The following is a 57,671-nucleotide window of genomic DNA, read 5'->3' on the forward strand; positions in this document are numbered from 1 at the left end:
TAAAGACAGGCTGTCCGCATCATCCTCATCGTCCACATATTTCCAGCCTTCCACTTCCGTTACATCGCTCATACGTTTCATGAACAGAATGGCTGCCAGCAGGATACCTACCTCAATGGCTACCACCAGATCAAACACAACGGTCAGTACAAACGTGGTCACCAGAACGATGATATCGCTCTTGGGTGCAGTCTTGCAGAGTCCTACGAACTTCCGCCAGTCACACATATTGTATGCCACCATGAACAGGATCGCTGCGATGGTAGGCATGGGGATCAGTGCCGCATACGGCATCAGCACCACCAGTATTAACAGCAGTGTCACAGAATGTACCATACCTGCAATAGGGGTACGTCCGCCGTTTTTCACGTTGGCTGCGGTTCTGGCAATGGCTCCGGTAGCCGGAATTCCTCCGAACAATGCGGAAGTAATGTTGCCGGCACCCTGGGCGATCAATTCCATGTTGGAGCGGTGTCTACTATTCACCATGCTGTCTGCCACCACACAGGAAAGCAGAGACTCGATAGCCGCCAGAATAGCGATGGTGAAAGCATCCGGCAGGACATTCTGTACGGTCTTCAGGCTGAAGGACGGCAGAGAAATTGTCGGGAGCTTATTGGAGATCTCATACAGATCTCCGATGGTGTTTACATTCATATTAAGCAGTGCTACCATGGCACTTCCCACCAGTACTGCAATCAGTGAAGGGGGAATCTTCTTGCAGAAGCCCGGCAGATACTGCCATACGATCAGGATCAGCAGACTGATCACACCCACCAGAAGGGCCTGCAGATTGGTGGTGGATATAAACTGAAATACCGCTTTTAATTTGTCCATGGTCTCGATCAGCGGCTCTTCACTGACAATGGTCAGTCCCATGAAGTCCTTGATCTGTCCGATCAGAATTGTCACGGCAATACCTGAGGTAAAGCCCGTGGTAATGGTATAAGGGATGAACTTGATCAGATTACCCAATCGGAATAATCCCATCAGAATCAAGATCACACCGGCTAACAGTGTCGCAATGATCAGTCCGTCCATACCGTTCTTCGCCACAATACCGGCTACGATAGTGGCAAATGCCGCTGTAGGCCCGGCAATCTGCACACGGCTGCCGCCTAAGAATGAGATTACAAAACCTGCCGTAATAGCAGTATAAATACCCTTCTCCGGAGTCACACCGGACGCCAGTGCCAGTGCAATGGATAAGGGCAGTGCAATGATAGCCACGATGATACCCGCGATCACATCTTTCACAAACTGTTCTTTCGTGTAGCTTTTCATCACGGAGAAAAGCTTGGGTTTTAGTTTTTCCATAACAATCTCCTTAATAATACAAAACTCGTGTGAAATTATAAAATTTTTATAAAGTCACACGAGCCTTATCATATCTCTATTTCGTTTTCTTGGCAAGATTTTTTTGGCCAAATTATTCTACAATACGATTTTTTCCATTATTTTTTGCGGTGTATAGCTTACGATCTGCAGAAGTAAACAACAGATCCATCTGTTTATCTGCCTCATAACGTTCCATTCCACCGCTGATCGTAATATCCGTTTGTTTGGTTGCCTGAGAGTATTTCCTTAACCCCTCCTGAATATTTTGAAACGCCTGCAGCACCTGCTCACGGTTGTCTTCTTCGAATACCAGCATAAATTCCTCGCCGCCGAATCGGGAGGCAATTCCCTTTCCCAGCATTTCCTCCAGCATCAGTCTGCCGGCTTCCCTTAGCACATCATCACCATATCCATGTCCATAGGTATCATTTACTACTTTAAAATCGTCCACATCCATCAGTATGATCCAAAAATTCCTGCCTGGTATCCGCATCCACCCATCCACCTGTTTTACCAGATAACGTCGATTATACAGTCTGGTCAGTGGATCATGATTTGCTGCAAATTCCAGATTTTCACTGAGCGTCAGCAATTGTTTCCGTTGTTCTTCATACCTTTTGAGCAGTACAAATATCATGGTAAATACGGAAAGTGCTACGATGATAAAAGATCCCAGAGTTGTTCCTATTATACCGATTTCATCCATATTGCTCCATCTGGAAGGACGTTCAAAACTGATCATCATGATTACAAGATATTCCAGCAGGGTGAACGCATAAGAAGCAATCACCATGCTTCTGGGGAAAAATACTGCCAGTCCCACAATTCCAAGAATCAGATATACAATGGCTGTGTTCCCATAGCAATAATACAGATAAGGGAACTCAAACCAGGAAAGTATTAAAATGATCACAACCGCAGGTAATTGCACCTTTTGGGTAATCCATCCGGCACATCCGATGATCAGGATCATCAACAGGCATACTCCGCAGAGTATGGTGGGTAGTTCCGTCCCATGAATACAGAAATTGCAAATCGTCCCAATCAGGTTTGCGCTTACGGCCGTGTTCACAAGAATCTGATACATATTCCAGGACATATCCTTCTCTATATCACAATTTCCCCAAAGTTCTTTTTCCTTCTCTTGTTTCATTTTATTTTCCTTTTACACCTGATGACCTGTGTAATAAAATCCATGGCATTCATCCAGCGATACATTCACTATCTTCCCCACAAGTGATGCATCCCCCTGAAAATGTACCAATGTATTGTTGGACATTCTTCCGGTGACCATGGAGCGGTCGTTTTCGTTGATCTCTTCCACCAGCACATCTGCAATCTGTCCCTGATATCTGCTAACCTGTTCTCTGGCAGTCTCCTGCACGGTCTTAAGTACCCGGTCAAACTGTTCCTTCACCTGCTCCTCTGGCACCTGTTCCATGGCTGCCGCCGGAGTACCGGTACGTTTGGAATAAATAAAGGTAAACGCATTGTCATATTTCACACGGCGGATCACATCAATGGTCTCATCCACGTCTTCTTTCGTCTCTCCCGGAAAGCCTACGATAATATCCGTGGTAATAGCCATATCCGGGATCTCCCTGCGGATCTTCTCCGCCAACTCCAGATACTGTTCCTTGGTATAACGACGGTTCATGGCTTTTAAAATCTTCGTGGAACCGGACTGTAAGGGCAGATGCAGATGTCTGCAGATCTTTTTCGAATGCTTCATCACCTCAATGAGTTCCTCCGACAGATCCTTGGGATGGGAAGTCATGAATCGGATCCGCTCCAGGCCTTCGATCTTCTCCACTTCCTGCAGAAGCTGCGCAAAGGTAATGGGGTCCTCCAGATTCTTGCCGTAGGAATTCACATTCTGTCCGAGCAGCATGATCTCCACCACACCGTCCGCCACCAGGCCTTCAATCTCCCGAATGATATCCTTCGGATTACGGCTGCGTTCCCTGCCGCGGACATAGGGGACAATACAATAGCTGCAGAAATTATTGCAGCCGAACATAATATTGATACCTGATTTGAAAGAATACTTTCTCTCCACCGGCAGATCTTCCACGATCTTGTCCGTATCCTTCCAGATATCAATGACCATTCCCTCATTTTCAAACAGGGAGCATAACAGCTCTGCAAATTTGAAAATATTATGCGTTCCGAAGATCAAATCAACAAAACGATAACTGGTCTTGATCTTTTCGATCACGGAAGGTTCCTGCATCATGCAGCCGCACAGGGCGATCTTCATATGGGGATTTTTCTTCTTGTAACCGTTCAGTACCCCCAGTCTTCCGTAAACGCGCTGATTTGCATTGTCTCTGACCGTACAGGTATTGTAGATCACGAAATCCGCATTTTCGTCCTCAATGATCTCATAGCCCACTTTCTCCAGAATTCCCACCAGTTTCTCGGAATCCCTGGCGTTCATCTGACACCCGAAAGTCGTCACGCAGCAGGTCGGCTTTCTGCCCAGCTTTTCTCCAAGCTTTGCCACATGACCGGAGGCTTTCTCCATAAAATAATACTGTCTCTCCGTTTCGTTCATTTGTGTTACATTCGTCATATAAAAAAATGTTGCCTTTCCAAATCAGTTTTTGTTCTCATCTTATCGATTCGCATATTTTGCTGCAATGGCGATCAGCAGTTCCGTAGTCTTCTCCATGGACTGTACGCAGGCGTACTCGTATCTGCCGTGGTAATTCTCTCCACCTGTGCACAGGTTCGGACAGGGCAGCCCCATAAAGGACAGTCTGGCTCCATCTGTACCGCCGCGGATCGGAGATACTTTGGGCTCGATTCCCAGTTCTTCCATGGCAGCTTTCGCATTATTGATCAGATGCATGTGCTGCTCCATAATCTCCCGCATGTTATAATATGAATCCTTCATGTCGACTACGACCGTACCTTCTCCGTATTTCCAGTTCAGGAAATCGGCGCAGGACATAAACAGCTCTTTTTTTTGTTCGAACAGCTGTCTGTTATGATCCCGGATAATGTAATCCGCCGTCACTTCCTCCACGTTGCCCTGTATGGCGTCCAGGTGGAAAAAACCTTCATATCCTTCCGTATACATCGGGTTCTGCTCAGTGGGCAGTTCACTCTGGAACTCCTGTGCGATCAGAATAGCATTTTTCATTTTCCCCTTGGCGGAACCAGGATGTACACTCCTGCCATAGACATGGAGTTTTGCTCCGGCTGCATTAAAGTTTTCATATTCCAATTCCCCCAGCGCTCCGCCGTCCACGGTGTAGGCATAATCCGCACCGAACAGCTTCACATCAAAATGATCGGCTCCAGCACCCACTTCCTCATCCGGGGTAAAGCCGATCCGGATCTTACCATGCTTTTTCTCCGGATGCATTAATAAAGTCTCCGCCATGGTCATGATCTCAGCCACACCGGCCTTGTCGTCCGCGCCAAGCAAAGTCGTTCCGTCCGTCACGATCAGATCTTGTCCCATATAATGTAACAGTTCCGGAAAATCCTCCACCTTCATGACAATATTCTCTGCTGCATTCAACACAATATCTTTTCCATCGTAATTCTCTACGATCCGGGGATTTACGTTGGTATCCGTCACCGCCGGAGAGGTATCCATATGGGAAATGAAGCCAAGTACCGGAGCTTTCTCGCAGCCTGCGGATGCCGGAATTGTGGCATAGACATAACAGTGCTCCTTGTCATAAGTGATCTCTGCGGCCCCCATGGCCTCCAGTTCGCTCACCAGCTGTCTGGCCAGATCATGTTGTTTCATGGTACTGGGGATGGTGGTGCTTTCTTCACTGGACTGGGTATCGATCTTTACATATCGTAAAAAATTTTCAATGGTCTTGTCCATAATCTCACTCCTTAACTTATACACCATCTCGCTTAAAAGCTCGATGATGTACATTCGCCAAATACAGATCCTTGTGCAAGCACGAACCTGTACCTGGCTCATCGTATACACAAATACAACTGTCCTCTCTTACGCTCTTATAAACGCGGACAGCTGTATCTTATTTATCATATCATGGTGTTGGCAACCCTTCAATCATTAATTTCAAATTTTATATTTCTCGGAAATTATATTTCTTGGAAATTATATTTCCGTATTTCCCGACAGATCCCTCTTGACAGCGTCAGTACCGCCAGCAGATTCGGTACTGCCATCAGTCCGTTACAGATATCCGAAAAATCCCACACTGCTTCCAGCGAGCAGACCGCTCCCAAAAAAGTGACCAGTCCATAGCCCAGGCGATACCACTGGGTTCGGTCACAGCCGCCCGTCAGATACTCAAAAGCTTTCTCCCCCTGATATTCCCAGGCGATAATCGTGGCAAATGCAAACAGTACAATGGAGATTGTGAGCATCCATTCCCCTGTTCTGCCGAAAGTATCTGAAAAAACAGCGATCATGAGGGCTGTACCGTTCAGGACTTCTCCCCGGGGGTCCCTCTGCCCCAGCATTCCACTGGCCGCAATGGCAAGCCCCGTCAGAGAGCAGATCACAATGGTATCAATAAAGACACCCGTCATGCTGATATATCCCTGATGCACCGCATCTGACGTATCTGCGGCAGCAGCACTGATTCCCGCCGCCCCCAGTCCCGCTTCATTTGAGAAAACACCTCTGGAGACCCCATAGCGCATCGCCATTCTTCCGGAATTGGCGATTCCGTTTTCCACTGCAAGCATCATCCCTGCCGCCCCTCCTGTCATAGCCTCCGGGCAGAAAGCTCCCCACAGGATCTGCACCACACCGGCGGGAAGATTCTTAAAATGGGTAAAGATCACCATTCCCGTTCCAAACAGATAAAACACTGCCATACAGGGCACCAGATATTCCGTCACCTTCGCAATGGTTCCTATCCCTCCCAGAATCACCAGAATCGTAAGCAGACTTAACACAATTCCCGTGACTGTCTGTTTTACCTGAAACGTCACCGAAAGTGCCTCCGCAATAGAATTTCCCTGTGTCATATTTCCCATGCCGAAGGAAGCCAGCACTGCAAATGCTGCAAACAGCATGGCGAGGATCCTGCCTGCCGTTTTCTGTGGGAATGCATTTTGCAGTACATACATCGGACCGCCTGCCGGTTCCCCCTTTTGGTTTTTGACACGATACCTGACACACAGTGTGCTTTCTACCAGTTTGGTCGACAGCCCGATGATCCCGGACAGTAACATCCAGAACAGAGCGCCCGGCCCTCCCAGTACCATGGCAGTGGCTACCCCTACAATATTTCCCGTTCCAATGGTGGCCGCCAGTTCCGTGGTCAGGGAAGAAAACGAAGATACTCCCCTGCCCTCTGTTCCCTTCCGGCTTTCTGGCAAAAACACACGCCTGAGTGCAGCAGGCAGATTCTTCAAGGGAAGAAATCGTAAGCTAAGCATCAGATAACAGCCGGTTCCCAGCAACAAAAAAATAAGCCAGGGTCCCCATATGATCCGGTCTGCCTGCTGTAAAAGTTTTTTTATTCCTGTGATCATAAACAGTCGTATCTCCCCGACTTATTTTCTAAAATATATTCTTTATTTTTCTATTTTATACCGTTGCTATCACTGTCCGGCTGCTTTTCCGGATTCCTGTATTTTCCGGAATGTATTTACTGGATATCCGGCAGAAAACCCGGTATCTTTTCTGCGATCTCACGGATCCCGAACAGATATCCGATGCCTTTCTCCAGTTGTCCTTCGGAAGCATTGAGCAGTGTTGCGGTCAGATGCAGCTTATGCTCTCCATATGCAAGATCACACGAATACTCACCGTTGTCGTTTTCCATGGTCATCCGGTCCTCCGCTTCTATTTCAGCTTCTTTATCCCACATGATCTGTGCATTGGTATCATAAGGTGCCTCTCCTTCGATTTCAATATAGGTCCCGGAATCATAATCATGCAGATAAGACTGCATATAATCGGTGATAAAATAATAAGGGGCATCCGCACCAATATCATCCCAGGTGACAGGTTCTGTCTCATCTTCCAATACAACCTTCATGGCATAGAGTGTTCCGGTCTCGGAATCCACGACACACTCTATACTGACTCCCGTAACCTCCTCTTCCTTCATGCGCATACAGATGTCATAGGCCATGATCGCGAATCCATCCGACAGCTTTTCATCATACAAAATATATCGTTTGATGGAAATATGATCTGTATCCATATTTTTGAAAAAATAATCCTCCGGGATCACACCCATATCCTGAAAAGTGTAATTCCATTCCGTATTTAAAATATATTCATCGATCAGACTATATATTTCACCATCCGTTGCAGCTTCATAATCCTGTTCAGAGATATAGTACTGTTTTCCCAAAGCGATACCGTCTGCCAGATTTTGAAGTCTGCGCACGGTGTCTGTCTCATACTCTTCCTTCCAGACGGTATAATCCGTTCCTGTATTCGATATACTGACTGACCCAGTCAGCCTGCTTTTATCCTGCAATCGTAACAGCCCTTCCGGTCCTGCGAATGCAAATACGATCAGCACGAGCAGTCCGCCCATACATAGTAGGAAATTGCGCCGGTTCTTATTCTCCTGTTTTTTCATATTCCGCCTTTTGCTCCCCTGTTGCTTTTATTTTTTACAGCATGTTTTTCCCCGGGAAAATATAACCGCATTACCGTGCCTTCTCCAAGCTTGCTGTCAATCTTCAGTTCCCCCTGATGCAGGGTAATGATCTTCTGACAGAGAGCCATTCCGATACCGGCTCCGCCCTCCTTGCGGGATCTGGACTTATCCACCATATAAAAAGCCTCCGTGATCCTCGCGATCTCTTCCTGAGGGATCCCCCTGCCGTTGTCTACCACCTTGATCTCATATCCCTGTGTGCGCTTACTTCCCTTCATCAGAATAAATCCGCCTTCTTCCACAGCCTTTACGGCATTATCCAGCAGATTATATAACAGTGACAGAAGCAGATCCCTGTCCCCCCAGATCACTCCTCTTTCCAGATCGATCTTCCCCCGGATCCTTTTACGTCCAAAGGGGATCCGCATCGTATCCCGAATATTTTCCTCCAGTTCTTTCGTCTGAAGCTTCTTGAATTCTAATTCCTGTCTATCCATTCCCACCAGCTCCAGCAATTTGTGAGAGAGGCTTTCCAGACGTTTTCCCTGACTGAAAATATAATAAGTGGCTTCGCCCCGCTCCTGTTCTGTCAGTTCATAGGAGTTCAGCATATCCGCATATCCGATGATAGAAGTCAGCGGTGTTTTGAGTTCATGGGCAAATGCCGCCGTAAAATCTTCCTTCTGTTTTGCTTCCAGCTCTTTTTCCTCCATCTGACGTACCAGTCTGTCCGTCATCCGGTTAAAGCTTCTGGACAGTTCTCCGATCTCATCTGTGCCCTGATAGACAGCTCTCTTCTCAAAATCCCCTCCTGCAATCCTTCCCGCAGTGCGGTTTAACTGCTCTATGGGGCGGGTCAGATATCTGGACAGCAAAAAAGCTGCCAGACCACCGATCACCAACAGACCTGCCAGCGCAATACCATATTGCCGCATCATACTACTCCGTTCTTCATAAATGCCGCTCAGATCCTTCAGGATCCCTAGATATACCGTATCTGCCGAATCCGTCGCCTGATCTGTGATGATGCTGAGCAGATAATAACACGTTCCTACCTTGCGGACTCCGTAGACCTGATCTGCACCGGGATCCATAGTCCGGAGCATTTCCTCCGCAAGCCTCCTGATCTCATCCTGTGGCAGTTTCAGGCTGCCTGCCAGAGTGATCGTGCCATCTGTTTCAAGGATCATACATTCCGTACCGTTCTGATCCGTCATCCGTTCTGTTGCGGAATTTCCTGCCTGTATCCCAGCAAATTCCGCTCCGTATTTTTCCATGTTCTGATACACCATATCATATATGGTCTGAAACAAAAGATTTTCCCGTTTTCCCTGTTCTGTCTCCCGTTCCAGCATCCGGTCAAAATAGGAAGACAGCATGAAAGTTCCAAAGAGCAGAAAAATCACTGTAAGAAGCGCAATCACTGAAAAAAACAATTTATGAGCGAACTTCATTCAACCGATACCCCACTTTATATACTGCCACGATCATCTCTTCCCAGTGCAGTTTTTTCTTCAGCCGCTGTACATGCAGGTCCACCGTGCGGCTCTGTCCCATATATTCACCGCCCCATACGGTCTCGTATATAGTCTCCCGGTACAAAGCCCTGTTTTTATTTCTTGCAAACAATAACAGAAGATCAAATTCCTTCGGTGTCAGATAGATTTCTTCTCCATCCAGTGTCACTCTGTGGGATGCCGTATCTATAGTTACATTGTTGACCTGTATCATCGTCTCCGTCTTATGATATCTGCGCAGCACTGCCTCTACTCTGGCCAGAAGCTCCACGATCTCGAAAGGCTTCGGCAGATAATCATCTGCGCCCATGCGAAGCCCTTTTACTTTATGTTCCGTAGAACCCAAGGCTGTCAGAAAGATCACCGGAAGCTCACAGGCTTTCGCATAATCCATCAGTTCATAACCATTGATTCCCGGCAGCATGATATCCAAAAGTGCCAGATCGAATTTCTCCCGCTCCATAAGATCCGCTGCGGTCTGTCCGTCCGGTGCCCAGGTGCACTGGTACCCGGCTCTCGTCAGATTGATCCGGATCAGATTGGCAATGGGCTCCTCATCTTCTGCAATTAATATTCTAAGCATTTCCCTGTCCCTCGACCACGCTTCCCAAGCTCACGAATTCGTGCTATCGCACTCTGCATCCTGCTTCGCAGGATATTCGTTCGCTAATAGTGCAAGAAAAACAAATGTCTGCTTCGCAGCCGCTTGTTTTTCTTTTACACATATTTATATTATAGCATATCTCATCTTTGTATCCAATTTGTATCATCTATTTATTTGGCACTATTTTTTCGTCCGATCATACCATATATTAAATGAATTATTGGAAAGGATTGCTATGAAAGACTATTCTTTTGAAGAACATTTTGAAAAATATCCACTGGCCATGGCCTATGTTCCCTGGCAGCATTTCACCAAAATGTATGAGAATCTGGAAAAAGGCTACCAGGCGGGTACCATTTTTCCGGAGCTTGACAAACCTTTTACCGGAAGGAGATGCGTAAAATGAACAGTGAAGAAAGAATGCTGCACGACATCGGCATTGCCGACTTCGTTCTGACGGATCTGATGCTGTATCTGGACACTCACCCCACAGACCGGAATGCCATGGAGTATTTCAACCATTATACCAGGATCAAGACACAGATGGAGCGGGAATTCTCCAGAGAATATTACCCCCTGCGGAAAGATCTGGCAGAAAGTAACAAGGAGTGGCGTTGGGGCAACGCTCCCTTACCCTGGGAAGGAGGATGTAACTGATGTGGAGTTATGAGAAAAGATTACAGTTCCCTGTAAATATCAAGGAACCCAATGCCAAACTGGCCCAGGTCATCATCTCCCAGTACGGTGGCCCCGACGGGGAAATGGGTGCCAGCATGCGTTATCTGTCCCAGCGTTATTCCATGCCCTTTAAGGAAGTGGCAGGACTGTTGACGGATATCGGAACTGAAGAGCTTGGACATTTGGAAATGGTTGCCACCATCGTTCACCAGCTGACCCGTGACCTCTCCATGGAAGAGATCGAGAAAAGCGGATTTGCCAATTATTATGTGGATCACACCATTGGTGTCTGGCCTCAGGCAGCAGGCGGTGTGCCCTTCAATGCCTGTGAATTTCAGGTAAAAGGAGACATCATCACAGATCTGCACGAAAGTATGGCTGCGGAACAGAAAGCCCGCTCCACCTACGACAACATTCTGCGCCTGATCAAGGATCCGGATGTCTGTGAACCCATCAAGTTCCTCAGAGCCCGGGAGATCGTCCACTACCAGCGCTTCGGTGAAGCCTTGCGCATTGCCCAGGATCACCTGAACTCCAGGAACTTCTATGCGTTTAACCCCGGTTTTGACCGCTGCGATTCCTGCGAGACCTGATAACTGTTTACCATGCACGCTTCCAGAATCCAATTTTGTATCAAAACAATTTAGAAAAGGCTGCCGGTTCCGAATCCTATAATTTCCGTTTCGAAACTGGCAGCCTTTTTTCAATTTTCAGAATTATCTCTTTTCGCCAGGTATTATCTCTCTTCACCCATGAAGAACAATGCCAGTGTTCCGGGGCCGGAATGAGAACCGATGGTGGGGCCCACATAGTTGATGAGGAAGCTGTCCATGCCAAAGCGCGCCTTTACCAAGTCTCTCACCAGTTCCGCCGCAGGCAGATCATCACCGTGGCTGATGAAAACAATATCGTTCTGGTCACGGTAGGATCCCATCTTCTCCTCCATGTAATCCACCAGTGCATGCAGAGATTTCTTACGTCCTCTTACCTTACCGATGACAATCAGATGTCCATCGTTATCTACATGAAGCTTGGGTTTGATACCGGCCAGTGTTCCTACAAATGCCGTAGCCTTGCTGACACGTCCGCCGCGGTAGAGGTGATACAGATCATCCACGGTAAATACATGTACCAGATGCAGACGATTATTCTTCACCCACTCTGCCACTTCTTCCATGGATTTGCCCTGATCTCTCAAAGTCACTGCCTTGTGGACCAGCAGTCCCTCTCCCAGAGAAGCGCACAGACTGTCGATCACGATGATCTTGCAATCGGGCTGTTCCTCCATGATCTCATCCGCCGCGATCCGCATGCTGTTGTAAGTACCGCTCAGTCCGGAGGAAAAAGCGATACAGAGGATCTCTTTATTTTCTTTCAGATATTCCGTAAAATGAGCCTTTGCCTCCTCAGGGTTGACCTGGGATGTAGTCGGCATCTTGCCCTGTCTCATCAATGCATAGAATTCTTTTTCGGGAAGTTCCTGTCCTTGTCCATAAGTCACACCATCCATGATATAGCTAAGGTTCATGCATCCAAGATCATGTTCCTTCAGATACTCTACCGGCAGATCAGCAGTACTGTCTGTAACGATTTTAAACATTGGTTACCCTCCTGATGCTATCAATTTTTCCTAAGCATACATCAAAAGGGCACCCATTTCAATTTTCGCTGACAAAAGTGATACATTTTGTCACATTTTTCTGGTTCCTGGCATTCTTCCACGGAAGAAACGATTTCTCATTTTTGCTCTGTCAAAAGGAATCAGCGGATACAGATAGCTTTGTCCGGAGATTGTCTTATTCGTAAGGAGCGCCAGCGCAAATATAATCAGTCCGGCAATATAACCCCATATTCCGAAAAGCTGTGTCAAAATCAGATTGAGGATCCGCATAAATTTCAAGGCATAACCCAATTCATAATTAGCCTGCGTGTAATTAGCAATGGCCACAAATGCCATGGCAAGCATAACCTCACTGGAGAACCACCCACTCTCCACCGAAAATTCTCCCAGCACCAGCGCCGCCATGACACTCAAGGGAGTACTCAACATATTCGGTGTGTTGACCGCCGCCAGCCGCAGTCCGTCAATGGCCAGCTCCAACAGTAAAAACTGCAGGATCAGAGGCACATTGGGATCCTCTTTCAGAATAATAAATTCCAGATTCTCTGGGATCCACATCCGATGATTCATAAGGAGCAGATATGTGGGTGTCACGAAATACGTGAGCAGTGCGATCAGGAAACGGGTCAGACGCAGATACGTTCCGGTGACCGGCGGAAAGTAATAATCATCCGCCTCTTCCACCACATCAAAGATCGTGGTGGGCAGGATCATGGCAGAAGGGGAATTGTCCACCAGGATCACCAGATTGCCTTCCAGCACCTGGGCCGCCGCCGTATCCGGCCGCTCCGTGTATTTGAACTTCGGAAACGGATTGTACCACTTCCGCTGGTACAGACATTCCGCCAGGCTTTCCTGATTCATGGCCAGAGCATCCACCTGAATGGAACGGATCCGTTCCCGGATCTGCGTAAGAAGTTTCGGATCCACACGGCTCTCCATATAACACAGTACGATATCTGTTCTGGAATTCTCCCCGGCATTAAGCATTTCCATATGAAGATCCGTACTACGGATCCTGCGGCGGATCAATGCTGTATTGAATACCACTGTCTCCACGAAGCCGTCCTTGGACCCCCGGAGTACCTTGTCCTTGTCCGGCTCCTCCACCCCTCTGGCGGGATAGGTTCTGGCATCGATCAACACCGCCTTTTCATAACCGTCCAATAACAGGACAAAGACGCCGGACAGCAAAGCTCCCAGTATTTTCTCCCAGGTATCGTCCAGATCCACCTCCACGTAGGGAATCGCGATTTTGGACATCTCATGGGCATCCTTTGGGAAGTCCTCCGCCTTCAGATCCATCAGATACTGTAATATTTTCTGCATCAGTTCATCCTTGCAGAAACCATCGATCAGATACATGCAGGCATCGGTGTCACCGAGACGGATCACCCGGTGAATAATATCGAAATTGGTTTCCAGTCCCATCAGTTCATCCACATACTGCATATTCTGCTGAAGCTTTTCCGATATTCTGACGAGCTTTGGTTGTTTGTTCTGTGGCATAAAAAATCCCCCTTGGGTCTATGATCTAAATTTCATCATGTCCCATTCGGGGGATTTTATTCTGCTATTTTGTTGTTTTACCTGTTACTTCGTGGTGCTTCCGAAGCCGCCGTTACGGATTCCTTCCGCATCATCATCTTCCGTGATGCCATACTGCATAAAGATTCCCTGTGCAAATCCGGTTCCCGCAGGAACCTCCACGGTCTTGCCTTCATTGGAATCATTGGTGATCTTCATGAAGATATGTCCTTCATTATCTGAAAAGAAATAGTCACTGTCAATGATGCCCACGGTATTGTTCATCTGCAAACGGTATTTAAAGCCCAGTCCGCTTCTCGGATAAATCTGTAATACCCAGTCCTCCTTCATTTCAGCACGAATGCCGGTAGGAATCTTGATGGTCTCTCCCGGGGCCAGGGTAAAGGCAAACGGTGCGAAGAAATCATATCCTGCGCTTCCTTTCGTGGCTCTCCTGGGAAGTTTTAAATTTTCATACATTTCCTTGATCTGTGCTTCCGTATACTGAGGATATCCCTCCTGCATGGCAGTCAAAAACTGCCCCGGACTTACAAAATGAAATTTTGCTATTCTGTGCATTGTCTGTTCTTTCCTTTTTCTTCTTACATTACCGGCTGAAACCAGCCGCTTCCTATGCGTAATCCCCGCAGTGCAATACCGGCACCCGTCTATGGTCACTGGCCAGGGTCTTCTTCACATCGATCACCCGCTGGTTCTTACTGCCCTTCCACAGGAGCTTTACATCTTTTTCCTCCACATGGAATTCACCGTCTACTACCACATCCACATACTGCATCACCGGCAGATCACAGATGTCTTCCCAGCTGTCCCCGGTGTACATCCAGATCGTTTTCGTGGGATATTTTTCCCGGATTTCACTCATGAGTTCTCTGACATCCGCCCGGTTCACGGGATGCATCGGATCTCCGCCGGAAAAGGTAATACCGGAAATGTACGGCTTTTCCAACTGTTCGAAGATCTCCTGTTTTGCGCTTTCGTCAAATAAGAGTCCTCCGTCAGGATCCCAGGTAATAGGATTCTGGCATTCCTTGCAGCAATGGTTGCAGCCTGCCACCCACAGTACGACCCGCAGACCATCGCCGTTCAGCATATCGTCCTTGGTTATATTATGATATCTCATTTATCTGTCCATCCTGTCTCTACATACTTTTCCGCTCTGCGATCTCCGCCATCTTGGCATCGTTCAGTCTTGTATCTCCATGTACTCTGGAGTAAGACAGATAGCCGTTCATACGGTCGATCTTGGTCAGATTCCGGCTGCCGCAGACAGGACATACATCCATTTCCAGTTCCTGATGGCCACAGTCGTCGCAGTAAGCCAGAGACAGATTGACACCCTCGTAGAAGCCCATATCCATGGCTCTGTGGATCAGTGTCTTGATGGCTTCGGTATTGTAATCAATGGGATATTTTACATACTGGATCTTACCGCCGTTGCTCAGATCCCAGAAACGGTTCTCCAGATCCTGTTTCTGGATCGGCGTAATATCCTCTGTCACATGGCAATGGAAGCTGTTGCTGACATATTCTCGGTCGGATACACCCTCGATAATACCGTATTTTTCACGGAACTGCTTGACCTGAAGACCGCACAGATTCTCCGCTGGAGTTCCGTAGATGGCATACAGATTGCCGTCCTCTTCCTTGTACTCGGAGATCTTCTGGTTGATATGCTCCAGAACTTCTACCGCAAATGCACCGTCTTCCACCAGTGATTTGCCGTTGTACAGTTCCTGCAGTTCATTTAATGCCGTAATGCCGAAGCTGGCCGTAGCGGATTTCAGTAACGGTTTGATCTTGTCTGTCAGCTTCAGATGTCCACCCAGGAAACCGCCCTCGCAATATGCCAGAGGATTCGTGGACGCACGCATTTCTCCCAGATAAGCATAGGTCCGGATATGCAGCTGACGGATCAGTTCCAGATAATAATCCAGCACTTCATAAAAGTCTTTGCTTTCTTTTCTTGCCTTGGCCAGAATCATGGGCAGATGCAGGGATACCGCACCGATGTTGAAACGTCCCACAAATACCGGCTGGTCCTTGTCATCTGCAGGATGCATGCCGCCTCTCTCATACCATGGAGACAGAAATGCTCTGCATCCCATGGGAGATACGATCTTGCCATACTGCTTGTACATGCTTGCCACATAGCCCTTGCCGGTAAGACTCAGCCAGTCGGGATACATGGTCTTGGCAGAGCATTCCACACCTGCCTCGAAAACATCCTCCAGCGGCTTTCCGGGGCCGTGCAGATTCTCATCATATAAGAATACGATCTTAGGGAACAATACAGGCTTCTTGTGGTCCTTTTTGCCCTGTCCCTTTCTGCGGACATCCAGCATGGTAATAGTCGCCATCTTTGCAAATTTACCGGTGCCGGTTCCTGCGGTCACGGTAATAAACGGATAATCACCACGGCTGCTGGCCACAGTATTGAACTTGTACTCCCACCCCTGGAAACCCTGTTCAAATTCTTTCTGGACATCTGCCAGTGCCTCTGCTTCCGCCACATCTGCGGCAATACCCAGACGCTCATATTTTGCCAGCGCTCTGTTATAAGACTTCTCCGCATACGGCTCCAGGATCAGATCCACGCTGGGTACGGTGAATCCGCCGTACTGCTGGCTGGCTGCACTTAAAACGATATCGCCGATAACATCAAACGCCACATCCAGTGTCTTCGGCTCATTGTACCAGATATTGCCCATCTCAAATCCGCCGGTCAGTACACTCTGCACGTCGAACAGACAACAATTCATGGTATCTCTTCTGGCGGACATGTCATGGACATAAATATAACCGTCCCGGCAGGCCTGGATCTCTTCCGTGGTCAGGAAGAACTTCTGGTACAATTCCTTGTTCAGCTGATTGAAGATCAGGCTGCGCTTGGTGGATACCAGTGCGGAATCCGTGTTGGCATTTTCCTTGTCTCCGATGTACATGATGGACTGGCTCTTTTTGTAGACATCATCCAGCATCCGTACAAAATCCTGCTTATAGTTACGATAATCGCGGTAGCTTTTTGCAACGACCGGTTTTACCTGCTCTAAGGCACTTTCCACAATATTGTGCATAATGGGAATGGGTACTTCATCCACTTCCAGTTCATTTACTTTTTCTACCACATGCCGGCAGATCTGCTCTTTTTCTTCTCTGGTGAATTTTGTCAGGGCACGGTACGCACTCTTGCCTACAGCGCTGATCACCTTCTGTACATTAAAAAGCTCTTTGCTCCCGTCCTTTTTAACGACGTAGATCTCTCTGTCCGGTCTGAACTTTTTGCCATAATCTTCATTTTCTTCATGGGCATGTTCAAAATTACTGCTCATCTTTCTCTTCCCTTCATCCGATAATCCCCGGCTGTTGCCCGGATTTACTGTATTCCCCTCACTTACGATAACGTTTGTAGATACCATATATGGTATCTGTAGTCATCAAAAAGCAATATATTGTGGGTGATATGTACCAGTATAAAAAAGAATCCCTGGCTTGTCAACGAGGGATCCCTTAGAAAACTATACAAAAAAGATTTTCAAATTTTGGGTAACTTTTTATTCCGCCTCCTGTGACTGTTCCCGTAAAATATCTGAAAGCCACTGTACATAGCGCTTTTGTACCGCTTCCGGCGCTACGATACGGGCCCCCTGTCCGATACCGGCCAGCCATCCGAAGAACTGTCCGCTGACCGCCACCTTTGCCCGGATCCGGAACACTTCCTCCGACATGGGACGGATATCCGTCTCCCTTCCGAAGCGGTCCAGTACCACGCCGGTCAGGCGCACCGGAAACTCCATGGTCACCACGCTCTCCTCTCCGGCAAACATGCCGAAGGTCTGGTTCGTATAGGAGGTCACATCGATCTGTGAAAACTGTTCCACTCCTTCTCTGGGCAGATCCGTCACTTCCGCCTGTCCCATCTTGTCCACACGGTAATGCTTGATCACTCTGTCTTCACTGTCGTAGGCGGCCAGATAATAATTTTCCTCCCGCCAGATCAGGGCCCAGGGACTGACGCATTTGTTGCCGTTTGGTCTGGGCACCAGCTGCTTTTTAAGATTCCAGTCCAGGTAGACAAAAGAGATCTGCTTATTTTCCTGAATAGCCCGGTGGATCGCATCAATGCTGTAATAAATGCTCTCATTCTCCGTCTTGACTCTTCCGGCCACATAGACCTGTCGCTGCAGTTTACCGGCATCGTTTTTCCCGGCGATCTGCTCCAGCTTCCGGATCAGTTCTCTGGATTTTTTCGTGGTGATAAACCGGGAAGACTGTACCGCGTCCACCAGCAGCTTTAATTCCGGAAGTTCAAACTCCCGGCTGCCCAGATAATATCCGCCTCCCAGTCTGCTCTGCACCTGCACCACATCATAACCGAAATCCGCAAGACATTCCATATCGTTGTAGATACTCTTGCGCTCTGCATGGATTCCCTGATTTTCCAGATATTTGATGATATCCGGTGTGCTCATTGGATGGTTTTCATCCGTGTTCTCCCGCAACATCTTGATCAGATATAAAAGTTTTAATTTCTGTCCCGAAGATTTTGCCATGGATTATTCTTCTGTCTGTTTCTTTTCCTCTGCTGCATTCTTTTTCTTGCGCAGAGTGATTCCCAACGTAATGGCCACTGCACCTACAACCGCAATGACTGCCAGTACTACCAGATAAGATAAAAATGAATTCAAAAAGCTTACTGCCATAATGTTTTCTCCTTTTCCCGATATCTTTGTATCCCAAAACTATTGCATGTATTAGAAGTATACCAACGAAATCCCCGTATCGTCAAGTGGTCCCTTCGGATATGGCCGCCGGGGTATTTATCCATTTTCCTGTCTTAAGAAAATTTTCCGCCTGTCCGGAAGCCTTCTTTATGATCTGTTCCTCATACCCCATCATCTGAAGCAGACGGATCGCATTTCTGGTGGATGCTTTTCCCGGCAGCAGCTGATAGGGGAACAGGATATCACCGTCCCGGATCACTTCCTCAAAATGATAGTTGTCATAGTATTCCTTCAAAAGCTCCGTCATTTCAATATCATGGGTAGCGGCAAAACCAAGCGTTCCGCTCTCCGCCAGACGGATCAGGATCTGCGTTGCCGCGGCGATCCGCTCCACCGTATTGGTTCCCCGAAGCACCTCATCCACAAAACAAAGCACCGGAGTTCTCCGTTCCCCGGCCGCATCCAGGATTCGTTTCAATGACCGGATCTCCACAATATAATAGCTCTCCCCGTTTTCCATGCTGTCCCGCAGGGCCATGGAGGAAAAGATCTGAAATATCGGTGCATGATAACTTTCCGCCGCGCAGGTATGGATCGTCTGTGCCAGAACGGCATTCACCGCCACCATTTTTAAGAACGTGGATTTACCGGAAGCATTGGACCCCGTAAGCAGAATTCCTCTGTCCGCCCGGATACTGTTTTTCACCGGCTGTGACAACAGCGGATGCCAACCCTTCTTCATATGCAGAAAAGCTTTCTCCGTATCTTCTTCCAGTTTCGGAATACAGTACCCTTCCAGAGATTTCCGAAATCCGCCTACGGATATGGCCATATCCAGGTACCCGGTGATTGCAAGCATGGTTTCCACTTGTCCGGTCTTTTTCCGCAGCTTTTCCAGCATCCGGTTAAACTGAAAGATATCCAGATGCAATATCATCCGCAGATAATCCGCAAGGATATCCAGAGGATTTCCACCAATCTTTCCCTGATTTCCAGCCATGACCCAATAGGCTCCCCGCCTCAACTCCCGCAGGCTCTTCAGTACCTCCCGAAGTTCATCCAGTTCTCTCCTGTATACCGGTATTTTCTGCTTCTCCAGTTCTTCACATACATCGATCAGCCGTAATACATAAGCGAAGCTGATAATATACGGTTCGATCACTTTTTTCTCCCGAAAATATGTCATGATATGCCAGAGCATACACAAGACGATTCCTATGGTACCCATCGCAGGCTGTACGAACAATAACAGGAGAAATGGAAGGTACAGCAGATTTCCCAGCACAATCTTACGGTTGGAACGCTCCCCCAGATAATCCAGGTTATCCAGATAATCGTAGAGAGAATATTTTCCCAGATGTCCCAGCCGTTTCATCAACAGCTGGATCCTTACTTTTATATTCTCCTGCTCCTGCAGCCAGTTAACCACTTCTTCCAGATGTTCCAGTGCCTCTCTCCCGCAGGAAATATTCCGGAGCGTATAGTACAGATATTCCTCTCCCGCCGCAGAATAGGTCCGGTCGATCCGGCGAAAGACCTCGTCCATTCCCAGATCGTTCCATGTGATATCATCCAGCTGCTTCTCTTCCTTATGCCGTTCCAGATAGCTGCCCAGTCTTGCAAACCGCTCCAGTGAATATTCCTTCGGTGGTTCTTTTCCGTAATTTTCACGAAGATACTTCTTGAAAAGTTTTTCCTGATTTTTCGTCTGTATCAGCTCCTGCACTATCATAAATATAAAAAGCAAAAGCAATACGCCCGCAAATACAACAAATTCCATATTTTTTCTCACTTTTCCGGATATAAGAAGGCAGGCACCGCGCTGTGCAGTGCCCGCCCCCATATTCTGACCTGTTTTTTATATTTCTTATTTGTAAAATTCTTTATGCGACAATAAAGAACTTTAACAGGAAGATCAAGGATAATACATAGGTAAGTACGGATACGTCCTTAGCTTTACCGGTAAATACCTTGATAACGGTATAGGTGATCAGACCGATACCGATGGCATGTCCGATAGATCCGGAGATCGGCATGGCGATCATCATCAGAGCCACGGGAAGCGCCTGGCAGATGTCATCAAAATCTACATTCTTAAGACCTGCTACCATAAGGACACCCACATAGATCAATGCGGAAGAGGTAGCTGCCGCAGGAATGATACCGGCGATGGGTGCGATGAAGATACATGCAAGGAACATAATACCGGTGGTCAGTGCGGTCAGACCGGTGCGTCCGCCTGCTTCCACACCGGAGGCAGACTCTACGAAGGTGGTAACGGTGGAAGTACCGGTTACGGAACCTGCCAGAGTGCCTACTGCATCAGACAAAAGTGCCTGCTTCATGTTAGGCATTTTTCCATCCTTATCCAGCATTCCCGCACGGCTTGCGGTTCCTACCAGAGTACCGATAGTATCAAACATATCAATGATACAGAATGTAACGATCAGAGTAATTGCAGTAAACCAGCCAATCTGTGCAAATCCCTGGAAGTTAAACTTAAACAGTGTAGTGGACGCCATATCTCCGAAGGCCGGTACGAAGGATGCAGTTGCCAGAGAAGCAAAGGGATTTGTTCCCAGGAAAATGGCCTCTCCTGCCCAGTAGATGATGCTGGCGATCAGCATCCCCAGTAAAACAGCACCCTTGACACCTCTCTGTGCCAGAACAACAATGGCAAACAGACCTACGAACATGGTAACAACCGACAGCACCATTGCGGAATATCCGGATCCCATATTGGTCTTAGCCAGTGAAGGAGTCAGTGCACCGAAGAAGTCTCTCATAGCATAGAAAGGTCCCCCGTTCTCGGAATAGATTCCTGCATTGGAACCGACGCCGATGTTTAACAGCATCAGACCGATGGCCGGTGCGATACCGAGACGTACGCCCAAAGGAATGGCATCCACGATCTTCTCACGGATATTCAGCACGGAGAGGATCAGGAATACAATACCTTCCACCAGAACAATACACAGGGCAGCCTGGAAGGATGCCACATAGGTCATGCCGGTCAGGGCTACGATATTGGTTACTACGACTGCAAAAAAGCTGTTCAGTCCCATGCCGGGTGCCATGGCAAAAGGCTTGTTTGCCAGAAATGCCATTACGATGGTACCGATGGCGGATGCAATGCAGGTTGCCAGGAAAACACCGTTCCACAGCTCCGGCATGGTATCCTTGCCAAAACCGGTCAGCAGGTTCGGATTCAGGGCTATGATATAAGCCATGGTCATGAACGTGGTCAGTCCGGCAATGATCTCTGTCCTTGCGGTGGTGTTGTTTTCCTTCAGTTTGAAGATTTTTTCTAACATCTTTTCCCTCCTAAGTATTCTGGGAGCCACGCGGGAGCTCCGTTCTATGTCTTCTGAGTTATTTTTCTTACTCAGTCAACAGTCTCTTTACGATCTTCTCGCATTTTGTGTAAATACGTTCCGGATTCTCTCCCACATTAAATTCTCCGTTACGATACAAAATCTTGCCGCCGATCATGGTCATGCAGACATTGGACTTGCTGCCGCTGTAAACCAGATTCTTGGGGATGTTGTGAATGGGCTGCATATTGGGCTGGTGCAGATCGATCATAATAAGATCTGCATATTTTCCCTTTGCAAGAACATCTGCGCGGTTCAGGCGCATTGCCTTGGCACCGTTCACCGTTGCCATCTTCAGTACCTCCACGGCATCCATGCTGGACGCATCCTTCTCTAACAGTTTGCTTAAGCCGGTGACTAAGAACATCTCCCGGAACATGTCCAGACAGTTATTGCTGGCCGGTCCATCGGTTCCAATGGCTACCGGGATCTTGTGCCGCACATAGTCGGCAATGGGTGCAATGCCGCTGGCCAGTTTCGTGTTGGAGCCGGGATTCGTGATCACATACATCCGATGTCTGCGGAAGACATCCATATCCTGTTCCGTCACATGAACGCAGTGGAAACCTCCTCCGCCAAAATCAAACATTCCCAGAGAGTCTAAGAACATGGGCGGTGTCATTCCGTAGCGAGCCTTACACTCTTCCACTTCCTTCTCCGTCTCGGAGATATGGGCATATACCGGTGTCCGGTAATGATGTGCCATTTCCGACACTTTCCAGAGCAGTTCCTTGGAACAGGTATATTCCGCATGAAATCCCAGCTGGTAACTGATCAGAGAATTCTTCTTATTCCATTTTAAAAACTCCTCTTCTACCTGTTTTGGAGAAGAACTGAAATTATTCAGTCCGGATACCAGTACACAACGCATTCCGGTGTCCAGACAGGCCTCAGCAATAGTATCCGGTGTCAGGTACATATCGAAAATGGAAGTCACTCCTGAGGTCAAGTATTCCAGCACTGCCAGTCTGGTCAGTTCATAGATGTCCTCACCGGTCAGTTTTGCTTCCAGAGGAAATACCTGCTTGTTCAGCCACTGATCCAGAGGCAGGTCATCTGCCATGGAGCGCAGGAAAGTCATACCGGAATGGGTATGTGCATTTTTAAATCCGGGCATCAGAAGGTTTCCCTTGCAATCCAGTTCAATATCCCACGCAATTCTGGGGAACTGGGATTTGTCCCATTCCTCCGCAAGTTCTTTCTGTTCCGCCACATAGGCGATCTTGTCATTTTTTACCCATACTTCACCATAGAAGACTTCTCTGCCGGGTTCCATGGTGAGAATTCGTGCATTATATAATCTGATATTCATCTGATTGCATCTCCTCCAAATCCAAAGGGAAGTAATTCTTTTAAGGTATAGCGTTGATAATCCTGTTCACTATTTACCACGTAGATCACAAAATCATCCCTGCAAAATTCCTGCATCACCTGTCTGCAGATACCGCATGGATACGCATATTCCACCGGTGCCTCTCCGGATATTCCTCCGGCAATGGCAATGGCTGTAAATTCCCGTTCTCCCTCGCTGACCGCCTTGAAAAAGGCGGTACGCTCCGCACAGTTCGTAGCTCCGTAAGAAGCGTTTTCAATATTACCGCCAAGGTATCTGTGTCCATCCGCAGTCAGTAGTGCCGCTCCCACCGTATAACCGGAATAAGGAGCATATGCCAGTTTTCTGGCTTCCAATGCCTGGCTGACCAATGCCTTTTCTTCTGTCTCCTGGATCATCCGCATCTCCTTTTTCTCTGTGTCTATACAAATTTCTTCACAGATTCCGTTACCAGCTTCTTGAATCTGGGAGCTGCCATATCCGCAGCTTCCTGTACTTCCTCATGATTCAGAGGCTGATCTGTCATTCCCGCCGCCAGATTACTGATACAGGAGATGCCACAGATCCGCATTCCCATGTGGTTGGCAGCAATTGCTTCCACCACTGTGCTCATGCCTACCGCGTCACAGCCAAGTGTCCGGAGCATACGGATCTCTGCCGGAGATTCGAAGGACGGGCCGGTCAGCTGGGTATAAATACCCTCCTGTAAATAGATACCGTTCTCCTTCGCGGTCTCACGGATGATCTGCTGTAAGTCCTTGTCATACACATGGCTCATATCCGGGAAACGCAGTCCCAGTTCATCCATGTTGGCACCGATCAGAGGATTGGGGGCAAACACGGAAATATGATCTCTGATCAGCATCAGGTCACCGGCATGGAAAGAAGTATTCACACCGCCTGCCGCATTGGTCAGAAACAGAATCTCAGCGCCTAACAGTTTCATCAGTCTGGTGGGCAGTACCACATCCGTCACATCATAACCTTCGTAGCAATGTACTCTTCCCTTCATACACACCACAGGAATCTCATCGAGATAACCGAAGATAAATTTACCGGCATGCCCCGGTACGGTGGAAACAGGAAATCCCTCGATCTCCGCATAAGGGATCTCTGTCACCACACGGATCTGTTCCGCATAATCGCCCAGGCCCGATCCCAAAACAATCGCCACCTTAGGTACAAAATCCGTCTTTTTTCTCACACACTCATAACAGTTCTGTAATTTTGCATATACCTGATTCATCTATATCCTCCGTTTAGCCGTATTTTCATGCAATTTAGCAAATATTCTTCCTGTTTTTCAGAAAAATAAAGCAAAGTCAACAAAGGTATTATACAAAATGCACGGGAAAAAAGCAATGGAAAGCTAACATCCCATACAATTTCTCCGTGCTTCGCACTCTCGAAATTGTAACCCACATTCGCATTTCGGACTATCGTCCTCCCCTGCTCATGTGTGTTTACTCCCCTCATAGAAAGTCTGTTTTGCCTGCAGGCAGTCTTGCAGACTTTCCATGGGTGGGTTATGGAATCATATAATAATACAAACCATGCCACCGTTGCTGTCGTTGACGATCTTTTGCATGGTATCCTGGAGTTTCAGCTGGCTCTCTTCTCCGATGGAAGCAACTTTCGTGGTGATGCCGTCATCCACCAGCTGTTCCACAGTCTTGCCGAAGATATTAGTCTCCCAGATACCGTGCTCCGCCTCCGCCTGATCGATAAACTGGATCAGATCCTGAGCCTGCTGTTCTGTGCCCACGATGGGAGCGATCTCTGTCTCGATATTTGCGCGGATCATATGTATGGAGGGGCTGCTGGCCTTGATTTTGACACCAAACTTGTTGCCATGTCGGATCAATTCCGGTTTCTCCAGTGCAATGTCTTCTCTGTCCGGAGTCACAACGCCGTAGCCTTTGATCTTCACCATGGACAATGCATCCTGCACCTTCGTATATTCCTTTTTCATTTCTGCCAACTCTTTTAGTTTATTCAACAGTTGGTATTCATCCTCTACGTTCTCTCCTAACATTCCGGAAAGCATTTCGTAATAATACCTGTCGTCGATTCCTACCTGTACCGGAACAATACCGTTCCACAACTGCACCGGCTCCATCTTGCAGCTTTGAATATAATCTCCCTGCAATTCCACAGGGTGTCCCGCCACATCCCGAATCCGGTCATAGCTGTTCATCAATTCCCGGATCTGTCTTAACAGGTCCTGTTTTACCGCATGATCCACCGGAAGCATATCCATCCATTTCGGGAAATAAAATTCCACTGCTGTCAGAGGAAATTCATACAGGATTTTTTCCAGAAGGCGATTAATATCTTCCTTTTTCAGTTGCTCGCAGTTCACCGGCATCACGGCCACATCGTATTTCTTCCCGATTTCCTCCGCTACCTGTCTGGTCTCCTCGGAATAAGGTTTCTGGCTGTTCACCAGCACAAGGAAGGGTTTTCCAGACTTTTTCAGCGCCAGGATTGTCTTCTCTTCCGCTCCCAGATAATTGCTTCTGGGAAGTTCCCCGATGCTGCCGTCCGTAGTGATCACAAGACCGATGGTGGAATGATCCCGCATGACTTTATCCGTGCCGATCTCTGCCGCCTGGGTAAACGGAATCTCTTCCTCCGACCAGGGAGTCTTCACCATGCGCTCCGCATCTTCTTCCATGTGTCCCGCCGCACCGTCGATCATATATCCCACACAGTCGATCAGCCGTACCGATACTTCAATATCATCATTCAGTCGCACCTTTGCCGCTTCGTTGGGAATAAACTTTGGCTCCGTAGTGGTAATGGTCTTACCTCCCGCGCTCTGAGGCAGTTCATCCTGTGCCCGCATTCTGGCATGTTCATCCTCCATATAGGGCAGCACCATTTCATCCATAAAGCGCTTGATAAATGTAGACTTTCCGGTCCTCACCGGTCCCAGTACCCCTATGTAGATTTCCCCTCCCGTCCTTTGTTGTATATCCCGATACAGATCGTATGTATTCACTGCATAGTCCATAAAAATACCTCCTGCCATTGGTGTTATATGTATATGCAGGATGCAAGCAATTATGAATTAACTAGAGAGTTAGTGAAATACATTGGCAAAATCCACGAACTCCCGGAGCATGCGATACACATGTCTCGATGTAAGGTCTCCGGATGTGAATTTTCTACGAAAAGTGATGAGTAGTTCTCGTCATGACGGGGCCGCCTACAGTCGACATCCATGTCGACAATCGGCTGACGCGTACATCGTGTCCGCTTTCCCCCTGTCTTTCAGCACTTTTCTAGAAAATATCAACATCCTCCGACAAACATCTTCGACATGGCACCGCATACGCCGGGAGTTCTGCGTTTTGGAAAGCTTTCAAAAAACCAGTAGCCCCGGCTGGGTATAAGAATAAGCAGTGCCGCGTTTCTTATACCCTGCCAAGGGCTACGGGATTATTTCACTAACTTTCCATTTAACGCAAAAACACGCTGCCTAAATCGGCAGCGTGTCCCGTTCTTATTTTTACGCCAGCATCATGCGGTCATTGGCGAATTCTCCGCCGCTGACTTCCTCGAACTTTGCCAGCAGATCCTTCACCTGAAGATTCTTCTTCTCTTCCCCAGCCACATCGTAAATCACTTTGCCTTCGTGCATCATGATCAGGCGATTGCCGTGAACGATGGCATCCTTCATGTTGTGAGTTACCATCATGGCGGTCAGCTGATTCTCTGCGATGATCTTGTCGCTGATCTCCAGTACCTTGGCTGCGGTCTTGGGATCCAGTGCTGCGGTATGTTCATCCAGCAGAAGGAGCTTGGGCTGCTTCAATGCTGCCATAAGCAGTGTGATGGCCTGACGCTGACCACCGGATAACAGCCCCACCTTGCTGGTCATACGGTCTTCCAGTCCCAATCCAAGAGTCTGCAGCTTCTCGCGGAATAACTCTCTGTCCTCTCTGGAAACACCCCAGCGAAGGGTTCTCTTCTCACCGCGACGTAACGCAATCGCCATGTTCTCTTCGATATCCATGGTAGCTGCGGTTCCCGTCATGGGATCCTGGAATACTCTTCCCAGATATTTTGCTCTCTTGTGTTCTGGCAGGTTCGTAATATCCGTACCATCAATGATGATCTTGCCGGAATCGATGGGCCATACGCCGGCGATGGCATTCAGCGTGGTGGACTTACCCGCGCCGTTACCACCAATGATCGTCACGAAATCCCCGGGATTCAGATTTAAGTTTACTCCATTCAAGGCCACCTTCTCGTTGATGGTGCCTCTGTTAAATACTTTATGTACGTCCTGTATCTCCAATGCGTAAGCCATTACTTTGACGCTCCTTTCCGAAGTGTTCTCTTCTCCTTCAAGTAAGGAATTGCCAGGAAAATGGCAACTACGATAGCGGAGAACAATTTCATATCCTCTGAAGGCATCTTCAGCCACAGTACGAACTGATATACCATATAGTAGATCACAGCGCCCAGAATAACCGATGCCAGGGTAAATGCGAACGCAAGCTTTCTCTTGCTGGCAAACTTACCGAAGAGAACCTCACCGATGATAACAGCTGCCAGACCGATAACGATAGCACCGCGTCCCATATTGACATCCGATGCCCCCTGGAACTGGCCGTACAGTGCACCGCACAGTCCTACCAGACCGTTGGAGATCATCAGTGCCAGCACTTTGATGAAATTGGTATTGATGCCCTGTGCTCTTGCCATATTACCGTTACAGCCCGTAGCACGGATAGCATGACCCTGTTCTGTTCCAAAATACCAGTACATCACAGCGATCAGTGCCAGTAAAAATACGATCATTCCCAGGAAAAACAGAAGTCTGCTCACCGAACCGTCCGTCACATAACGCAGAGATACCACCAGCGGATAATTATCTACGCTGACCGGCTGGTTTGCTTTGCCCATGATATTCAAATTAATGGAATACAGGGAGATCTGCGTCAGAATACTTGCCAGAATTCCGGGGATTCCCAGTGCGGTGTTCAACAGTCCCGTTACCATGCCTGCCAATGCTCCGGCCAGGAAAGCAATGGGCAGCGTAGCTATAGGAGAAACTCCCGCACGAATCAGCATAACGGATACCGCAGCGCCGGTTGCAATGGAACCATCCACGGTCAGATCAGCGAAATCCAGCAGGCGGAAGGTAATATACACTCCCAGTGCCATGACTCCCCAGATCATTCCCTGTGCTATCGATCCCGGCATTGCCCTGAACAGGGAAAGGGGATTCAGTGACATAAAGTAAGACATTTCTTTTTCCTCCTAAAACTCCAGATAGGGATATCGCTGTTACGCGCTATCCCTATCGAAGTATATTTTGTTAGAACCGTACTTAAATACCTGTATAACTCTTACTGAATTGCTACGTAATCATCGGGAACGGTGATACCCAGCTCCTCACAGATCTTGGCATTGTACTTCTTGGTAACATTGGGAGCATAACGTACATCCATAGTAGTGATGTCTGCGCCCTCAGCCAGGATCTCGTAAGCCATCTCACCGGTAGCATATCCCAGATCGTAATAGCTGATGGATAAGGTTGCTACGCCACAGCCGTTGCAGATACCCTCTTCACCTGCAATAACAGGGATCTTAGCGGGAGCTACGACATTATATACAGTCTCGGTTACGGATGCCAGTGTGTTGTCGGTAGGGATGTACAGAACATCGCACTCGCCTGCGGCAGCCGTGGTAACGGACTGTACTTCGTTGGTATCGGCGATAGCATACTCTTTATATGCAATACCATCTTTGTCCAGAGCAGCCTCAAACAGCTGAATCTGATACAGAGAGTTAGCTTCTGCGGAGCAATATAACAGACCAACCTGCTTTACATCCGGGAACAGTTCCTTTAACATAGCTTCCTGCTCTTCAATAGGAGCCAGATCAGAAGTACCGGAAATATTTCTGCCGGTAGCACCGGACCAGTCGGAGATCTCCAGTGCGGTAGCATAATCCGTTACGGAAGTACCTAAGATGGGGATCGTGGTGGTAGCTGCTGCTGCACTCTGTAAAGGAGAGGTTGCATTGGCAAGGATCAGATCCACACCATCAGATACGAACCCATTACAGATGGTAGCTGCGGTGGTCTGCTCACCCTGTGCATTCTGCAGATCAAATTTTACATTATCACCAAGCTTTTCTTTTAAAGCATCCTGGAATCCCTGGGTTGCTGCATCTAGAGCTTCATGCTCAACCAGCTGGCAGATACCGATGTTATATACCTTGCCATCTGTGGAAGCGGCACTAGTAGCTACTGCTTCACTCTGGGCTGTGCCGGTAGCTGCTGCGGTGGAAGCAGTTCCGTTATCGGTGCTGCCACAACCTGTCAGGACAGATGCTGCCATTACTGCGGTAAGTACTACAGATAATAATTTCTTTTTCATAATAAATGTCCTCTTTTCTGCGGATCTTACGATCTGCTTACTGTAATGCGCAGACGCTTTACCCCGTCAAAGCGTTGCACTGATAAATATCATAACCCATAAAAGGACATTCGTCAATCAAAATTCATCGATGCTTTGAATAATAATGATCTAATTTTTAGATATTATCTTTTTTCACCACATCTCCGGGTCTTTTGAAGATATGTCCAGCAGGGATCACCCCTCTGACACAGGAAGTAGGATACACGTTGGAATTGCGTCCGATGACTGTTCCGGGATTCAGTACGCTGTTGCAACCCACTTCTACATGATCTCCCAACATGGCCCCCATCTTCTTCAGCCCGGTTTCAATCTTCTCTTCTCCGTTCTTTACAACCACCAGCGTCTTGTCGCTCTTCACGTTGGAAGTAATGGAACCGGCTCCCATATGGGACTTGAAGCCCAACACACTGTCTCCCACATAATTATAATGTGGCACCTGTACTTTATTGAACAGAACCACGTTCTTAAGTTCCGTGGAATTGCCAACTACCGCGCCTTTACCCACAATGGCATTGCCACGGACAAAGGCACAGTGACGGACCTCCGCTTCTTCATCAATGATCAGCGGACCGTTCAGGCAGGCGGTAGGAGCTACCTTCGCGTTCTTTGCCACCCAGATATCCTCGCCTCTTTTTTCATAAATTTCTTCCGGCAGTCTCTTACCCAGTTCCAGAATGAAATCGTGGATTCTGGGAAGCACCTCCCAGGGATATTCTGCCTCGGTGAACAGATCTGCCGCAATGGTCTCCTTCAGATCATACAGATTCTCAATCGTAATATTTTCCATGATAATTTCTCCTCATCTTTATTCCTTATTTTTGGCATTGGATTGCTTTGTCTTCTTCTGATAAAATTCTTCTGTAGCCTGGAACTGTCTCCATAGCACTCCCTGATTGTTCAGGCTGCGTACAGCGGTAGTTCGCCTTCCCACAAAATCCGTCAGCTTTCCCATGTACTCTTCCGGTGTGATCACACCATCCGCCACCATGGTAAGCCCCTTTTCCCAACTGGCCGTCAGTGCCGGATTTAAAAGTGGTCTTATGGAATCCGATACCACGTCATAGATCATCTCTCCCATCTGGGTGGGAGTCAGCACCTGGGTCTTCTTGTTCAGTGCCAGATATTCGATATTCACCAGTTTCTTCAGGATCTCCGCTCTCGTGGCGCTGGTGCCGATGCCGCTTCCCTTGATCTGGGCCCGCAGTTCTTCGTCCTCGATAAACTGACCCGCATTTTCCATGGTCAGGATAATGCTTCCCGAAGTGTAACGCTTGGGCGGCGAAGTCTCGCCCTCCTTGATCTCATAGGTATCCGCAGTCAGAGAATCTCCTTTTTTCAGATGCATCAGCAGATTGGTAAGCTCTGCATCACATTTTTCATCAGCGCTTTCATTCTCATTCTCTTTATCTTCCTTCGGTGCCGTATTCTCCTTCTTAAAAGAGAAGTTCGCCACCTTCAGATACCCTTCCTGTACCAGTACCTTAAAGCTGGCAAAAAAGTTTTCTTCCTTTACCTTCACTGTCAGAGAGAACTTCTGATAGACTGCCGGAGGATAGAAAATACTCAGGAACCGGCGTACAATGACCTCGTACACTTTTGCCGCCGTAGGGGCCAGACCTGCCAGATTGTTCAGTCCCTGTCCCGTTGGAATGATGGCATAATGATCCGTGATCTGCTTATCATTCACGTAACGTGTCTTCGCAATATTCTTATAGGTCCCCTGCTCTAACACTTCTTTGGCAAAAGGAGTGGCCAGAGCATAGCTGCGTAAGCCACCGATATTCTTGTGGATTTCCTTTGCCACCGCCGTAGACAGGACTCTGGCATCCGTTCGGGGATAAGTGGTCATCTTTTTCTCATACAGTTCCTGTACGATCCGCAAAGTCTCATCCGGGCTGATCTTAAAGTATTTGGAACAGTCATTCTGTAACTCCGCCAGATTGTACAGAAGCGGTGCATTCTTGTTCTCTTTTTTCTTCTCAATGCCGGTGACAGTCACCGGGCCCACCGGTTCTGCGGTAAGCTCTGCGATCAGACGCTCGGCATCCTCTTTTTTCTTGAAGCCGTTCTCTTTATACAGTGCCGGAGAATTATAATATTTCGAGCCTTCCACTGCTCTCCACTCTGCGGTAAAGGGCTTCTCCTGTAATTTAAAATTACCGATCACCCGGTAAAAGGGAGTCTTGGTGAACGAACGGATCTCCCGCTCTCTGTTCACGATCATTCCGAGGACACAGGTCATGACACGACCCACAGAAATCACTGCCCGGTCTCTTTTGAGATACCCTTTTACCGTGTTGCCGTATTTTAACGTCAGGGCTCTGGAAAAATTGATACCCATGAGATAATCTTCCTTGGCCCGCAGATAGGCAGCATTTCCCAGATTGTCGTAGGCTGAGAGATCTTTTGCCTCCCGGATTCCACGTAAGATTTCTTCCTCCGTCTGGGAGTCGATCCATACACGTTTCCGTTCCTTGTCCTGTACGCCCGACATCTGCTCCACCAGACGATAGATGTATTCTCCCTCTCTTCCGGAGTCGGTGCAGACATAAATTGTCGTAACATCCGGCCGGTTCAGCAGGGAACTTACGATCGTATACTGTTTTTTCGCACTTTCAATGACTTCGTATTTGAATTCCGTCGGTAGAAAAGGCAGGGTGTCAAAGCTCCATCTCCGGAACTTTTCATCATACACCTCCGGATAACTCATGGTCACCAGATGTCCCACACACCAGGTAACGATAGCCTCTTCCGATTCCAGATAGCCGTCTTTGGAACGCATATTGTATTTTAAAGCATTGGCAAATTCTCTTGCCACGCTCGGTTTCTCTGCAATAAATAAATTTTTACCCACGTAATACCATCTTTCCTGTCTTACGAGTTCTCATCCACGGAATGCACCAGTATCTGTACCGTTCCTTCCGTTAATGTCTTCTCATATCCATTCTCGCTAAATATCAGAATGCTGTCTGCAGTCACATGTTCCCTCTTCATGGATGCCTGCAGCACATCATAATCTTTCGAAGTATAACATACCGTGCCGGAATAATCCACCACGATCTTTCTGCCGGTGTCCTCCCTGCACAGAAAATAGATTTTCCCCTGTCTGCTGTTCCAGAGTTCAACCGTCCGGAAACGTCCCTGCAGCACTTCCTGACAGATCCGGCGATAGGTCAACAGTTGAAAATCATTATATTCTTCCCGGATGTATTTTTCATAAAATGTACTGCCTTCTGTCCGCTCAGACGTCTGATGCGGAAACAGGAAGCAAAAATAAAACCGGACAAACGCATTACAGATCTCATATGTACCGGGCAGCACCTTCTCCACCAGCTCCAGTTCCATCAAATTCTTCAGATATACACTGATCTTGGCCCGGGAAAATCCGGTATGTGCATACATATCGTTCAGTTTTCCATGTCTTCCGTCTGCCAGCGTTGCCAGAATGGTGTCATAAACTGCCGTCTCCCGCAATTCCTCCGACAGCCATTTTATCATAAGCTCCGGCAGAAAGCTGTTCCTCTGTAAAAGCAGCCGGATCAGATTTTCTTCTGCCGAATTCTGCGGATAAAGCAGCCGCCACAGTCCCGGCAGCCCTCCCAATGTCGCATAAAGCGAAATACTTTCCTGTACCGTATAGTCGGAAAATATCTTACGCATGGCGGAAAAAGGCAGTTCCTTCACCTTCAGAAATCCGCTGACGGAAAATGCCAGATTTCCCACTTTGGAAATCATGCTGTTCTCCACCCAGCCGGAGGCATAGGTGGTCAGGATCACTAACAGTGCTTCTTTTTTCTCCTTCAGGAACCGGATCAGTTCCTGCAAAAACAAAGTATCCCCTTTTAAAAGATACTGAAAATTCTCTATGATAAGTACTTTCTTATCTGCTGTCGTTTCGCCTTTCTGTATTGTCATGCATTCCAGCAATTCCCGCCAGGAAGGATACTCTGCAATCTCCTTTCCCCGGCTTCGCAGTTCCCGTCCCCACAAATATTGTTGTTCTCTGGAAGAACAGTTTCCCGCACTATAACGCAACGTCTGTTTTTTCTCCGTAAAAGAGGTTAAGAGAGCCGTCTTGCCAACGCCTCTCTGTCCATACACCACCAGGATCTGACTCCCTGTTCTCTTATAATGATTTTCCAAAAAAGCTGTTTCCTGTTCCCTTCCAGTCAGCATGGCAGCCTCTTTCTTTCTGACCCAGCAGATCAGTACATCTTCTGCAACAGTTGTTCGATCTCTTCCTGTGACAACGGCTTTCCAAACAGATATCCCTGAATGATATCACACCCGACGGCCCGCAGATATTTATACTGCTGTTCTTCCTCCACGCCTTCCGCAATGGACTCAAATCCCAGGGATTTCACCATACTTACAATAGACTCCGTAATAATCCGGGTCGCAGAATCCGTCAGCAGCGTGTCGGTAAATGATTTATCAATCTTCAGCGTATTGATAGGCAGCTTCTTTAAGTAAGACAGGGAAGAAAATCCTGTTCCGAAGTCATCCAGTGAAATGCGAATCCCGTACTCCTTCAACAACTGCATTTTCTCGGTAACTGCACTGAAATCGTCGATCAAAATGCTTTCTGTGATCTCCAGTTCGATTTCATCCGGATCCACATCGTATTTATGAATGATATTCAGCAGGGTTTCCACAAAATCTTCCTTCTGGTACTGCAACGCGGAAATATTCACTGACAGCACAAAAGGAACTCCGTAACGGTTCCTCCATTCGGAAAAAGTACGGATACTCTGTTCCAGTACCCAGTTGCCGATAGGAATGATCGTTCCGTTCTTCTCCGCAATGGGAATGAATTTTGCCGGACTGATCATTCTGCCGTTGCCATCCTTCCAGCGGATCAGTGCCTCCACGCCCCGCAGTTTACGGTTGCCCGCATAATACTGGGGCTGATAATACAGCAGAAAATTATTCTCAAAAACAGCCTCTTTTAATTTGCTGTCCAGTTCTACATTTTTCAGGAAATCGTTCAGGATCGGCGTATCGAAATACTGGATCCGGTTCTTGCCCATGGCTTTTCCCTTGAACATTACGATTTCCGCACAGTTGATCAGTTCCAGTGCGGAAGTCGCAGCCTCCGGATATTCCGCCACACCGACACTTACGGTGATGTTCAGAACCTGCCCGCCCACCAGATAAAACGGCTCCCTGGTGCGCTTAACGATCTTCTTATGAATATGTTCCACACTTTTGTTCCCACAAGGATCATAAATGGCCATGCAGTAGACATCACTGGTCAGGTGGCAGACGATCACATCATCCCCGTTAAATTCCTTCAGAAAAGAGCCAAACTGCTGTACCAGTTCGTCCCCCGCCACGATTCCCAGTCCGTCATTTACCTTGCGGAAATCATCAATATCAATAACAAGCACGCTGACCAGCCGGTTATCCTCTTTGGCCCGACGAAGAAATTCGGTCAGAAGACGCACAAAATAATTACGGTTGTACAGTCCAGTCAGACTGTCGTAATACGCCATGTAGAGAAGCTCTTCGTTCTGTGTTTTCTGTTTGGTGATATTCTGTACCACAATAATCTGATCCGTCGGCCTGCCATCTTCGTAGAAAATCCTGCTGGAAAACTGCAGCCAGGTCTTCTTTCCCCTCTGCATACATTCCACAGAGTCCGTCTCCCGACCGCTCTTTTCCAAAAACAGCATTTCCCGAAGTGCCAACACATACGGTTCGTCCACCATCTCCTGAAGTTTTACAAAATCTCTTCTGTCCAGAATCTGGAAGTCAAAGAAATCATCCCATTTTCCCAGCGTAGTGACTGTATTCTTTTCAAAAGAATAGTAGATATAAGCATAATCCATGGTATCGCACAACAGACGATACATTCTCTCCTTAGCGCTCAGTTTCTGATTCATTGCGCGCATAAGATCCAGCTGATAGCGTAACTCGTTCATAACCCCACTCACCCTTTATTTTTTGGTGATGTAACCCTGTGCTTTCAAAAGTTCTGCGCAAAGCAATGCTCCCCCAGCTGCTCCACGTAAGGTATTGTGTGACAAACCTACGAACTTGTAATCATATACGGTATCTTCTCTCAGACGACCTACACTGATACCCATACCGTTCTCGAAATCAACATCCAGAGCCACCTGAGGTCTGTTGTCCTCCTCCAGATACTGGATAAACTGCTTCGGTGCGCTGGGAAGTCCCAGTCTCTGAGGCTCACCGCTGAAGGTGACCAGTTTCTCGATCAGCTGCTCCTTGGTGGGCTTCTTACGGAATTTAACAAATACGGCTGCGGTATGTCCGTTCAATACCGGAACACGGATGCACTGACAAGTGATCACGGGAGAAGTTGCGGGAACGATCTTATCGCCTTCCACTTTACCCCAGATACGTAAGGGTTCTTTCTCACTCTTCTCTTCCTCACCACCGATGTAAGGAATGATATTGCCTACCATCTCGGGCCAGTCCTTAAAAGTCTTGCCTGCGCCGGAGATTGCCTGATAAGTGGTTGCTACCACTTCGTAAGGCTCGAATTCCTTCCATGCGGTCAGAACCGGTGCATAGCTCTGGATGGAGCAGTTGGGCTTTACAGCGATAAATCCTCTGGTGGTTCCCAGTCTCTTCTTCTGTGCCTCGATGATCTGGAAATGTTCGGGATTGATCTCGGGTACTACCATGGGAACATCGGGGGTCCATCTGTGGGCACTGTTGTTGGATACCACAGGGGTTTCGGTCTTTGCGTATGCTTCCTCGATGGCCTTGATCTCATCCTTGGTCATATCTACCGCACTGAATACGAAATCAACCTGTGCGGCTACTTTTTCTACTTCATTGACATTCATGACTACCAGCTTTTTCACAGCTTCGGGCATGGGAGTGGTCATCTTCCAACGGTCACCCACGGCCTCCTCATAAGTCTTGCCTGCGGAACGAGGGCTGGCAGCAATGGTCGTTACCTCGAACCAGGGATGGTTCTCCAACAGAGAGATAAATCTCTGACCTACCATACCGGTTCCGCCCAGGATACCTACACGTAATTTTTCACTCATTTTTCATTTCCTCCTCATCTTTGTGCATTTTTATTTTATCTGCAAAAGACCTGTTCAGTTTCCACTTACTGAATGCGGTCTTCCAAAGCCTGTTGATATACTTCTATGGCATTTGTTTTCAGGTATTCTTTATTTTTCTCAATGACCTGCTTCATCATTTCCGCACCGGGAGCACCGATGGTCAGCCGCTTTTCCACACAGGTCTTTAAGGAAATGGCATCGTAAATGTCCTCATCAAACTTATCACTGATGGAACGTAATTCTTCCAGGCTCAGGGCATCAATGGAAGTATCCTTTTCAATACAATACAGTACCAGGCGTCCGATAATGCCGTGAGCATCCCGGAAAGGTACGCCCTTACCTACCAGATAATCTGCGGCATCCGTAGCATTGGTAAATCCGTTCATGGCACTCTTTGCCATACGGTCCTTACGGAACTTCATGGTCTTTATCATGCCGGTAAATAAGGCAATACAGTCCGCTGCGGTATCCATGGCATCAAAAGCCATCTCCTTGTCTTCCTGCATGTCTTTATTATAAGCAAGGGGCAGTCCCTTCATTGTGGTAAGTAACGCCATCAGGGCACCGTAGACTCTTCCGGTCTTGCCTCTTACCAGTTCGGCGATATCCGGGTTCTTCTTCTGAGGCATAATGCTGCTTCCAGTGGAATAGGCATCGTCCAGTTCCACGAACTGGTACTCATTGGAATTCCAGATAATGATTTCTTCGCTGAAACGGCTTAAATGCATCATGATCGTGGAAAGTGCGGAAAGGAACTCGATCAGATAATCTCTGTCCGCCACGGAATCGATACTGTTTAATGTCGGTCCTTCAAAACGAAGCAGCTTTGCGGTATACTCACGGTCTAACGGATACGTGGTACCGGCCAGTGCTCCTGCTCCCAGAGGACAATAATTCATACGTTTGTAAATATCGGCCAGACGCTGTCTGTCCCTCTTGAACATTTCAAAATAGGCACCATAATGATGAGCCAGAGTAATGGGCTGTGCCTTCTGTAAATGGGTGAATCCCGGCATATAGGTCTCTAAGTTGTTCTCCATGGTGTCCAGAATGGCTTCCAGAAGCTTTTCCAGAAGTCCGTCTGTCTCTGCCACTCTCGCTCTGGTATAGAGACGCATGTCCAACGCCACCTGGTCGTTACGGCTGCGTCCGGTGTGAAGCTTTTTTCCTGCATCACCGATCCGGTCGATCAGGGTTGCCTCTACAAAACTGTGGATATCCTCCTGGGTTTCGTCGATTGTAAGCTTTCCGGCATCCACATCCTCCAAAATACCGGTCAGTCCTTCGATAATGCTCTTTTTCTCCTCCTCGGTGAGGATTCCCTGCTTTGCCAGCATGGTGGCATGTACGATACTTCCGGTGACATCTTCATGAAACAATCTCTTATCGAATGTTATGGACGCATTGAAATCAAATACCAGCTGATCGGTCTGTTTCGTAAAGCGTCCTCCCCATAATTGTGCCATGGTCATTCTCCCATCTTTTTATTCTGTCAGCAGCCTATCAGACAATTTTTCTCATAGACATTGATTGCAATTAATCATATCACAAACGACACTTTAATGCAATACAGTGAATTTCATCACTTTCGGGTAGCAAAAACACTTTTTTCTTTTAAATTCATACTATAACAATAAATATTCAAGTTAAGGAAGTATGCCTTTTTATGGGAGCTCTCATCGAATTAAAAAACATAGGTTACTCCTATCATAATCTGGCGGGCGAGACCGGTGCCATAAAAGATGTCTCCTTTCAGGTGGAGGAAGGGGAATTTGTCGCTTTAGTAGGTCCCAGCGGCTGCGGGAAGTCCACGCTGCTGTCTATCATTGCGGGACTGCTTGCTCCGGAGACCGGCACCATCGTAGTCAACAATCCCGACGGATCCCTTCACTATCCCCGTGTCGGCTATATGCTGCAGCACGATCATCTCTTCGAATGGCGTACCATCTACCAGAATGTCACTCTGGGACTGGAGATTCATCATGCTCTTACCAAAGAGCGTACCGACTATGTGAAACAGCTTCTGTCCGACTATGGTCTGGAAAGCTTTCAGGATAAACGTCCCAGCGAATTGTCCGGCGGCATGAAGCAGCGTGCTGCCCTGATCCGCACCCTTGCCCTGGATCCCCAGCTGCTCCTTCTGGATGAACCCTTCAGCGCCCTGGATTACCAGACCAGGCTCATGGTATCCGCGGATATCTGCCGGCTGATCCGGCAGGCTGGTAAGACTATGATTATCGTCACTCACGATCTGTCGGAGGCCATCAGTCTGGCCGACAAGGTCTATGTACTGTCTGCGAGGCCGGCGACGATCAAGGCCGTTCTCCCCATCCGGCTCACGCTTCCGGATGCATCACCGCTGGCTGCCAGAAATGCGCCAGAATTTCCATATTATTTCAAACAACTCTGGGAGGAATTAACGGATGAGACCACAAACTAAACAACCTCTGACCGTTCAGGAACAATATCTTCGAAAACACAAAAGCCATCACAGACAGGTCTCCTTCCTGCGCTTTTTTCTTCTGGGAATCTTTTTACTCCTGTGGGAAGTAAGTGCAGATCTTGACTGGATCGACAGTTTCTTTTTCTCCAGTCCCCACAGAGTCATTCTGTGCCTTGGAGAATTATGGACAGAGCGATCCCTTCCGATGCATATCGGTATCACACTGTTAGAAACGATCCTGAGTTTCCTGCTGGTATTTTTCGTCAGTCTTCTGTTATCCACTCTGCTGTGGTTTTCCAGGCAGCTGTCGGAGATCTTAGAGCCTTATCTGGTACTGCTCAACAGCCTTCCGAAATCCGCTCTGGCTCCTCTGTTTATTGTCTGGCTGGGCACCGGGATCAACACCATCATCATTGCTGGAATCTCTGTGGCAGTATTCGGATCCATCATCAGCTTTTACACCGCCTTTCATCAGGTAGATCCGGAAAAGGAGATTCTGATCCGCACACTGGGTGGAAACCGCAAGGATATCTTTTTCAAAGTGGTACTGCCGGGATCCATTCCCACCCTGCTCAGTACCACCAAAGTCAATATCGGGCTGTCCCTGGTAGGTGTTATCATCGGGGAATTTCTCGCCGCCAGACGGGGACTGGGCTACCTGATCATCTACGGTTCCCAGGTCTTCCAGCTGGATATGGTGATCAGTTCCATCTTACTGCTATGTGTGATTGCCATGCTGCTCTATCTGCTGACACAGTCTCTGGAACATTACAGCAAAAAGCACCGCAACTGACCTTTCGGAGATCCGCAGGCGTTTTCGACTTACGGTCTCCTACATAATTTACGGCTTTGTGAAACGTTCTGCGAAAATAATAAATTTTACAGTTGCAAAATTTCCCAAGAACATATATAATAACCTAGTCCGCTGAAATAGCTCAGTTGGTAGAGCACTTCACTCGTAATGAAGGGGTCGTGGGTTCGAGTCCCATTTTCAGCTTATATGTATTAAAAAAGAGAAAGCTTTTCGCTTTCTCTTTTTTTGTAGTAACTCTTCAGAGCCATGCAAAACTGCGTTCTGCAAATGTCTGCTTATCTTGCACCTTTGTCGTAGATCACTCCCAGTGCTCTCGGTGCACCGTTCTGTTTGGAGAAGAATACCAGAAGCAGCAAAGTCAGTACATAAGGCAGGATCATGACCAGATCCTGATAACTGCTGGGCATCTGCAGTACCTGTACCAGACGGTATCCACCGGATCTGGCAAATCCGAACAACAGACACGCTCCCAGAGTCGGCAGGATACGCCAGTTGCCGAAGATCAGTGCCGCAATAGCCAGATAACCGTAACCTACATAAATACTGGAGGAAAAGTTCGCGGAAATGGAATACGCGAAACAGATACCTCCCAGTCCCGACAACGCACCACAGATCATAATGGCTGCCAGACGGATCTGTCCCACCTGTCTTCCGGCCGCATCCACTGCATGGGGATTGTCACCGCAGGCACGCAGATGCATGCCGAAGCGGGTCTTATACATCACAAACCACGCCACGAAAGCCACTACCACAATCACCAGTTCAAAAGGATACAGATTGGTAAATACCGCTCCCAGTACCGGAATCTTAGAGATTCCCGGGATGGTAATTCTGGAAGAAACAGTCAGTACGAACTTATCGGACGTAGCACCAAATACCACTCTGTTGAACAGCTTCGTTAAATATGCGGTCAGCGCCATGGCCAGAATATTGACTACCACACCACTGATAACCTGATTGGCCTTGAACTTCAGACATAACATGGCATGAATCAGTGCAAACAGACTTCCGCCCACAGCCGCCATAACCATGGCAATGTAGAAAGGCGCCAGAGAGTCTCCGGCAAAGTTTCCCGCAATGGCAACCGCCACGAATGCACCGATAAAGGCGCCAAAACCCTGTAAGCCTTCTACCGCCAGCATGGTCACACCGGATTTCTCACAGTAGATACCGCCAATTGCCATAATAAATAAAGGTAATGCAAAGGATAACCCGTCAATGATCACAATATCCATTTATTTGTCCTCCTTTGTCTTGTTGGTTTTCTCTCTTCTGCTTCGTTCCATCTTCCACTTGATGTAAGCATTACATGCGCTGAACAAAAGGATGATACCGGTGATAACGGATGCAATCTCCGCATCCACGCCGGCCGCTGATTTCATATAAGTACTTCCCTTGCTGATCAGGGTGATCAGCATAGTAGAAAATACAATACCGAAGGGATTGTTGTTACCAAGCAGGGATACCGCAATGGCATCAAATCCGGTACTGATCAATACCTTTGGCTGAATGGATCCCACATAGCCCAGATAATAAGTCACACCGGCAAGTCCGGCCAGTGCACCGGAAATCGTCATGGACAGTACCATGCTTCTGCCTACCTTGATACCTGCATATTTTGCAGCACTGCGGGAATAGCCCACAGCCTTCAGTTCATAACCAAGCTTTGTCTTCTCTAACAGGAACCATACAGCCACCACCGTAAGCAGAGCCAGAATAATTCCCAGCGGAATATCCATTTTCAGATTGCCCACCATGGTATCCATCAGTGTCAGCCTGGAAGCTGCGGAGATTTCCTTTGACTGTCTGGAGACCGGATCCACGAAAAAGGTATTGATGAAGAAACTGATCACATACTGGAACGTATAGTTTAACATAATAGAGGAAACGACCTCATTGATATTAAACCGGTATTTCAGGAAGCCGATCAGTGCCCCCACCAGACCACCGACGATCAGGCCAATGATTACTACCAGCGGCTTTGCCAGCACGGCGTTCAGACTGCTGTAGCCCACAACGATGCTTGCGGTAAATCCGGCTGCCAGCATCTGTCCGGAGACGCCGATATTAAACAGTCCGGCGCGGAGTGCTACCGCCACAGCCAGTGCCGCGTAGATCATGGGGGTAAAATAGTTCACATAACTCATAAAGTCCGTCAGCATACTCTTGTAGCTGGCGTAGGAGGACTTGGGTGCCAGTCCGCCTCCCTGTAGAAGTGCGTAATAAGCCTTAAAGGGATTGGAACCGGTCACAGCGATGATCACACCACCTGCCACAAGACTACAAAGGATCGCAAGGAGAGGAATCTTTACCGCATTCCATAATTTTGTAAATTTTTTCATGGTCTTATGCCTCCTTCTCCTTGTTTTTTACGCCCATCATGAACTCTCCCACTTCATTGGTGGTCAGTTCACTGGCTTTGGCGATCTTCTGTATGCTTCCGTTATAAATAACTGCGATGGTATCCGCACAATTCATGATCTCATCCAATTCCAGAGAGATCAGAAGGATTGCCTTGCCCTTGTCTCTCTCTGCAATGATCTGCTTGTGGATATTCTCTATGGCACCGATATCCAGTCCACGGGTGGGTTGCACAAAGATCATCAGGGAGGAATCCTGTTCCACTTCTCTGGCAATAATGGCTTTCTGCTGATTACCACCACTCATGGAACGTACCACTGTCTTGCTGCCCTGGCCGCTTCGGATATCGTATTTTTCTATCAGTTTTTCACTGTTGTCTTCAAAAATCTTCTGATCCAGTACTCCCTTATGACAGAACGGCTCTTTGTAATAATTACGAAGCGCCAGATTCTCCGAAAGGGTAAAATCCATGACCAGTCCGTAATTCTGTCTATCCTCGGGAATATAGGAAATTCCTTCGGTCGTTCGTTCTCTGATAGACAGGTTCGTAATGTCTCTGCCGTTTAACAGGATCTTGCCGGAACGCACCGGTACCAGTCCCGCAATAGCATCTGCGATTTCTACCTGTCCGTTGCCTGCCACACCTGCGATCGCAACGATCTCACCGGAATGTACCTCCAGAGATACATCCTTTACCACCTGGAAATCCTGTTTATTGTAAACATTCAGTTTCTCGATACTGAGTATGGTCTTACCCGGTTTTGCAGGCTCTTTTTCTGTCTCAAAATTCACTTCACGGCCTACCATTTTGTTGGCCATAACTTTGGTGGACGTGGTAGCCACATCCATGACATCCATCAGACGTCCGTGGTTCAGGATGGCACATCTGTCCGCGATCCGTTTGATTTCTTCCAGTTTATGTGTGATCAGGATGATAGTCTTGCCGTCATCCCGCAGAGATTTGATAATATCCAACAGGAAATCGATCTCCTGCGGTGTCAGAACCGCTGTGGGTTCATCAAAAATGAGGATCTCCGCTTCTCTGTAAAGCATCTTTAAGATCTCTACTCTCTGCTGTGTAGAGACATTAATGTCGCTGATCACATCGGTGGGGTTCACTGCCAGTCCGTATTTTTCCGAAAGGTTCCGGATATCCTGATTGGCCTTCTTCATATCCACTACCGGAATACATCCCAGCACCTTCTTCACCGGCTCCATACCCATTACGATATTCTCAGCAATGGTGTAGTTGGATACCAGTTTGAAATGCTGGTGTACCATACCGATGTTTAATTTGGTGGCATGATTGGGAGATTCCAGCTTCACCTTTTCACCCCGGATATAGATCTCTCCTTCATCCGGTTCGTACATTCCGAACAGCATACTCATCAAGGTGGATTTTCCTGCACCATTTTCTCCCAGAAGGGCAAAGATCTCTCCCTTTTTGATCTGGATCGTCACATCGTCATTGGCTACGATCCCGGGAAAACGTTTGGTGATGTGTTTCATCTCAACAATATATTCCGACATGTTCATCCTCATTTCTGTACATTTTCCTGCCTAAACAGCAGTTTAAACAAGAAGAAGGTGACAGTTCCTCACCATCACCTTCTTGTGAATCCATTCTTCCTACCAGGTAAAGGTCTCCGGAGTTACACCGTTAAAGTTTGCCGCAGGAACGATCTTGCCTTCCTTTAACAGAGCCTGTGCTGCATTGATCTTCTCAATAGCCTCTGCGGTGAGCTGGCATCTGCCTTCCTCACTTACGAAACCGGTAGCATCATCTGCTGCGGTCAGAGTCACATTAGCACCTTTGAAGGAACCGTCTTTTACTTCGTTCAGTACGTTGTAAACAGTATCATGCATTACCTTCAGGCCACTGGTCAGAACGATATTGCTGTCACCGTTTGCACCGTCATCATACTGGTCAACATCACAACCGATCACCTTAACGCCTTCAGCTTCCTTTGCAGCGGTGAATACACCGTTACCGGAACCACCTGCTGCTACGAACAGGATGTCCACGCCTTCAGCGATCAGAGCATTACCCAGTACCTTACCGGTAGCTTCATCGGAGAAGTTACCAACATAGTTACCGCCTACGTTAGCGCCGGTAACATCGGTACCTGCGTAAGAAGGAAGCTCTACTACTTCTACGTTCATGCCTTCGGTACCGTTCACATACTTAACACCGCACTCGAAGCCATACTGGTAGTTCACGTTGGAAGGATATGCAATACCGTTTACTACTGCTACCTTACCTGTGGTGGTAGACAGAGCTGCAGCCATACCTGCATAGAAACCACTCTCCTGCTCAGCATAGTAAGCAGCGTATACGTTGTCGATCACCTGATCTGCGGTTACTTCGGTACCATCAACGGTAGGCCAGGAATCGATCAGGATGAACTTGGTATCCGGATTCTCCTGTGCCAGATTGCCGATACCTGCAAACTGGAAACCACAGCATACAATAACATCATAATCAGCTACAACATCAGCTACAGCCTGAACAGCTGCTGCGCTGTCACCGGTCTCCTCACGGATGGGGGTTACGGTTGCATTCGGATTCTCCTCAATGAACTTCAGAACACCGTTGTAGTTGTCCTGATTGAAGGAACCGTCATCCACGCCGGAGGGGCTGGATACGATAGCGATCTTCAGACCGGGTTCTTCACTGCTGCTCTCTGCAGTTGTTGCAGTGGTGGTAGCTGCCGCACTGGATTCTGCATTGGTGTCAGCATTGGTGCTGCCGCATGCTACCAGAGAAACAGCCATGACAGATGCAAGTGCAAGTGCCAGAAACTTTTTCATAATTTTTTCCTCCTAAAAATGTAAATATTAAAACATTGAATCACAACGGTAATATTATCATTATAGTCTGTAAAATTCAATATCTATTTTTAATTAACGCATATGCACATCCATCTGCGGGAACGGTATTTCAATTTCTGCTTTATCAAGTGCATACTTACACTGTTCGGTAATACGCCATTTTCCCTGCCAGAAATCCTCATTTTTGAACCAGCAGCGTACACATAGGTTGATTCCGGAGTCTGCCAGTTCATCTACAAATACAAAATGCTCTCTTTCCTTTATAGTATCGGGATCTTCAGAGAGAACCTTTGTCAGAACTTCCTTTGCCTTCTTAATATCTGCGCTGTAAGCAATAGACACCTTCACATCACATCGCCTGGATTCGGCAGCAGTGACATTCACAATGGTGTTATTTGCCAGATTGCCGTTTGGAAGAATAATCGTCTGATTATCATAGGTTAACAGCTTTGTATAGAAGATCTGGATCTCTTTTACTGTACCTTCCTTACCGGAGGAGCCTTCCACAATGTAATCTCCCACCTTAAACGGCTTCAATAATAAAATCAGCACACCGCCCGCCAGATTAGACAGACTTCCCTGCACTGCCAGACCGATGGCCACGCCGGCCGATCCCAGCAACGCAACAATGCTGGCTGCGTCCACGCCGAAGGAGGACGCCAGTGTCAGGATCAGTATTATATATAAAGAAGCTTTTACAAAAGAGTCCACGAACTGGATCACACCGATCTCTGCTCCCGCCCGGTTCATAGATTTACGGATGATCTTGCGGATCAGCCTGATCAGCTGCATTCCAATGAAAAAGAATACCAGTGCCAGTCCGATCCGGATGCCAAGATTCAGTGCCTTTTCCGGCAGGGTATCCAGGAAAGATGCGATCAGTCCTTCTTTTTTCTGCACCTCTTCAATTACGTTATCTGTCAGATCCATGTTGCCTTATTTCTCCTGTTTTCTTTTTGTAGTCTTGCCTGCGGTCTTGCGGATCGGTGTATTCTTGCGGATACGTTTCTCGATCACTTTTTCCAGTTCTGCCTCGGTATAAGGAATAAACTGCAGAATGCTTAAGGAAAGGGGAGCCATTTTCACGGTAACGGACTGCTTTTTGTCATCCCATTCCACGTCCTCCGCACGTTTCACACGGTCATTGACCACACCGGTACCGCCATATTGCACAGCATCCGTGTTCAGGATCTCCTTGTATTTTCCCTCGTAAGGCACACCTGTGGTGATCTCTCTGGGTACTCCGGAGAAGTTTGCTACGACCAGAAGCAGTTCCTCTGCCTCTTCTCCCTTACGCACAAAGCTTACATAGCATTCATTGGCAGAGATCTCGTTCATCCACTGGAAGCCTTTGGCCTGATCATCGCATTCATACAATGCCTTATTCTCTCTGTAAAGTACATTCAGATCCTTCACCAGTTTCTGGACACCGGCATTTTCCTTCTGTTCCTCCAGCTGCCACTCTACCTGACGCATTTCGTTCCATTCTTTCTCTTCCGCCAGATCCTGTCCCATGAAGAGAAGCTTCTTGCCGGGATGGGTCATCATATAACCGTAAGTCAGACGTAAATTAGCAAGCTTCTGTGCCCTGTCTCCAGGCATTTTACCAAGCAGAGTTCCCTTGCCGTGTACCACTTCATCATGGGAAAATACCAGCATGAACTTCTCACTGTAGGCATAGATCATGCTGAAAGTAAGCTCTCCGTGGTGGTGGCTGCGGAAATAGGGATCGTATTTGATATAATCCAGATAGTCATTCATGAAGCCCATGTTCCACTTCAGGTCAAATCCCAGTCCGCCTTCATCCAGTGATCCGGTGATCATGGGAAATGCCGTGCTTTCCTCTGCAATGGACAATACCCCGGGATCTCTCTTTTTGAGGATTGAATTAAAGTGTTTGATCAGCTCGATGGCTTCCAGATTCTCATTACCACCGTACATATTGGGAATCCATTCCCCGTCCTGTTTGCCGTAGTCCAGATAAAGCATACTGGCTACCGCATCCATCCGGATACCGTCTGCATGATATTTTTCCACCCAGAATAAAGCATTGGCGATCAGGTAATTGGATACCTGGGGACGGCCGTAGTTGTAGATCAGCGTTCCCCAGTGAGGATGGCTTCCCTGCCTGGGATCCTGATGCTCATAGAGACAGGTGCCGTCAAAGCCGGACAAACCGTAAGTATCTCTGGGAAAATGTGCCGGTACCCAGTCAAGGATCACGCCGATTCCCGCCTTATGCAGTTCATTCACGAAGAACATAAAGTCCTCCGGTGTACCGTATCTGGCGGTAGGGGCATAATAACCGATCACCTGATAGCCCCAGGAAGCATCCAGAGGATGTTCCATAACCGGCATCAGTTCCACATGGGTGTATCCCATTTTTTTTACATAGTCAATGACCTTCGGAGCGATCTCACGATAGTTCGCATAATCCTGTCCCTCGTCCGGCGTCACAAAGCTTCCCAGATACATTTCATACACACTGACCGGAGCATTTCCGCACTGGTAGCTTTCCCTTTTTTTCAAGAATTCGCTGTCATCCCACGAAAAATCTCGCAGGTCAGCGATGACGGAAGCTGTCTCCGGTCTCTTCTGCGCGGCGTTGCCGTAAGGGTCTGCTTTCAGATAAGTCAGTCCACCTTTGATCTTCAATTCATATTTATAGCAGTCTCCTGCTTCTGCGCCGGGAATGAACAATTCGAAAATACCGGAATCTCCCAGGCGTCTCATCTGGTGGATTCGTCCGTCCCATCCGTTGAAATCCCCCACTACACTGATGCGCATGGCGTTCGGTGCCCAGACGGCAAAATAGGTTCCACTCTCTCCGTCCAGTTCCATGGGATGTGCGCCCAGTTTTTCATAAATGGTGTAATGAACACCGACTGCAAAACGATCCATATCTTCCTTCGTGATCTGGGGAACATGCCGGTAAGCATCGCCGCAGATCATTCTGTGGGCTTCACGCTCTTCTGTCTTTCCATATTCCACCACATATTCATAAGGTGCCATCTTCCCGGCATTTATCAGGGCTGCGAAATAACCTTCTTCGTCTGCCTGTTCCATAGGGACATCTGCCAGAAAAGCTTCGCCTACCTGTCCTGTCTTCTTCCAGTGGATCGTCACCTTTTCTGCTCCCGGGAAGAATGCCTGTACCAGCATTTTACTTCCCTGCTTATGAGGTCCTAACAGTTCATGGGGATTATCACATTCAGCATAAGTGATTTCTTCTATCTTTGCCCAGTTCATCAGTTTATAAAGTTTGTTTGTCATATTCCCTCTTTTCTGCGGCGTGTAGTCTGCTGCATTCTATTCTGTCACTATTTTGCTTATCCGGTCGTAGGTATTACCGCTCTATCTCATGCAGAAACAGACCGCTGCGCAGCTTCGGCTCGAACCAGGTGGACTTCGGAGGCATCAGACGTCCCGCATCCGCCACTGCAAAAAGTTCCCCGATGGAAGTAGGATACATGGAAAATGCCACCTTCATATCGGTATGTACTCTCCGCTCCAGTTCCGCAAGTCCCCGGATACCTCCCACAAAATCGATCCGCTTATCTGTCTTTGGATCTTCGATTCCCAGAACAGGATTCAACAGGTAATTTTGTAAAAGAGATACATCCAGTCCTTCCACAGCATCTTCGCTCCGAATCTCCTTCTTCGCTGTAAGACAGTACCACTCATCTTCCAGGAACATACCGAAAGCTCCTTTTTTCTCCGGCCGGTAAGGAATACGTCCTTTTTTCTCTATCATAAAATGTTCTTCGATGGCTGCCAGGAACGCATCGACATCCATACCGTTTAAATCCTTCACCACCCGGTTATAATCCAGGATCTGCAGTTCTTCATCTGGGAAAATCACCGACAGGAAATAATTGAATTCCTCTTCTCCCGTATAATCCGGATGCTGCTCTCTGCGCTTTAATCCCACCTTTACCGCTGAGGCACAACGATGATGACCGTCCGCAATATAAATAGCCGGGATCTTTGCAAACGCCTCTTCAATCATTGCCACATCCGCAGCCTCCGAAATCACCCACACACGATGTTCGATGCCGTCCTCACTGACAAAATCGTATACCGGTGTCTGTGTTTTGATCTCTCCGATCTTGTTCTGCAGTTCCTCTTTCGCCCGATATGCCAGGAAAATGGGCCCCGTCTGCATACTGCAGGTATCTACATGGTGGATACGGTCTTCCTCCTTATCCGCTCTGGTATTTTCATGCTTTTTGATCACATTGTTCCGGTAATCGTCAATAGAGGCACAAGCCACTACACCAGTCTGGCTGTTCCCGTCCATGGTCAGTTCATACAGATAGAAACATGGCGTCGGATCCTGTACAAATTTTCCTTCCTGAATTTTCTCCCGAAGCAGCTGATCCGCTTTCTCATACACACAGTCCGCATATGTGTCTACTTCCTCGCCAAACTGCGTCTCCGCCCGATCAACCGCCAGAAAAGAGTCCGGATTCTTCTTCACCACTTCACACGCTTCCTCCCTGTTATATACATCATAAGGAAGCGCCGCAATCCTTTTCTCCATCCCCTGGCAGGGACGATATGCCCTAAATGGTCTGATCTGTGCCATACTCCTACCTCCCAATTTCTATATGTTCTTATTTTACCAAATCCCATCTCATATCACAAGGTTATTTAAATAAGCAAGCAGCCCCGGATGGGTGTAAGAATAAGCAGGCCGTAAGCAGACGTCGGCACTTAGCGGGCGTATTCTGACCGCTTATGTGCCGTTACGCTCTGCGACAGAGCGAAAGCGTGCCGCGTTTCTTACCCCAGCCGAGGCTGCGGGGGGTTATTACTAAAATAATACCTACCCCAACTTATGGAACAAAATACAGTTGGGCATATTGACCTTCATTGCCGGTCCATTCATGATCATCGTTCCATGCTCCAGATCAATATGGAAGAAGGTCATCGTATTACTTTCATGATTCAAAGACACCAGAAACTTATTGTCCGGGAAAAACTCTGCATCCTTGGGATACTCACCGCTGATCGGCAGCAGGAAGTTCTTCTTCAAAAGTCCTGTCTTCTTGTCTACATCAAATACGATAACAGAATTATCCCCTGCAATGGAACTGAGCAGATAATTGTAATCCAATGAAAAACTGAAGGCGCTGGCACTGTTAGTGTTGCCTCTGGTCAGCTTGATCAACTCTACCGTCTGGATCTTCTCAAAGGTAGGGTCGTTATTATTGTCCGCATATTCGTATACATCAATATAACACTTTAATTCATGGAGAATGTAAATATACTTGCCATCCTCGGAAATCTTGATATGACGGGGTGCGGATTCCATCTCACTGCGGATGATATCCTCCAGCTTTACCTTGCCCTTCTCCACATCAAAACGATATACATTGACATGATCCATACCCTGATCTGCCACCAGAAGATACTTATTATCATGTGTCATGCGGGCACAGTTGATATGGGGACGGAAATTCCGCTCTGCCATACTGCCCAGACCCTTGTGGTAGATTTCATCAGTGATTTCGCCGATGGAACCGTCCTCTTTCAGTCTGAGTACTGTCAGCTTACCGTCATGATAACCGGCTACAAACAGATACCGATCCGTATAATCCGTAGAAACATAGCAGCCTCTCATACCATTGATTGGTGCAAAGTTGATCAGCTCCAGATCTCCGTCCGGCTGGATGGTATAAGCCTCCACACCAAAATCCGTTATAGAATAAAGAAACTTTCCGTTGTGGGAAATGGTCAGATAGGAAGAGTTCGTGATCTCTACCTTATCTTTCTCCTTAAAACGGCCGTTTTTCATATCCACATCATATATTCTGATGCCATGACTGTCCCCCTGTGTGTAACTGGAAATGTAGGCAACATATTTTCCCTTGCTCATGACCGGATCCTCCTTAGCGTTCTATGTCTTTTTTATGTTTATAAATATAGCACAATTCTGAAAATTGTGAAACATTTTTTCTGCAAAATTCCCGAAAAATACTCCTGTTTTTTCCACAGGGTAAAGTTTATGTAAATTAGGCCAGAAATTGCAAAACTTCACATTGACTTTCCGTGTATTTACGTATAATATTAATTCGACTTGCAAAAAATTTTCATTTAGGTTTTTCGAAGATTTTTTGCAGGATTTTTTACATCAGGAAGGAAAAAATTGATGAAAAATGCTTTAGTCAATTTAGTGAACATCTCAAAATCATTTGACAATCAGATGGTTCTGGATGATCTCAATCTGTACATCCGCGAGAACGAGTTTCTGACTCTGTTGGGCCCCAGTGGCTGCGGAAAGACTACAACCCTCCGTATCTTGGGCGGTTTCGAGACCCCTGATAAAGGTCAGGTCATTTTCGAAGGCCGGGATATCACTAACCTTCCACCCAATAAGCGCAATTTAAATACCGTATTCCAGAAGTATGCTCTTTTCCCTCATATGACCATTGCGGAGAACATTGCTTTCGGATTAAAGATCAGCGGTAAAAGTAAATCTTATATTAATGATAAAATTAAATATGCCCTGAAGTTAGTCAATCTGGACGGTTTCGAGAACCGTATGCCGGATTCCTTAAGCGGCGGTCAGCAGCAGCGTATCGCCATTGCCCGTGCTATCGTAAATGAGCCCAAGCTTCTGCTGTTGGATGAGCCTCTGGGTGCACTGGATCTGAAACTGCGTCAGGACATGCAGTACGAACTGATCCGTCTGAAAAATGAGTTGGGAATTACCTTTATCTATGTCACCCACGACCAGGAGGAGGCTCTGACCATGTCCGATACCATCGTGGTCATGAACCAGGGCTATATCCAGCAGATCGGCACTCCCGAAAGTATCTACAACGAGCCGGAGAACGCTTTCGTTGCCGACTTCATCGGTGACAGTAACATTATCGGTGCAACCATGATCAGAGATCGTCTGGTAGAGATCCTTGGTGCCCGCTTTGACTGTGTGGATACCGGTTTCGGAGAAAACAAGCCCGTCGACGTAGTCATCCGTCCCGAGGACGTGGAGCTGGTAGCACCGGAAGAAGGTATTATCCATGGTACACTGACCCATTCCATTTTCAAAGGTGTCCATTACGAAATGGAAGTTATGGCCAACGGTTTCGAGTGGCTGGTACAGTCCACGAAAATGGTTCCTGTGGGGACCAAAGTCGGCATCAAAGTGGATCCGTTCAACATCCAGATCATGAAGAAGCCGGAATCCGAGGATGAGGAGGCGATTGGTGTCAATGAATAAAAAATTATTATCGCTCCCTTTTATCTTCTGGTCAGCCATGTTTGTCATCGTGCCCCTGTGCATGGTCTTCTACTATGGTCTGACCGATAAGAGCGGTGCTTTTACGCTGGATAATATTCTGGCGATCGCAACCGCCGAGCATTCCAAGGCTCTGTGGGAAGCGCTGAAGTTATCCGTGATCAGCACTGTGATCTGCCTGCTTCTGGCATATCCCCTTGCCATGATCCTGTGTAACATGAATGTCAACCAGAACTCGTTTCTGGTATTGATCTTTATCCTGCCCATGTGGATGAACTTCCTGCTTCGTACCCTGGCATGGCAGACACTGCTTGAGAAGACAGGTGTCATCAACAGCATCCTCTCCACCCTGCATCTGCCGGCGTTAAATATTATTAATACACCCTCTGCCATCGTACTGGGTATGGTATACAACTTTTTGCCTTTTATGGTACTGCCTCTTTATAATGTACTGGTCAAGATCGACAAGAGCGTAATCAACGCCGCTTATGATCTTGGTGCCAACGGTGTGCAGACCTTTGTACGGATCATCTTCCCCTTAAGTCTGCCCGGCATGTTCAGCGGTATCACTATGGTATTTGTCCCCGCCCTGACCACTTTCGTGATCAGTAAGATCTTAGGCGGCAGCAAAATCCTGCTCATTGGTAATGTCATCGAACAGGAATTTACCCAGACCGGCAACTGGAATCTGGGAAGCGGACTTTCCATCGTACTGATGCTGTTCATTATCTTCAATATGGTGATCTCCGTAATCACGGATAAAGAGGGGGAGGCGAACACATTATGATCAAAACAACAGCACAGAAAATATATCTGGGGCTGATCTTTATCTTTTTGTATGCCCCCATCGTTACCTTGATCGTACTCTCCTTCAACGCCAGCAAGACCCGTGCAAAATGGGGAGGTTTTACGACCAAATGGTATGCTGCCCTGTTCCAGAACGAACAGATCATGCAGGCTCTGTGGAATACACTGGCGCTGGCTGTGTTGTCTGCACTGATTGCCACCTTCATTGGTACGATTGCCTGTATTGCCATGCAATCCATGAAGCGTACCAGCCGTACGATCCTTATGGGAATCACAAATATTCCCATGCTGAACGCAGAGATTGTTACCGGTATCTCCCTGATGCTTCTGTTCTTAAGCCTTGGAGCCAAATTTGGTTTTGGTACGATTCTGCTGTCACACATTACGTTTAATATTCCTTATGTGATCTTAAGCGTAATGCCCCGTATGAAGCAGTTGAACCCCAGCACGTATGAGGCCGCCCTTGACCTGGGTGCTTCCCAGACCTACGCCTTTTTCAAGGTGGTATTTCCGGATATCCTGCCGGGTATCCTTTCCGGTTTCCTGATGGCATTTACCATGTCACTGGATGATTTTATCATTACCCACTTTACCAAAGGTCCCGGTGTCGACACACTGTCCACCAAAATCTACACTGAGGTAAAGAAGGGCATCAAGCCGGAAATGTATGCATTGTCCACCATCATTTTTGTGACGGTACTGGTTCTGCTTTTACTGGTGAACTACATGCCCATGGCAAAGAAGAAGAAATAATTCTTTGAAAATAGATTCAGGAGGAAAAGAAATGAAAAAATTTATTGCACTGCTTCTGTGCGGTATCCTTACCGCAACTGCTCTGACCGGCTGCGGGTCCTCTTCCGCCGGTGGTGAAAACGGTGAAGTCATCGTCTACAACTGGGGTGAATATATCGATCCCGATACGATCACCATGTTCGAAAAAGAGACCGGAATCAAAGTGGTCTACGATGAGTTCGAGACCAACGAGATCATGTATCCCAAGGTAGAAGCTGGTTCTTCCGCTTATGATGTGGTATGTCCTTCCGATTACATGGTACAGAAAATGATTGAAAACGACCTGATCCAGGAACTGGATTATGACAAGATCCCCAATGCCAAGGAAAACATCGGTGCCGAGTATTATGAGCAGGCTGCCGCTTACGATCCCGGCAACAAGTACTGTGTTCCCTACTGCTGGGGAACTGTAGGAATCATCTATAATAAGACTCTGGTAGATACCCCTCCCACCAAATGGGCTGATCTCTGGGATGAAAAGTATTCCGATGAAATCCTGATGATGGATTCCATCAAGGACTGCTTCATGGTGGCACTGAAAAAGAACGGCTTCTCTTCCAACAGTCTGGACGAATCCGAACTGCAGATTGCCACAGAGGATCTGATTGCCCAGAAGCCTCTGGTACAGGCCTATGTAGTAGATCAGGTACGTGATAAAATGATCGGTGGCGAGGCTGCCATGGGTGTTATGTTCTCCGGCGATGCTCTTTATGTTATGAGCGAAAATGAGGATCTGGATTTCGTAATTCCCGAGGAAGGCACCAATGTCTGGATCGATGGCTGGGTAATCCCGAAGAATGCTCCCAACAAGGAAAATGCGGAGAAATTCATCGATTTCATGTGTCATCCGGATGTAGCACTGAAGAATTTCGAGTACATCACCTACGGTACTCCTAATACCGCCGCCAGAGAGCTGATCGAGGATGAAGATCTGAAGAATTCTCCCATTGCTTTCCCGGATCTGACGCAGTATAACAATCTGGAGACCTTCCTGTACCTCGGAGAGGACGGCGAAGAACTCTACAACAAATACTGGAAAGAAGTTATGTCCAACTAGTCTTTCAGACAAAACAAGCCCCTGAACTGCCAAGACAGTTCCGGGGCTTTCCTGTTACCCATATTTTCAGGAATTCTGCTCACATCCACAGGTCTCGCATCTTCCGTCATTTCTCCTGGAAAATGCCGGATCATCCACCGGTGTGAAATTCGGGAAATCCGGTCTGGGCGGTCTGCGGTCTCTGTCTCCACCGCGTCCCTCGTCTTCCAGACAACGTGCGCCGCAGGCATTCGAGCTGCCACAGGAACTACTGCTTCCGCAGGAGTTATTGGAATTCCCACAGGAATTGTTGTTTCCGCAGGAGCTGCGATTGCTGTTTCCTATACAGCTACAGCCGTTGCTACAGGAATTTCCACCACAAAATAGTAACAATAACAGAATGATACAGTTCATAGGATCCTCTACTTACCACTGTTTTTTACTATTCTATTCCGCTTTCTCCAGCTGGTGCCAGTCCATACACCGTTTATGCTGCACCAGTTCCTCTTTGATAAACCGGAAGGTCTTCTCCTCTCCCTCCTCTGCCAGCATTTCCAGCACATATAGCAATTTTGTCTTCGTCTCCGGATGAATGGGTGCCCTATCTGTCCCCTGATAATAGTAATCAAGAGGAGACCTGTCCGTGTATTCGCCTCCCATATAGACCTTGCTGGCAGCGATCCGATCCATGATCATTTCCGCAATATACTTATCCGGCATCGGCACCGGAGCCATTCCACCGGGCAGTGCCTGCATGCTGTAATCGATCCAGTATTCGTAATGATGTTTATTCCGGCCCTTATGGTGCAGCCAGGCGCTGGAATAACCGATGTCTTCTCGTTCCGCATTGTTTGGGCTGCGTGTCCCCTGATAGTATTTTGCCCCTACCCAGAACTCTGTGGGACTATACTTGGACATATCATGCAACAATCCCTGTTTATACAGACTTACCTTAAAGCAGCCCTTTGCCACAAGGATCTTATGATGTGTGATCGTTTTAAAATGTTTCCAGATATTCATTTCGTTCTATCATCTTTCTCCGGCAGCATCTGTTTTCTTTTTTAAAGATCTTGCCGAAACTTTTTTCTCCTTGTCCTGTGATGCTGCCATCACAACGCCTTCATATACGGCAATACTTCTGGGGGCAATGATCCCCGTCTGCTCTCTGGACTGTTCTTCTTTCTCCTGCACTGTCAGAGTATCTTCCGCCTTCTCCGTTGCCAGCACAAGATTCCATTCCATACCCTTCGGCAGCTTTGGAAATGCCAGTTTCTGCGGCTCCCAGTGCATATTCATGGCAACATAGAGGAAAGAATCCTCCCCACCCTGTGGTGTCTTTGCATACTTTCCGCAGTACATAATGCCTACATGCCGGTTATAGCTCTCTGTCTGGGGCCTCCAGGCATTCTGTCCGTGATAGGACAGATCCGGATAACCACAGGACAGGCTGTCCAGGATTCGCAGTTCTTCGACAGGGTGCAGGATCGGGTGAGCTTTCCGGAAAGCGATCATCTGTTTCCAGAAATTCAATAATTCCGCATTTTTCTCCTTATCCTGCCAGTTCAGCCAGGTAATTTTATTATCCTGACAATAGGGATTGTTATTTCCCTGTTGGGAATTACCGAATTCATCTCCCATGAAGATCAATGGTGTGGACTGGGTCAACAACAGCATACAAAATGCATTCTGCAATTGTTTTTGCCGGAGAGCCAGCACTTTTTTCCGTCTGGACGGTCCTTCCTCACCACAGTTCCAGCTGCAGTTATAATCGTTACCGTCGCGATTGCCCTCGCCGTTGGCTTCGTTGTGCTTATGGTCATAAGAAACCATATCCATCAGGGTAAATCCGTAATAATTAGACAGATAATGGATCCGTCCCATATTGGCGGGGATATGACGCATCTCATACAATACGCCCGATAGCATATTGTCATCTCCCTTAAGAAAACGACGCATGGTATACAGATAATCGTCCCGGTATTCCGCCAGATTCCGGTATTCCGGCTTCACTGCCGGATCATAGAGTTGCTCCGTATCAAAGGAATAATGCCACAGTTTTGTCCCGGACAATGCCGGATCTCCAGCCAGCATCTGAGCCGGTACTCCCTCCCCCATCAGATGAAAACCATCCACATGATAGGATAATACCCAGAATCTTAAAATATTCCCGATCTCTGCCGCATCCATTCCCCGGGGGAAATAGAACTGCAGGATCACTTCCATTTTTCGCTTATGGAATTCTTTTACCATAAGACGAAACTCTTCTGCCGGGTCTTCCCCTGCCGCATAGGCTGCCTTAGGCGCATAATAGAAGCCTTCCCGATAGCCCCAATAGTTCAGCACCCGGTAGCCGGGCAATTTACCTTCTCCGTTCTTTTCCCCCGCCACGGCCGCAAGCTCTCCGGAGGTCTTCGGCACCGTCTTCTCCGGTGTCTCATCGAATTCATAGACCGGTTGGAATTCCACGGTTGTCATACCGATTTCCTGCAGATAGTCCAGCTTCTCCACAACCCCTGCAAAGGTGCCTCGATGTGTTACCTGAGATGAGGCA

Annotated in this window: 48 protein-coding genes, 1 tRNA gene and 1 pseudogene (2 of these 50 cut by a window edge); 9 read left to right on the top strand and 41 right to left on the bottom strand. The window is 47.7% G+C overall.

Going from position 1 to position 57,671, the window contains the following annotated elements; all coding sequences use genetic code 11:
• From OCV96_RS12705 to OCV96_RS12740, 8 genes are all read right to left on the bottom strand, one after another.
• Positions 1–1,317: the 5' portion of a SulP family inorganic anion transporter gene (locus OCV96_RS12705; protein ID WP_022312487.1), read on the bottom strand. Its footprint begins 333 nt before the window's first position; only the first 1,317 of its 1,650 coding nucleotides appear in the window; it begins with the start codon at positions 1,315–1,317; the stop codon falls past the left edge of the window.
• 112 nt (positions 1,318–1,429) lie between these two features.
• Positions 1,430–2,491, bottom strand: a complete 1,062-nt coding sequence (locus OCV96_RS12710; protein WP_022312486.1) for a GGDEF domain-containing protein — start codon at positions 2,489–2,491, stop codon at positions 1,430–1,432.
• 12 nt (positions 2,492–2,503) lie between these two features.
• Positions 2,504–3,913, bottom strand: a complete 1,410-nt coding sequence (miaB, locus tag OCV96_RS12715; protein ID WP_022312485.1) for a tRNA (N6-isopentenyl adenosine(37)-C2)-methylthiotransferase MiaB — start codon at positions 3,911–3,913, stop codon at positions 2,504–2,506.
• Positions 3,914–3,955: 42 nt separating this feature from the next.
• Positions 3,956–5,188: a peptidase T gene (gene pepT, locus OCV96_RS12720; RefSeq protein ID WP_262594675.1), complete on the bottom strand. Its 1,233-nt coding sequence runs from the start codon at positions 5,186–5,188 to the stop codon at positions 3,956–3,958.
• Between the two features lie 227 nt (positions 5,189–5,415).
• Positions 5,416–6,822 (bottom strand): alanine/glycine:cation symporter family protein, encoded by a 1,407-nt coding sequence (locus OCV96_RS12725; RefSeq protein WP_118537847.1) that lies wholly within the window; start codon positions 6,820–6,822, stop codon positions 5,416–5,418.
• Between the two features lie 116 nt (positions 6,823–6,938).
• Positions 6,939–7,886 carry a hypothetical protein gene (locus tag OCV96_RS12730; protein WP_262594676.1) on the bottom strand — a complete coding sequence of 316 codons (948 nt, stop codon included), beginning with the start codon at positions 7,884–7,886 and terminating at the stop codon, positions 6,939–6,941.
• Positions 7,883–9,343 (bottom strand): sensor histidine kinase, encoded by a 1,461-nt coding sequence (locus tag OCV96_RS12735; protein WP_262594677.1) that lies wholly within the window; start codon positions 9,341–9,343, stop codon positions 7,883–7,885. The genes OCV96_RS12730 and OCV96_RS12735 overlap by 4 nt, the downstream gene beginning before the upstream one ends.
• 1 nt (position 9,344) lies before the next feature.
• Complete coding sequence (locus OCV96_RS12740) at positions 9,345–10,007, bottom strand: response regulator transcription factor (protein WP_022312480.1); 663 nt, start codon at positions 10,005–10,007, stop codon at positions 9,345–9,347.
• A 256-nt stretch (positions 10,008–10,263) separates the two neighbouring features.
• Between OCV96_RS12740 and OCV96_RS12745 the strand changes: the two genes are divergently transcribed.
• From OCV96_RS12745 to OCV96_RS12755, 3 genes are read left to right on the top strand one after another with little or no spacing between them, the layout of a single operon-like run.
• Positions 10,264–10,434, top strand: coding sequence for a spore coat associated protein CotJA (locus OCV96_RS12745; protein ID WP_022312479.1), 171 nt, complete (start codon positions 10,264–10,266; stop codon positions 10,432–10,434).
• A complete protein-coding gene (locus tag OCV96_RS12750) occupies positions 10,431–10,685 on the top strand; it encodes a spore coat protein CotJB (protein ID WP_022312478.1) in 255 nt (84 codons plus the stop codon). Before OCV96_RS12745 ends, OCV96_RS12750 begins: the two co-directional genes overlap by 4 nt.
• Positions 10,685–11,299, top strand: coding sequence for a manganese catalase family protein (locus OCV96_RS12755; RefSeq protein WP_118503931.1), 615 nt, complete (start codon positions 10,685–10,687; stop codon positions 11,297–11,299). Before OCV96_RS12750 ends, OCV96_RS12755 begins: the two co-directional genes overlap by 1 nt.
• A gap of 143 nt (positions 11,300–11,442) precedes the next feature.
• On the opposite strand, the gene OCV96_RS12760 is transcribed toward OCV96_RS12755, so the two are convergent.
• From OCV96_RS12760 to argH, 22 genes are all read right to left on the bottom strand, one after another.
• Positions 11,443–12,306, bottom strand: a complete 864-nt coding sequence (locus OCV96_RS12760; RefSeq protein WP_022312476.1) for a DegV family protein — start codon at positions 12,304–12,306, stop codon at positions 11,443–11,445.
• A gap of 90 nt (positions 12,307–12,396) precedes the next feature.
• Complete coding sequence (locus OCV96_RS12765) at positions 12,397–13,836, bottom strand: spore germination protein (protein WP_262594678.1); 1,440 nt, start codon at positions 13,834–13,836, stop codon at positions 12,397–12,399.
• A gap of 84 nt (positions 13,837–13,920) precedes the next feature.
• Positions 13,921–14,433: a dUTP diphosphatase gene (locus OCV96_RS12770; protein WP_022312474.1), complete on the bottom strand. Its 513-nt coding sequence runs from the start codon at positions 14,431–14,433 to the stop codon at positions 13,921–13,923.
• Between the two features lie 52 nt (positions 14,434–14,485).
• On the bottom strand, positions 14,486–14,995 hold the full coding sequence (gene nrdG, locus OCV96_RS12775; protein WP_022312473.1) for an anaerobic ribonucleoside-triphosphate reductase activating protein: 510 nt from the start codon (positions 14,993–14,995) through the stop codon (positions 14,486–14,488).
• Positions 14,996–15,014: 19 nt separating this feature from the next.
• Entirely contained in the window at positions 15,015–17,204 is a 2,190-nt protein-coding gene (gene nrdD, locus OCV96_RS12780; RefSeq protein WP_262594691.1) for an anaerobic ribonucleoside-triphosphate reductase, read from the bottom strand.
• A 222-nt stretch (positions 17,205–17,426) separates the two neighbouring features.
• The gene (locus tag OCV96_RS12785) at positions 17,427–18,425 is read right to left on the bottom strand and encodes a helix-turn-helix transcriptional regulator (protein WP_022312471.1); all 999 of its coding nucleotides are present in this window, start codon (positions 18,423–18,425) and stop codon (positions 17,427–17,429) included.
• Between the two features lie 3 nt (positions 18,426–18,428).
• On the bottom strand, positions 18,429–18,575 hold the full coding sequence (locus OCV96_RS12790) for a hypothetical protein (RefSeq protein WP_181968655.1): 147 nt from the start codon (positions 18,573–18,575) through the stop codon (positions 18,429–18,431).
• An 82-nt stretch (positions 18,576–18,657) separates the two neighbouring features.
• Entirely contained in the window at positions 18,658–20,376 is a 1,719-nt protein-coding gene (locus tag OCV96_RS12795; protein ID WP_262594679.1) for a MutS-related protein, read from the bottom strand.
• Positions 20,377–20,479: 103 nt separating this feature from the next.
• Positions 20,480–21,910, bottom strand: coding sequence for an NCS2 family permease (locus OCV96_RS12800; protein ID WP_118503923.1), 1,431 nt, complete (start codon positions 21,908–21,910; stop codon positions 20,480–20,482).
• Between the two features lie 67 nt (positions 21,911–21,977).
• A complete protein-coding gene (locus tag OCV96_RS12805; RefSeq protein ID WP_118503919.1) occupies positions 21,978–23,282 on the bottom strand; it encodes an amidohydrolase in 1,305 nt (434 codons plus the stop codon).
• A complete protein-coding gene (gene cdd, locus OCV96_RS12810) occupies positions 23,279–23,701 on the bottom strand; it encodes a cytidine deaminase (protein ID WP_022312466.1) in 423 nt (140 codons plus the stop codon). The genes OCV96_RS12805 and cdd overlap by 4 nt, the downstream gene beginning before the upstream one ends.
• Before the next feature lie 23 nt (positions 23,702–23,724).
• The gene (locus OCV96_RS12815; protein ID WP_119623684.1) at positions 23,725–24,549 is read right to left on the bottom strand and encodes a purine-nucleoside phosphorylase; all 825 of its coding nucleotides are present in this window, start codon (positions 24,547–24,549) and stop codon (positions 23,725–23,727) included.
• Between the two features lie 288 nt (positions 24,550–24,837).
• Positions 24,838–26,307 (bottom strand): stage IV sporulation protein A, encoded by a 1,470-nt coding sequence (spoIVA, locus tag OCV96_RS12820; protein WP_317239300.1) that lies wholly within the window; start codon positions 26,305–26,307, stop codon positions 24,838–24,840.
• A gap of 510 nt (positions 26,308–26,817) precedes the next feature.
• Positions 26,818–27,621 (bottom strand): ABC transporter ATP-binding protein, encoded by an 804-nt coding sequence (locus OCV96_RS12825; RefSeq protein WP_022312967.1) that lies wholly within the window; start codon positions 27,619–27,621, stop codon positions 26,818–26,820.
• Positions 27,621–28,565: an ABC transporter permease gene (locus OCV96_RS12830; RefSeq protein WP_118504713.1), complete on the bottom strand. Its 945-nt coding sequence runs from the start codon at positions 28,563–28,565 to the stop codon at positions 27,621–27,623. Before OCV96_RS12830 ends, OCV96_RS12825 begins: the two co-directional genes overlap by 1 nt.
• Positions 28,566–28,666: 101 nt before the next feature.
• Entirely contained in the window at positions 28,667–29,701 is a 1,035-nt protein-coding gene (locus OCV96_RS12835) for an ABC transporter substrate-binding protein (protein WP_262594681.1), read from the bottom strand.
• Positions 29,702–29,858: 157 nt separating this feature from the next.
• Entirely contained in the window at positions 29,859–30,530 is a 672-nt protein-coding gene (locus tag OCV96_RS12840) for an LbetaH domain-containing protein (protein WP_022312970.1), read from the bottom strand.
• Between the two features lie 18 nt (positions 30,531–30,548).
• The gene (locus OCV96_RS12845) at positions 30,549–32,597 is read right to left on the bottom strand and encodes a DNA topoisomerase (protein ID WP_262594682.1); all 2,049 of its coding nucleotides are present in this window, start codon (positions 32,595–32,597) and stop codon (positions 30,549–30,551) included.
• A gap of 20 nt (positions 32,598–32,617) precedes the next feature.
• Positions 32,618–33,919 (bottom strand): AAA family ATPase, encoded by a 1,302-nt coding sequence (locus OCV96_RS12850; RefSeq protein WP_117466481.1) that lies wholly within the window; start codon positions 33,917–33,919, stop codon positions 32,618–32,620.
• A 29-nt stretch (positions 33,920–33,948) separates the two neighbouring features.
• On the bottom strand, positions 33,949–35,667 hold the full coding sequence (locus OCV96_RS12855; protein ID WP_117466480.1) for a putative bifunctional diguanylate cyclase/phosphodiesterase: 1,719 nt from the start codon (positions 35,665–35,667) through the stop codon (positions 33,949–33,951).
• A gap of 15 nt (positions 35,668–35,682) precedes the next feature.
• Complete coding sequence (asd, locus tag OCV96_RS12860; RefSeq protein ID WP_022312974.1) at positions 35,683–36,768, bottom strand: aspartate-semialdehyde dehydrogenase; 1,086 nt, start codon at positions 36,766–36,768, stop codon at positions 35,683–35,685.
• Between the two features lie 65 nt (positions 36,769–36,833).
• Positions 36,834–38,255, bottom strand: a complete 1,422-nt coding sequence (gene argH / locus OCV96_RS12865; RefSeq protein WP_118731278.1) for an argininosuccinate lyase — start codon at positions 38,253–38,255, stop codon at positions 36,834–36,836.
• Positions 38,256–38,455: 200 nt separating this feature from the next.
• On the opposite strand from argH, the gene OCV96_RS12870 reads away from it, so the two are divergent.
• From OCV96_RS12870 to OCV96_RS12880, 3 genes are all read left to right on the top strand, one after another.
• Positions 38,456–39,229, top strand: coding sequence for an ABC transporter ATP-binding protein (locus tag OCV96_RS12870; RefSeq protein ID WP_117466478.1), 774 nt, complete (start codon positions 38,456–38,458; stop codon positions 39,227–39,229).
• Positions 39,213–40,025: an ABC transporter permease gene (locus OCV96_RS12875; protein ID WP_118669524.1), complete on the top strand. Its 813-nt coding sequence runs from the start codon at positions 39,213–39,215 to the stop codon at positions 40,023–40,025. The genes OCV96_RS12870 and OCV96_RS12875 overlap by 17 nt, the downstream gene beginning before the upstream one ends.
• A 131-nt stretch (positions 40,026–40,156) precedes the next feature.
• A tRNA-Thr gene (locus OCV96_RS12880) sits at positions 40,157–40,229 on the top strand.
• A gap of 92 nt (positions 40,230–40,321) precedes the next feature.
• Here OCV96_RS12880 and OCV96_RS12885 read toward each other — a convergent pair.
• The 8 genes from OCV96_RS12885 to OCV96_RS12920 all read right to left on the bottom strand — a co-directional run bounded on the left by OCV96_RS12885 (position 40,322) and on the right by OCV96_RS12920 (position 51,120).
• The gene (locus OCV96_RS12885) at positions 40,322–41,281 is read right to left on the bottom strand and encodes an ABC transporter permease (RefSeq protein ID WP_118669523.1); all 960 of its coding nucleotides are present in this window, start codon (positions 41,279–41,281) and stop codon (positions 40,322–40,324) included.
• Positions 41,282–42,388: an ABC transporter permease gene (locus tag OCV96_RS12890; RefSeq protein ID WP_118669522.1), complete on the bottom strand. Its 1,107-nt coding sequence runs from the start codon at positions 42,386–42,388 to the stop codon at positions 41,282–41,284. It lies immediately after the preceding gene.
• 4 nt (positions 42,389–42,392) lie between these two features.
• Complete coding sequence (locus tag OCV96_RS12895; protein WP_118537834.1) at positions 42,393–43,937, bottom strand: ABC transporter ATP-binding protein; 1,545 nt, start codon at positions 43,935–43,937, stop codon at positions 42,393–42,395.
• 99 nt (positions 43,938–44,036) lie between these two features.
• Complete coding sequence (locus OCV96_RS12900; RefSeq protein ID WP_022312981.1) at positions 44,037–45,218, bottom strand: BMP family lipoprotein; 1,182 nt, start codon at positions 45,216–45,218, stop codon at positions 44,037–44,039.
• A 93-nt stretch (positions 45,219–45,311) separates the two neighbouring features.
• Positions 45,312–46,169 (bottom strand): mechanosensitive ion channel family protein, encoded by an 858-nt coding sequence (locus OCV96_RS12905; RefSeq protein ID WP_022312982.1) that lies wholly within the window; start codon positions 46,167–46,169, stop codon positions 45,312–45,314.
• A gap of 6 nt (positions 46,170–46,175) precedes the next feature.
• Positions 46,176–48,512 (bottom strand): 1,4-alpha-glucan branching protein GlgB, encoded by a 2,337-nt coding sequence (gene glgB / locus OCV96_RS12910; RefSeq protein WP_227064368.1) that lies wholly within the window; start codon positions 48,510–48,512, stop codon positions 46,176–46,178.
• A gap of 73 nt (positions 48,513–48,585) precedes the next feature.
• Complete coding sequence (locus tag OCV96_RS12915; protein WP_227064367.1) at positions 48,586–49,827, bottom strand: DUF1015 domain-containing protein; 1,242 nt, start codon at positions 49,825–49,827, stop codon at positions 48,586–48,588.
• A 240-nt stretch (positions 49,828–50,067) separates the two neighbouring features.
• Positions 50,068–51,120 (bottom strand): lactonase family protein, encoded by a 1,053-nt coding sequence (locus OCV96_RS12920; RefSeq protein ID WP_227064366.1) that lies wholly within the window; start codon positions 51,118–51,120, stop codon positions 50,068–50,070.
• A gap of 273 nt (positions 51,121–51,393) precedes the next feature.
• Here OCV96_RS12920 and OCV96_RS12925 point away from each other — a divergent pair, with 273 nt between their 5' ends.
• The 3 genes and pseudogenes from OCV96_RS12925 (at position 51,394) to OCV96_RS19730 (ending at position 55,141) form a co-directional block, all read left to right on the top strand.
• The gene (locus tag OCV96_RS12925; protein WP_118669518.1) at positions 51,394–52,467 is read left to right on the top strand and encodes an ABC transporter ATP-binding protein; all 1,074 of its coding nucleotides are present in this window, start codon (positions 51,394–51,396) and stop codon (positions 52,465–52,467) included.
• Positions 52,439–53,272, top strand: coding sequence for an ABC transporter permease (locus tag OCV96_RS12930; RefSeq protein ID WP_118669517.1), 834 nt, complete (start codon positions 52,439–52,441; stop codon positions 53,270–53,272). The genes OCV96_RS12925 and OCV96_RS12930 overlap by 29 nt, the downstream gene beginning before the upstream one ends.
• Positions 53,269–55,141: pseudogene (locus OCV96_RS19730) on the top strand (extracellular solute-binding protein). The gene OCV96_RS12930 and the pseudogene OCV96_RS19730 overlap by 4 nt, the downstream one beginning before the upstream one ends.
• Positions 55,142–55,207: 66 nt before the next feature.
• On the opposite strand, the gene OCV96_RS12945 reads toward OCV96_RS19730, so the two are convergent.
• The 3 genes in view from OCV96_RS12945 to OCV96_RS12955 are tightly spaced (at most 33 nt apart) and all read right to left on the bottom strand, a layout consistent with a single transcriptional unit that may run on beyond the window.
• Positions 55,208–55,534, bottom strand: a complete 327-nt coding sequence (locus OCV96_RS12945) for a hypothetical protein (RefSeq protein ID WP_118669515.1) — start codon at positions 55,532–55,534, stop codon at positions 55,208–55,210.
• Positions 55,535–55,567: 33 nt separating this feature from the next.
• A complete protein-coding gene (locus tag OCV96_RS12950; protein ID WP_118731277.1) occupies positions 55,568–56,140 on the bottom strand; it encodes a DUF5662 family protein in 573 nt (190 codons plus the stop codon).
• Between the two features lie 9 nt (positions 56,141–56,149).
• Positions 56,150–57,671, bottom strand: partial view of an alpha-amylase family glycosyl hydrolase gene (locus OCV96_RS12955; protein ID WP_262594683.1) — the 3' portion only. 434 nt of this gene lie beyond the right edge of the window; only the last 1,522 of its 1,956 coding nucleotides appear in the window; its start codon lies off the right edge, out of view — the gene reads right to left on this strand; the stop codon is at positions 56,150–56,152.

The sequence above is a fragment of the Waltera acetigignens genome (assembly GCF_025567015.1).
GTDB lineage: Bacteria > Bacillota > Clostridia > Lachnospirales > Lachnospiraceae > Acetatifactor > Acetatifactor acetigignens.

Bases quoted from the DNA above. Each gene is read 5' to 3' on its own strand.
- OCV96_RS12710 (WP_022312486.1), bottom strand. From the start codon at position 2,491: ATGAAACAAGAGAAGGAAAAAGAACTTTGGGGAAATTGTGATATAGAG.
- miaB (WP_022312485.1), bottom strand. From the start codon at position 3,913: ATGACGAATGTAACACAAATGAACGAAACGGAGAGACAGTATTATTTT.
- pepT (WP_262594675.1), bottom strand. From the start codon at position 5,188: ATGGACAAGACCATTGAAAATTTTTTACGATATGTAAAGATCGATACC.
- OCV96_RS12725 (WP_118537847.1), bottom strand. From the start codon at position 6,822: ATGATCACAGGAATAAAAAAACTTTTACAGCAGGCAGACCGGATCATA.
- OCV96_RS12730 (WP_262594676.1), bottom strand. From the start codon at position 7,886: ATGAAAAAACAGGAGAATAAGAACCGGCGCAATTTCCTACTATGTATG.
- OCV96_RS12740 (WP_022312480.1), bottom strand. From the start codon at position 10,007: ATGCTTAGAATATTAATTGCAGAAGATGAGGAGCCCATTGCCAATCTG.
- OCV96_RS12745 (WP_022312479.1), top strand. From the start codon at position 10,264: ATGAAAGACTATTCTTTTGAAGAACATTTTGAAAAATATCCACTGGCC.
- OCV96_RS12750 (WP_022312478.1), top strand. From the start codon at position 10,431: ATGAACAGTGAAGAAAGAATGCTGCACGACATCGGCATTGCCGACTTC.
- OCV96_RS12755 (WP_118503931.1), top strand. From the start codon at position 10,685: ATGTGGAGTTATGAGAAAAGATTACAGTTCCCTGTAAATATCAAGGAA.
- OCV96_RS12760 (WP_022312476.1), bottom strand. From the start codon at position 12,306: ATGTTTAAAATCGTTACAGACAGTACTGCTGATCTGCCGGTAGAGTAT.
- OCV96_RS12765 (WP_262594678.1), bottom strand. From the start codon at position 13,836: ATGCCACAGAACAAACAACCAAAGCTCGTCAGAATATCGGAAAAGCTT.
- OCV96_RS12770 (WP_022312474.1), bottom strand. From the start codon at position 14,433: ATGCACAGAATAGCAAAATTTCATTTTGTAAGTCCGGGGCAGTTTTTG.
- nrdG (WP_022312473.1), bottom strand. From the start codon at position 14,995: ATGAGATATCATAATATAACCAAGGACGATATGCTGAACGGCGATGGT.
- nrdD (WP_262594691.1), bottom strand. From the start codon at position 17,204: ATGAGCAGTAATTTTGAACATGCCCATGAAGAAAATGAAGATTATGGC.
- OCV96_RS12785 (WP_022312471.1), bottom strand. From the start codon at position 18,425: ATGGCAAAATCTTCGGGACAGAAATTAAAACTTTTATATCTGATCAAG.
- OCV96_RS12790 (WP_181968655.1), bottom strand. From the start codon at position 18,575: ATGGCAGTAAGCTTTTTGAATTCATTTTTATCTTATCTGGTAGTACTG.
- OCV96_RS12795 (WP_262594679.1), bottom strand. From the start codon at position 20,376: ATGGAATTTGTTGTATTTGCGGGCGTATTGCTTTTGCTTTTTATATTT.
- OCV96_RS12800 (WP_118503923.1), bottom strand. From the start codon at position 21,910: ATGTTAGAAAAAATCTTCAAACTGAAGGAAAACAACACCACCGCAAGG.
- OCV96_RS12805 (WP_118503919.1), bottom strand. From the start codon at position 23,282: ATGAATATCAGATTATATAATGCACGAATTCTCACCATGGAACCCGGC.
- cdd (WP_022312466.1), bottom strand. From the start codon at position 23,701: ATGATCCAGGAGACAGAAGAAAAGGCATTGGTCAGCCAGGCATTGGAA.
- OCV96_RS12815 (WP_119623684.1), bottom strand. From the start codon at position 24,549: ATGAATCAGGTATATGCAAAATTACAGAACTGTTATGAGTGTGTGAGA.
- OCV96_RS12825 (WP_022312967.1), bottom strand. From the start codon at position 27,621: ATGGCTTACGCATTGGAGATACAGGACGTACATAAAGTATTTAACAGA.
- OCV96_RS12830 (WP_118504713.1), bottom strand. From the start codon at position 28,565: ATGTCTTACTTTATGTCACTGAATCCCCTTTCCCTGTTCAGGGCAATG.
- OCV96_RS12835 (WP_262594681.1), bottom strand. From the start codon at position 29,701: ATGAAAAAGAAATTATTATCTGTAGTACTTACCGCAGTAATGGCAGCA.
- OCV96_RS12840 (WP_022312970.1), bottom strand. From the start codon at position 30,530: ATGGAAAATATTACGATTGAGAATCTGTATGATCTGAAGGAGACCATT.
- OCV96_RS12850 (WP_117466481.1), bottom strand. From the start codon at position 33,919: ATGCTGACTGGAAGGGAACAGGAAACAGCTTTTTTGGAAAATCATTAT.
- OCV96_RS12855 (WP_117466480.1), bottom strand. From the start codon at position 35,667: ATGAACGAGTTACGCTATCAGCTGGATCTTATGCGCGCAATGAATCAG.
- asd (WP_022312974.1), bottom strand. From the start codon at position 36,768: ATGAGTGAAAAATTACGTGTAGGTATCCTGGGCGGAACCGGTATGGTA.
- argH (WP_118731278.1), bottom strand. From the start codon at position 38,255: ATGGCACAATTATGGGGAGGACGCTTTACGAAACAGACCGATCAGCTG.
- OCV96_RS12870 (WP_117466478.1), top strand. From the start codon at position 38,456: ATGGGAGCTCTCATCGAATTAAAAAACATAGGTTACTCCTATCATAAT.
- OCV96_RS12875 (WP_118669524.1), top strand. From the start codon at position 39,213: ATGAGACCACAAACTAAACAACCTCTGACCGTTCAGGAACAATATCTT.
- OCV96_RS12885 (WP_118669523.1), bottom strand. From the start codon at position 41,281: ATGGATATTGTGATCATTGACGGGTTATCCTTTGCATTACCTTTATTT.
- OCV96_RS12890 (WP_118669522.1), bottom strand. From the start codon at position 42,388: ATGAAAAAATTTACAAAATTATGGAATGCGGTAAAGATTCCTCTCCTT.
- OCV96_RS12895 (WP_118537834.1), bottom strand. From the start codon at position 43,937: ATGTCGGAATATATTGTTGAGATGAAACACATCACCAAACGTTTTCCC.
- OCV96_RS12900 (WP_022312981.1), bottom strand. From the start codon at position 45,218: ATGAAAAAGTTTCTGGCACTTGCACTTGCATCTGTCATGGCTGTTTCT.
- OCV96_RS12905 (WP_022312982.1), bottom strand. From the start codon at position 46,169: ATGGATCTGACAGATAACGTAATTGAAGAGGTGCAGAAAAAAGAAGGA.
- glgB (WP_227064368.1), bottom strand. From the start codon at position 48,512: ATGACAAACAAACTTTATAAACTGATGAACTGGGCAAAGATAGAAGAA.
- OCV96_RS12915 (WP_227064367.1), bottom strand. From the start codon at position 49,827: ATGGCACAGATCAGACCATTTAGGGCATATCGTCCCTGCCAGGGGATG.
- OCV96_RS12920 (WP_227064366.1), bottom strand. From the start codon at position 51,120: ATGAGCAAGGGAAAATATGTTGCCTACATTTCCAGTTACACACAGGGG.
- OCV96_RS12925 (WP_118669518.1), top strand. From the start codon at position 51,394: ATGAAAAATGCTTTAGTCAATTTAGTGAACATCTCAAAATCATTTGAC.
- OCV96_RS12930 (WP_118669517.1), top strand. From the start codon at position 52,439: ATGAGGAGGCGATTGGTGTCAATGAATAAAAAATTATTATCGCTCCCT.
- OCV96_RS12945 (WP_118669515.1), bottom strand. From the start codon at position 55,534: ATGAACTGTATCATTCTGTTATTGTTACTATTTTGTGGTGGAAATTCC.
- OCV96_RS12950 (WP_118731277.1), bottom strand. From the start codon at position 56,140: ATGAATATCTGGAAACATTTTAAAACGATCACACATCATAAGATCCTT.